This window comes from Stenotrophomonas sp. YJH_SMC_81, from assembly GCF_059370875.1.
The window spans coordinates 342,353-396,673 of the sequence record NZ_JCAFUB010000004.1 but is presented as its reverse complement, the minus strand read 5'-3'; the positions used below and the strand labels follow the sequence as shown (position 1 = coordinate 396,673).

At 65.2% G+C, this 54,321-nt stretch carries 53 protein-coding genes, 10 tRNA genes and 1 riboswitch (1 of these 64 running past the window's edge); of the genes, 13 read left to right on the top strand and 50 right to left on the bottom strand.

The genetic code is table 11. From position 1 onward, the window contains the following. Positions 1-3: 3 nt before the first annotated feature. Positions 4-771, bottom strand: a complete 768-nt coding sequence (locus tag AC5P8U_RS11335; RefSeq protein WP_088497739.1) for a sulfurtransferase — start codon at positions 769-771, stop codon at positions 4-6. Positions 772-1,047: 276 nt separating this feature from the next. After that, positions 1,048-1,413: a DUF6164 family protein gene (locus tag AC5P8U_RS11330; protein WP_188241104.1), complete on the bottom strand. Its 366-nt coding sequence runs from the start codon at positions 1,411-1,413 to the stop codon at positions 1,048-1,050. Positions 1,414-1,483: 70 nt separating this feature from the next. Between AC5P8U_RS11330 and AC5P8U_RS11325 the strand changes: the two genes are divergently transcribed. Next, positions 1,484-1,918, top strand: a complete 435-nt coding sequence (locus AC5P8U_RS11325; RefSeq protein WP_188241105.1) for an FKBP-type peptidyl-prolyl cis-trans isomerase — start codon at positions 1,484-1,486, stop codon at positions 1,916-1,918. After that, positions 1,905-3,152 (top strand): TIGR03862 family flavoprotein, encoded by a 1,248-nt coding sequence (locus tag AC5P8U_RS11320; protein WP_334271553.1) that lies wholly within the window; start codon positions 1,905-1,907, stop codon positions 3,150-3,152. The genes AC5P8U_RS11325 and AC5P8U_RS11320 overlap by 14 nt, the downstream gene beginning before the upstream one ends. Before the next feature lie 39 nt (positions 3,153-3,191). Here the strand turns inward: AC5P8U_RS11320 and AC5P8U_RS11315 are convergent, their stop codons facing one another. From AC5P8U_RS11315 to AC5P8U_RS11300, 4 genes are all read right to left on the bottom strand, one after another. Then, the gene (locus AC5P8U_RS11315) at positions 3,192-3,653 is read right to left on the bottom strand and encodes a GNAT family N-acetyltransferase (RefSeq protein WP_088497737.1); all 462 of its coding nucleotides are present in this window, start codon (positions 3,651-3,653) and stop codon (positions 3,192-3,194) included. Positions 3,654-3,753: 100 nt separating this feature from the next. Then, complete coding sequence (locus AC5P8U_RS11310; protein WP_447897177.1) at positions 3,754-5,376, bottom strand: FMN-binding glutamate synthase family protein; 1,623 nt, start codon at positions 5,374-5,376, stop codon at positions 3,754-3,756. Positions 5,377-5,431: 55 nt separating this feature from the next. After that, complete coding sequence (locus AC5P8U_RS11305) at positions 5,432-6,718, bottom strand: nucleotide sugar dehydrogenase (protein ID WP_072166707.1); 1,287 nt, start codon at positions 6,716-6,718, stop codon at positions 5,432-5,434. Positions 6,719-6,861: 143 nt separating this feature from the next. Continuing rightward, positions 6,862-7,296: a BLUF domain-containing protein gene (locus AC5P8U_RS11300; protein ID WP_088497736.1), complete on the bottom strand. Its 435-nt coding sequence runs from the start codon at positions 7,294-7,296 to the stop codon at positions 6,862-6,864. A gap of 131 nt (positions 7,297-7,427) precedes the next feature. On the opposite strand from AC5P8U_RS11300, the gene AC5P8U_RS11295 reads away from it, so the two are divergent. Next, positions 7,428-7,514 (top strand) — tRNA-Leu (locus AC5P8U_RS11295). 21 nt (positions 7,515-7,535) lie between these two features. On the opposite strand, the gene hemN is transcribed toward AC5P8U_RS11295, so the two are convergent. Together hemN and AC5P8U_RS11285 are read right to left on the bottom strand one after the other, a co-directional pair. Next, positions 7,536-8,945 (bottom strand): oxygen-independent coproporphyrinogen III oxidase, encoded by a 1,410-nt coding sequence (hemN, locus tag AC5P8U_RS11290; RefSeq protein ID WP_072166936.1) that lies wholly within the window; start codon positions 8,943-8,945, stop codon positions 7,536-7,538. Positions 8,946-8,989: 44 nt separating this feature from the next. Continuing rightward, the gene (locus AC5P8U_RS11285) at positions 8,990-9,430 is read right to left on the bottom strand and encodes a group III truncated hemoglobin (protein WP_088497761.1); all 441 of its coding nucleotides are present in this window, start codon (positions 9,428-9,430) and stop codon (positions 8,990-8,992) included. Positions 9,431-9,608: 178 nt separating this feature from the next. Between AC5P8U_RS11285 and AC5P8U_RS11280 the strand changes: the two genes are divergently transcribed. Then, complete coding sequence (locus AC5P8U_RS11280) at positions 9,609-9,896, top strand: hypothetical protein (protein ID WP_014036651.1); 288 nt, start codon at positions 9,609-9,611, stop codon at positions 9,894-9,896. Next, positions 9,893-10,942, top strand: a complete 1,050-nt coding sequence (locus AC5P8U_RS11275) for a 4Fe-4S dicluster domain-containing protein (RefSeq protein WP_111007589.1) — start codon at positions 9,893-9,895, stop codon at positions 10,940-10,942. Before AC5P8U_RS11280 ends, AC5P8U_RS11275 begins: the two co-directional genes overlap by 4 nt. A 9-nt stretch (positions 10,943-10,951) precedes the next feature. Here AC5P8U_RS11275 and AC5P8U_RS11270 read toward each other — a convergent pair whose 3' ends face one another. Together AC5P8U_RS11270 and AC5P8U_RS11265 are read right to left on the bottom strand one after the other, a co-directional pair. Then, positions 10,952-11,188, bottom strand: coding sequence for a hypothetical protein (locus AC5P8U_RS11270; RefSeq protein ID WP_005416001.1), 237 nt, complete (start codon positions 11,186-11,188; stop codon positions 10,952-10,954). 359 nt (positions 11,189-11,547) lie between these two features. Beyond that, positions 11,548-11,751 (bottom strand): helix-turn-helix domain-containing protein, encoded by a 204-nt coding sequence (locus AC5P8U_RS11265; protein WP_061478465.1) that lies wholly within the window; start codon positions 11,749-11,751, stop codon positions 11,548-11,550. Between the two features lie 111 nt (positions 11,752-11,862). Here AC5P8U_RS11265 and AC5P8U_RS11260 point away from each other — a divergent pair, with 111 nt between their 5' ends. After that, positions 11,863-12,264, top strand: coding sequence for a helix-turn-helix domain-containing protein (locus AC5P8U_RS11260; RefSeq protein ID WP_061478466.1), 402 nt, complete (start codon positions 11,863-11,865; stop codon positions 12,262-12,264). A 22-nt stretch (positions 12,265-12,286) separates the two neighbouring features. Continuing rightward, positions 12,287-12,350, top strand: a riboswitch (Fluoride riboswitch). An 81-nt stretch (positions 12,351-12,431) separates the two neighbouring features. Beyond that, a complete protein-coding gene (gene crcB, locus AC5P8U_RS11255; RefSeq protein ID WP_072166715.1) occupies positions 12,432-12,824 on the top strand; it encodes a fluoride efflux transporter CrcB in 393 nt (130 codons plus the stop codon). 3 nt (positions 12,825-12,827) lie between these two features. On the opposite strand, the gene AC5P8U_RS11250 is transcribed toward crcB, so the two are convergent. After that, positions 12,828-13,661 carry an AraC family transcriptional regulator gene (locus tag AC5P8U_RS11250; protein WP_005415997.1) on the bottom strand — a complete coding sequence of 278 codons (834 nt, stop codon included), beginning with the start codon at positions 13,659-13,661 and terminating at the stop codon, positions 12,828-12,830. Positions 13,662-13,844: 183 nt separating this feature from the next. Between AC5P8U_RS11250 and AC5P8U_RS11245 the strand changes: the two genes are divergently transcribed. Next, the gene (locus tag AC5P8U_RS11245; RefSeq protein WP_188241106.1) at positions 13,845-14,921 is read left to right on the top strand and encodes an alpha/beta hydrolase family protein; all 1,077 of its coding nucleotides are present in this window, start codon (positions 13,845-13,847) and stop codon (positions 14,919-14,921) included. Positions 14,922-14,943: 22 nt separating this feature from the next. Here the strand turns inward: AC5P8U_RS11245 and AC5P8U_RS11240 are convergent, their stop codons facing one another. From AC5P8U_RS11240 to AC5P8U_RS11220, 5 genes are all read right to left on the bottom strand, one after another. Further along, entirely contained in the window at positions 14,944-15,213 is a 270-nt protein-coding gene (locus tag AC5P8U_RS11240; RefSeq protein ID WP_005415995.1) for a hypothetical protein, read from the bottom strand. Positions 15,214-15,431: 218 nt separating this feature from the next. Further along, positions 15,432-16,346: an ADP-ribosylglycohydrolase family protein gene (locus AC5P8U_RS11235; protein ID WP_447897178.1), complete on the bottom strand. Its 915-nt coding sequence runs from the start codon at positions 16,344-16,346 to the stop codon at positions 15,432-15,434. A gap of 120 nt (positions 16,347-16,466) precedes the next feature. Next, positions 16,467-16,566, bottom strand: a tRNA-Ser gene (locus tag AC5P8U_RS11230). A gap of 123 nt (positions 16,567-16,689) precedes the next feature. Beyond that, positions 16,690-17,886 carry a hypothetical protein gene (locus AC5P8U_RS11225; protein ID WP_447897179.1) on the bottom strand — a complete coding sequence of 399 codons (1,197 nt, stop codon included), beginning with the start codon at positions 17,884-17,886 and terminating at the stop codon, positions 16,690-16,692. Then, the gene (locus AC5P8U_RS11220) at positions 17,867-18,907 is read right to left on the bottom strand and encodes a nucleoid-associated protein (RefSeq protein WP_447897180.1); all 1,041 of its coding nucleotides are present in this window, start codon (positions 18,905-18,907) and stop codon (positions 17,867-17,869) included. Before AC5P8U_RS11220 ends, AC5P8U_RS11225 begins: the two co-directional genes overlap by 20 nt. 530 nt (positions 18,908-19,437) lie before the next feature. Between AC5P8U_RS11220 and AC5P8U_RS11215 the strand changes: the two genes are divergently transcribed. Beyond that, a complete protein-coding gene (locus tag AC5P8U_RS11215) occupies positions 19,438-19,641 on the top strand; it encodes a hypothetical protein (RefSeq protein ID WP_414616937.1) in 204 nt (67 codons plus the stop codon). Between the two features lie 528 nt (positions 19,642-20,169). Here the strand turns inward: AC5P8U_RS11215 and AC5P8U_RS11210 are convergent. The 5 genes from AC5P8U_RS11210 to AC5P8U_RS11190 all read right to left on the bottom strand — a co-directional run bounded on the left by AC5P8U_RS11210 (position 20,170) and on the right by AC5P8U_RS11190 (position 22,765). Then, the gene (locus AC5P8U_RS11210; RefSeq protein ID WP_438915166.1) at positions 20,170-20,886 is read right to left on the bottom strand and encodes a hypothetical protein; all 717 of its coding nucleotides are present in this window, start codon (positions 20,884-20,886) and stop codon (positions 20,170-20,172) included. Further along, positions 20,876-21,427, bottom strand: coding sequence for a hypothetical protein (locus tag AC5P8U_RS11205; RefSeq protein WP_438915165.1), 552 nt, complete (start codon positions 21,425-21,427; stop codon positions 20,876-20,878). The genes AC5P8U_RS11210 and AC5P8U_RS11205 overlap by 11 nt, the downstream gene beginning before the upstream one ends. Before the next feature lie 904 nt (positions 21,428-22,331). Next, positions 22,332-22,405: transfer RNA gene (locus AC5P8U_RS11200), tRNA-Cys, on the bottom strand. Positions 22,406-22,471: 66 nt separating this feature from the next. Beyond that, positions 22,472-22,547, bottom strand: a tRNA-Gly gene (locus AC5P8U_RS11195). 142 nt (positions 22,548-22,689) lie between these two features. Then, positions 22,690-22,765, bottom strand: a tRNA-Gly gene (locus AC5P8U_RS11190). A 133-nt stretch (positions 22,766-22,898) separates the two neighbouring features. On the opposite strand from AC5P8U_RS11190, the gene AC5P8U_RS11185 reads away from it, so the two are divergent. Further along, positions 22,899-23,348: a hypothetical protein gene (locus tag AC5P8U_RS11185; protein ID WP_188241108.1), complete on the top strand. Its 450-nt coding sequence runs from the start codon at positions 22,899-22,901 to the stop codon at positions 23,346-23,348. Between the two features lie 4 nt (positions 23,349-23,352). Here AC5P8U_RS11185 and AC5P8U_RS11180 read toward each other — a convergent pair whose 3' ends face one another. The 21 genes from AC5P8U_RS11180 to AC5P8U_RS11080 form a co-directional block, all read right to left on the bottom strand. Beyond that, on the bottom strand, positions 23,353-24,273 hold the full coding sequence (locus tag AC5P8U_RS11180; RefSeq protein WP_188241109.1) for an HlyD family secretion protein: 921 nt from the start codon (positions 24,271-24,273) through the stop codon (positions 23,353-23,355). Then, positions 24,270-24,998, bottom strand: a complete 729-nt coding sequence (locus AC5P8U_RS11175; RefSeq protein ID WP_329846507.1) for an ABC transporter ATP-binding protein — start codon at positions 24,996-24,998, stop codon at positions 24,270-24,272. The genes AC5P8U_RS11180 and AC5P8U_RS11175 overlap by 4 nt, the downstream gene beginning before the upstream one ends. A 10-nt stretch (positions 24,999-25,008) precedes the next feature. Continuing rightward, positions 25,009-26,148, bottom strand: coding sequence for an ABC transporter permease (locus AC5P8U_RS11170; RefSeq protein ID WP_447897181.1), 1,140 nt, complete (start codon positions 26,146-26,148; stop codon positions 25,009-25,011). Beyond that, positions 26,145-27,608, bottom strand: a complete 1,464-nt coding sequence (locus AC5P8U_RS11165; RefSeq protein ID WP_088497727.1) for an efflux transporter outer membrane subunit — start codon at positions 27,606-27,608, stop codon at positions 26,145-26,147. Before AC5P8U_RS11165 ends, AC5P8U_RS11170 begins: the two co-directional genes overlap by 4 nt. Before the next feature lie 605 nt (positions 27,609-28,213). Beyond that, a tRNA-Gly gene (locus AC5P8U_RS11160) sits at positions 28,214-28,289 on the bottom strand. A 114-nt stretch (positions 28,290-28,403) separates the two neighbouring features. Beyond that, the gene (locus tag AC5P8U_RS11155) at positions 28,404-29,687 is read right to left on the bottom strand and encodes a type II toxin-antitoxin system HipA family toxin (protein ID WP_088497726.1); all 1,284 of its coding nucleotides are present in this window, start codon (positions 29,685-29,687) and stop codon (positions 28,404-28,406) included. Beyond that, positions 29,680-29,982: a helix-turn-helix domain-containing protein gene (locus tag AC5P8U_RS11150; RefSeq protein ID WP_242015856.1), complete on the bottom strand. Its 303-nt coding sequence runs from the start codon at positions 29,980-29,982 to the stop codon at positions 29,680-29,682. The genes AC5P8U_RS11155 and AC5P8U_RS11150 overlap by 8 nt, the downstream gene beginning before the upstream one ends. Positions 29,983-30,152: 170 nt before the next feature. After that, positions 30,153-31,259, bottom strand: a complete 1,107-nt coding sequence (locus AC5P8U_RS11145) for an NAD(P)/FAD-dependent oxidoreductase (protein WP_447897183.1) — start codon at positions 31,257-31,259, stop codon at positions 30,153-30,155. A 227-nt stretch (positions 31,260-31,486) separates the two neighbouring features. Next, positions 31,487-31,562: transfer RNA gene (locus tag AC5P8U_RS11140), tRNA-Gly, on the bottom strand. 235 nt (positions 31,563-31,797) lie between these two features. Next, a complete protein-coding gene (gene pgsA, locus AC5P8U_RS11135) occupies positions 31,798-32,424 on the bottom strand; it encodes a CDP-diacylglycerol--glycerol-3-phosphate 3-phosphatidyltransferase (protein WP_005412825.1) in 627 nt (208 codons plus the stop codon). A gap of 18 nt (positions 32,425-32,442) precedes the next feature. Then, positions 32,443-34,287 (bottom strand): excinuclease ABC subunit UvrC, encoded by a 1,845-nt coding sequence (gene uvrC, locus AC5P8U_RS11130; protein ID WP_088497723.1) that lies wholly within the window; start codon positions 34,285-34,287, stop codon positions 32,443-32,445. Continuing rightward, positions 34,284-35,696 carry a hypothetical protein gene (locus AC5P8U_RS11125; RefSeq protein ID WP_053500512.1) on the bottom strand — a complete coding sequence of 471 codons (1,413 nt, stop codon included), beginning with the start codon at positions 35,694-35,696 and terminating at the stop codon, positions 34,284-34,286. The genes uvrC and AC5P8U_RS11125 overlap by 4 nt, the downstream gene beginning before the upstream one ends. Continuing rightward, positions 35,693-36,181 carry a low molecular weight protein-tyrosine-phosphatase gene (locus tag AC5P8U_RS11120; RefSeq protein WP_072166737.1) on the bottom strand — a complete coding sequence of 163 codons (489 nt, stop codon included), beginning with the start codon at positions 36,179-36,181 and terminating at the stop codon, positions 35,693-35,695. The genes AC5P8U_RS11125 and AC5P8U_RS11120 overlap by 4 nt, the downstream gene beginning before the upstream one ends. After that, a complete protein-coding gene (kdsB, locus tag AC5P8U_RS11115; RefSeq protein ID WP_088497722.1) occupies positions 36,178-36,951 on the bottom strand; it encodes a 3-deoxy-manno-octulosonate cytidylyltransferase in 774 nt (257 codons plus the stop codon). Before kdsB ends, AC5P8U_RS11120 begins: the two co-directional genes overlap by 4 nt. A 75-nt stretch (positions 36,952-37,026) precedes the next feature. Next, positions 37,027-38,046, bottom strand: coding sequence for a tetraacyldisaccharide 4'-kinase (gene lpxK / locus AC5P8U_RS11110; RefSeq protein ID WP_072166738.1), 1,020 nt, complete (start codon positions 38,044-38,046; stop codon positions 37,027-37,029). Next, positions 38,046-39,794 carry a lipid A export permease/ATP-binding protein MsbA gene (gene msbA / locus AC5P8U_RS11105; protein WP_049438204.1) on the bottom strand — a complete coding sequence of 583 codons (1,749 nt, stop codon included), beginning with the start codon at positions 39,792-39,794 and terminating at the stop codon, positions 38,046-38,048. The genes lpxK and msbA overlap by 1 nt, the downstream gene beginning before the upstream one ends. Beyond that, positions 39,791-40,213 (bottom strand): ExbD/TolR family protein, encoded by a 423-nt coding sequence (locus tag AC5P8U_RS11100; protein WP_005415977.1) that lies wholly within the window; start codon positions 40,211-40,213, stop codon positions 39,791-39,793. The genes msbA and AC5P8U_RS11100 overlap by 4 nt, the downstream gene beginning before the upstream one ends. A gap of 3 nt (positions 40,214-40,216) precedes the next feature. After that, on the bottom strand, positions 40,217-40,879 hold the full coding sequence (locus tag AC5P8U_RS11095; RefSeq protein WP_061478482.1) for a MotA/TolQ/ExbB proton channel family protein: 663 nt from the start codon (positions 40,877-40,879) through the stop codon (positions 40,217-40,219). 3 nt (positions 40,880-40,882) lie between these two features. Further along, positions 40,883-43,282: a DNA internalization-related competence protein ComEC/Rec2 gene (locus AC5P8U_RS11090; RefSeq protein WP_088497721.1), complete on the bottom strand. Its 2,400-nt coding sequence runs from the start codon at positions 43,280-43,282 to the stop codon at positions 40,883-40,885. 59 nt (positions 43,283-43,341) lie between these two features. After that, entirely contained in the window at positions 43,342-44,685 is a 1,344-nt protein-coding gene (locus tag AC5P8U_RS11085) for a sensor histidine kinase (RefSeq protein WP_134971327.1), read from the bottom strand. A gap of 1 nt (position 44,686) precedes the next feature. Further along, positions 44,687-45,358, bottom strand: a complete 672-nt coding sequence (locus tag AC5P8U_RS11080; protein ID WP_049415866.1) for a response regulator transcription factor — start codon at positions 45,356-45,358, stop codon at positions 44,687-44,689. A 176-nt stretch (positions 45,359-45,534) separates the two neighbouring features. Here AC5P8U_RS11080 and AC5P8U_RS11075 point away from each other — a divergent pair, with 176 nt between their 5' ends. Further along, positions 45,535-45,819, top strand: a complete 285-nt coding sequence (locus tag AC5P8U_RS11075) for a hypothetical protein (RefSeq protein ID WP_053500526.1) — start codon at positions 45,535-45,537, stop codon at positions 45,817-45,819. Between the two features lie 96 nt (positions 45,820-45,915). Here the strand turns inward: AC5P8U_RS11075 and AC5P8U_RS11070 are convergent, their stop codons facing one another. Continuing rightward, positions 45,916-46,056: a hypothetical protein gene (locus tag AC5P8U_RS11070; protein ID WP_171955946.1), complete on the bottom strand. Its 141-nt coding sequence runs from the start codon at positions 46,054-46,056 to the stop codon at positions 45,916-45,918. A gap of 182 nt (positions 46,057-46,238) precedes the next feature. Here AC5P8U_RS11070 and AC5P8U_RS11065 point away from each other — a divergent pair, with 182 nt between their 5' ends. Further along, on the top strand, positions 46,239-46,541 hold the full coding sequence (locus AC5P8U_RS11065; protein ID WP_053500528.1) for a hypothetical protein: 303 nt from the start codon (positions 46,239-46,241) through the stop codon (positions 46,539-46,541). Positions 46,542-46,667: 126 nt separating this feature from the next. Here AC5P8U_RS11065 and AC5P8U_RS11060 read toward each other — a convergent pair. The 3 genes from AC5P8U_RS11060 to uvrB all read right to left on the bottom strand — a co-directional run bounded on the left by AC5P8U_RS11060 (position 46,668) and on the right by uvrB (position 49,046). Then, positions 46,668-46,742, bottom strand: a tRNA-Val gene (locus AC5P8U_RS11060). 98 nt (positions 46,743-46,840) lie between these two features. Next, a tRNA-Val gene (locus tag AC5P8U_RS11055) sits at positions 46,841-46,915 on the bottom strand. 106 nt (positions 46,916-47,021) lie between these two features. Next, on the bottom strand, positions 47,022-49,046 hold the full coding sequence (gene uvrB, locus AC5P8U_RS11050) for an excinuclease ABC subunit UvrB (RefSeq protein WP_049412758.1): 2,025 nt from the start codon (positions 49,044-49,046) through the stop codon (positions 47,022-47,024). Positions 49,047-49,138: 92 nt separating this feature from the next. On the opposite strand from uvrB, the gene AC5P8U_RS11045 reads away from it, so the two are divergent. Continuing rightward, on the top strand, positions 49,139-49,711 hold the full coding sequence (locus AC5P8U_RS11045; protein ID WP_447897184.1) for a GspH/FimT family protein: 573 nt from the start codon (positions 49,139-49,141) through the stop codon (positions 49,709-49,711). A gap of 75 nt (positions 49,712-49,786) precedes the next feature. On the opposite strand, the gene AC5P8U_RS11040 is transcribed toward AC5P8U_RS11045, so the two are convergent. The 4 genes from AC5P8U_RS11040 to AC5P8U_RS11025 form a co-directional block, all read right to left on the bottom strand. After that, a tRNA-Asn gene (locus AC5P8U_RS11040) sits at positions 49,787-49,863 on the bottom strand. Between the two features lie 80 nt (positions 49,864-49,943). Beyond that, positions 49,944-50,366, bottom strand: a complete 423-nt coding sequence (locus AC5P8U_RS11035) for a type IV pilin protein (RefSeq protein WP_061478489.1) — start codon at positions 50,364-50,366, stop codon at positions 49,944-49,946. Between the two features lie 38 nt (positions 50,367-50,404). Then, entirely contained in the window at positions 50,405-54,151 is a 3,747-nt protein-coding gene (locus AC5P8U_RS11030) for a pilus assembly protein (protein ID WP_072166744.1), read from the bottom strand. An 11-nt stretch (positions 54,152-54,162) separates the two neighbouring features. After that, positions 54,163-54,321, bottom strand: the 3' end of a protein-coding gene (locus AC5P8U_RS11025; protein ID WP_072166745.1) for a pilus assembly PilX family protein. Its footprint extends 357 nt past the window's final position; only the last 159 of its 516 coding nucleotides appear in the window; its start codon lies off the right edge, out of view; its stop codon occupies positions 54,163-54,165.

The following is a 54,321-nucleotide window of genomic DNA, read 5'->3' as shown; positions in this document are numbered from 1 at the left end:
CGGTCAGAACGCGCTGGGGCGCGGCTCCGGCAGCGGCTGGTCGACCATCGGCTTCAGCTCGGCATCCAGCGCCACACGCTCATCGAACACGAAGCAGCGGCCTTCGTAGCCTTCGCCGCCCACTTCCTCGAAGTAGCCGAGGATGCCGCCATCGAGCTGCAGCACATTGTCCATGCCGTCATTGACCATCCACAGCGCGGCCTTCTCGCAGCGGATGCCGCCGGTACAGAAACTGACCACGGTGCTGTCCCGCAGCGCATCGCGATGCGGCGCCAGCGCCTCGGGCAGGTCGGTGAACTTGCGGATGGGCAACACCAGCGCATCCTTGAAGGTGCCGTACTCCACTTCCTGCAGGTTGCGGGTATCGAGCATCACCACCGGCTTGCCGGCATCGTCATGCCCCTGCCGCAACCAACGCTGCACGGTGGCCGGATCAACCGCTGGTGCGCGCGGATAGTCCAGCGGCTGGCCGTCATCGCGGCGGAAGCTGATGATCTCGTCCTTGACCTTGGCCTTCAGCCGCGCGAACGGCTGGTGCTCGCTCAGGCTGGTCTTGACCCGCATGTCGGCGAAACGCGCATCGGCACGCAGCGCTGCATAGAAGCCCTCGACCGCCTCCGGCGCCCCCGCCAGGAACAGGTTCAGCCCCTCGCCGGCCACCAGGATCGTGCCGCGCAGCTGCGCCGTCTCGGCACGGGCCAGCAGCTGGTCGCACAGGGCCTGGGGAGCGTCGATGACGGCGAAATGATAGGCAGCGGTATTGGCGATCATCCCGCCATTTTAGCGCCAGACCGCCCCAGGGTCAGATATCCCCATTCATCCACGCATGGTGTGGATCTGCTGTGTCGACCAAGGTCGACACCTACCAATAGCCGGGAGGCTGTCAGAGGCGGGGCTGTGTGGGCAGGCGGGACCGTTTGATCTGGCCCCCAAAGATGGGTTTACGGCATGTCCCGCCTGCCCACACCGCCGCGCCATCCCACGGAAACCCGCTTTTGACGTTGCCGTTGCCTCTGCGGGTGCCGGGTGCAACCCGGCCGAAACCCGTTACCCCCGCAACAGCAGGAACGGCAGCAGCACCAGCGCCGCCGCGCCGGCCATCGCCAGCAGCACCAGCACCACATAGGCCGGCCGCCGCCGGAACAGGCTGCCGAAGGTCTCGGCCGTGCCATCACGCAATGCCTGCTCGCGTTCAGCCCGCACGCGCACGCCGCGCGCCGCCTGGTACTCCGCCATCAGCGCCTTCGCACGCGGATGATCAGCGTCGTCGCGCAGCCACAGGCCACCATTGGAAATGCCCCACGGGCTGGGTTCGGTGCGATACCAGGCGATGCCGTGCTGATCGAGCAGCGTGCAGACATCGGCATATTCGTCGTCGCCGACGTTGCGCAGATTGAGCAGGAGTTTTGCCATGGCCCCATGATACCCGGCGCCGATGCGCTACCCTTGCCGCCCTCGCCCCGCGCCCTTCTGGAGACGCCCGATGCGCCGCCTGCTGCTTCCCCTGCTGCTGTCCCTCGCCGCCGCTGGCTGCTCGACCGAACCATCCGGCCCGCCGCCCGGCGGCACGCTGACCACCTTCGAGCGGATCGATACCGTGCCAGGCACCGGCGCCGAAGCCATCGCCGGCAGCAAGGTCACGGTGCACTACACCGGCTGGATCTACGACAACCGTACCGAGACCAAGCACGGCAAGACCTTTGACAGCTCCTTCAAGCACGGCAAGCCGTTCACCTTCGCGCTCGGCGCCGGCCAGGTCATCCGCGGCTGGGACGAGGGCGTGGCCGGCATGAAGGTCGGCGGCAAGCGCACGCTGATGATTCCGCCGGACTACGGTTACGGGGACCGCAAGGTCGGCCCGATTCCGGCGGGCTCGTCGCTGGTGTTCGACGTCGAGCTGCTCGATGTCAAACCGTAATGCCGCCATGCCCCATCGGGTCGCCGTCATTGGCGGCGGCCCGGCCGGCCTGTTCGCCGCCGAACGCCTGCGTGCCGCTGGGCTGGAGGTCGACCTGTACGAGGCCAAGGGGTCGCCTGGCCGCAAGTTCCTGATCGCCGGCAAGGGCGGCCTCAACCTCACCCATTCCGATCCGCGGCCGTTGTTCGACAGCCGCTACCGCGAGCAGGCCGCTGTGGTCGGCAACTGGCTGGACGGCTTCGACGCACAGGCACTGCGTGACTGGGCCGCCGGCCTGGGCGTGGAAACCTATGTGGGCAGCTCCGGCCGCGTGTTCCCGGTCGACCGCAAGGCGGCGCCGCTGCTGCGCGGCTGGGTGCGCCGGTTGAAGGAACAGGGCGTGCGCCTGCACGCCAACCACCGTTGGATCGGCTGGAGTGACGACGGCGCCCTGCGCTTTGCCACCGAGGCGGGGGAAATCGATGTGCACCCCGATGCCACGGTACTGGCGATGGGCGGCGGTAGCTGGCCGCAGCTGGGCAGTGATGGCGCCTGGGTCGCGCCACTGCAGGCGCGTGGCGTGGACATCGCGCCGCTGCAGTCAGCCAATTGTGGCTTCGACGTGGACTGGACGCCGTTCTTTGCCCAGCGCAATGCCGGCGCACCATTGAAGCCGGTGGTCGCGCACTGGATCGACCTGGCTGGACAACCGCGGTCGCTGCAAGGCGAGTGCGTGGCCAGCGAATATGGCATTGAAGGCAGCCTGGTCTACGCGTTGGCCGCCGACCTGCGCGAGACCATCAACCGCGATGGCCACGCAATGCTGTGGCTGGACCTGGTGCCCGGTCGCGACGAGGCGCGCCTGCTGGCCGACCTGTCACGTCCCCGCAAGGGCCGAAGCTTCGGCGAGCACCTGCGCCGCCAGGCGGGTCTGGATGCGGTGAAGGCCGCTCTCGTGTTCGAGATTCTTGGCAAGGAGGCCGGCAACGACCTGCCGGCTGTGGCCACCACGCTCAAGCGCCTGCCGCTGCGCCTGCTGCGCCCAAGGCCGATGGCCGAGGTGATCAGCACCGCCGGTGGCGTGCGCCTGGATGCGCTGGATGACGGCCTGATGCTGCGGGCCGTTCCTGGCGTGTTCTGCGCCGGTGAAATGCTGGACTGGGAGGCCCCCACCGGCGGCTACCTGCTGACCGCGTGCTACGCCAGTGGCCGGCGTGCCGCCGAAGGCGTGATCGGTTGGTTGGCGGAGCGGTGACGCCTGTGGCGTAGCGTCGAGCCCATGCTCGACGCCACGTCACCACGGCCTGCGCATGCTCACCGAGGCCAACGCCACACCGCTGGGATGTGCATAGGCTTCCTCACGCACGCTGACAAAGCCCTGCCGTTGATAGAACGGCACCGCATTGAGCGAGGCCGACAGCACCACCTCACGCTCACGATCAGCCATCGCCAGCAGGCGCTGCATCAGCGCCTGGCCAATGCCCAGGCCGCCATGATCCGGATCGACGAACAACGCATCGACTTCATTGGCATCGACATCAAAGACGCCGAAGCCGAGCAGGCCACCCTGCCCGTCCTCGGCCACCACGCAACCGCCCTGCCCCAGCAGCCGCGCGTACTGCGCGGGCGGCGGCGACGCCGACCAGGGCGCAATGACCGCGGGTGGGTAATGGCTGCTGCAGGTCTCGCGCACGCAACGCGTGCGCAACGCCCACAACTTGGCCACGTCATCCATGGTGCCGGTCCTGAACTGCATGACATCTCCTCGTAGAGCCGAGCCCATGCTCGGCTGTTCTTCGTTCCGACCTCGCGATGAGAACAGCAGCCGAGCATGGGCTCGGCTCTACAACATCACGCTACCGCGACTTGCTGGCGCGCAGAGCCTGGATCTTCGGCGGCGGCTGGAACGAGTCGCTGCGCGCATCGGCCCAGAAGGCATGGAATACCGCATGATCGGGCACCTTGTGCAGCAGCTCGCCCGGTTCCAGGTAGCGGTAAAGCGACGCCAGCGAACGGATTTCCACCGGCGACACGCGACGCAGGATGTGCTCCGGCCCCAGCTCGGCCGGATCGTTCAGGCCCGCCGCGCACAACAGTTCCTTCAAGGCATGCAGTGTGTGCTCGTGATAGCTGTACACACGGGTGGCCTTGTCCGGTGCATCCAGATGCTTCCAGCGCGCGGGGTCCTGGGTCGCGATGCCGGTCGGGCATTTGTCGGTGTGGCAGCTCAACGACTGGATGCAGCCCAGCGCGAACATGAAGCCTCGGCCGGCATTGCACCAGTCGGCACCCAGCGCGATGGTGCGCGCGATGTCGAACGCACTGGTGATCTTGCCAGCGGCGCCGATGCGGATGCGCTCGCGCAGGTCCAGGCCGACCAGGGTGTTGTGCACCAGCAGCAGTGCTTCATGCATCGGTACGCCGACATGGTCGACGAATTCAGCCGGTGCCGCGCCGGTGCCTCCCTCGGCACCATCGACCACGATGAAGTCCGGCAGCAGCCCGGTTTCCTGCATCGCCTTGGCGATGCCGAACCATTCCCAGGGGTGTCCGATGGCCAGCTTGAAACCGACCGGCTTGCCACCGGACAGCTCGCGCAGCCGGGCCACGAACTGCAACAGTTCGACCGGCGTCGAGAATGCCGAGTGACGCGACGGCGATACGCAGTCCACGCCCATCGGAACACCACGGGTCACCGATATTTCGGCGGTCACCTTTGGTGCCGGCAGCACGCCGCCGTGGCCCGGCTTGGCACCCTGCGACAGCTTGATCTCGATCATCTTGATCTGGTCGTGGGTAGCGTTGGCGACGAAGCGCTCTTCGCTGAAACCACCCTTCTCGTCACGGCAGCCGAAGTAGCCCGAGCCTATCTCCCAGACCAGATCGCCGCCCATCTCGCGGTGGTAGGGCGAAATCGAACCTTCGCCGGTGTCGTGGTAGAAGCCACCGCGCCGCGCACCTTCGTTCAGTGCGCGGATCGCGTTGGCCGAGAGCGAACCGAAGCTCATCGCCGAGATGTTGAACACGCTGGCCGAATAAGGCTTGGCGCAGTTCGGCCCAATCAGCACGCGGAAATCATGCTTGGCGATGGAGGTGGGAGCCAGCGAATGGTTGATCCACTCGTAATCCACCGCATAGGTACTGCGCAGGGTACCGAACGGCACCGTGTCCATTTCGTTCTTTGCGCGCTGGTAGATCAGCGCACGCTGCTGGCGCGAGAACGGCACGTCCTCCAGGTCGCTCTGCACGAAGTACTGGCGGATTTCCGGGCCGATTGATTCCAGGCCATAGCGGAAATGCGCCATCACCGGATAGTTGCGGCGCAGCGTGCTGCGCTTCTGCAGCAGATCCCAGGTCCCCAGCGCCACCATCGCGGCAGTCAGGCCGACGCCCCAGTACCAGGCCGGCCAGATCGTGGCCAACCACAGGCAGATGGGAAACATCAGGATGGCGAGCAGGTAGACGATATACCGGTGCATGGCGTTCCTTGGTTGCAACTGCCTGCGAGTCTACCGCGCCGGCCATCACCGGCGTTTACAGGCGACCGTCAACCACGTTGCGCGGCCAGGCCGATTTCACGTCGTAGACGATGCCGCCGGGCGCCAGCAGCGCCTGGATTGCGGCGTCATCCATGGCTTTGAATCGGGCATGGGCCACTGCCAGAACTACGGCGTCGTAACTCCCCGCCACCGGCTCGGCCAGCCAGTGCACGCCCGCGTCAGCCAATGCCGCCGGGCCGACCCACGGGTCGCTGACCTCCACCTGTGCGCCGGCATCACGCAGGCGCTGCGCCAGTTCCAGCGCGCGGCTGTTGCGCAGGTCCGGGCAATCCTCCTTGAAGGTCACGCCCAGCACCAGGATACGCGACTGCGCAGGTGCGCGGCCACGTTCGGCCAGCATTGCCAGCACACGCGACGCCACGTGCTCACCGACGCGGTTGTTGACCTGCCGCGCGGTGTGGATCAGGTCCGGGTGGTAACCCACGCTCTCGGACTTGTGCAGCAGGTAGTACGGGTCCACGCCGATGCAGTGGCCGCCAACCAGGCCCGGCCGGAATGGCAGGAAGTTCCACTTGCTGCCGGCGGCGTCGAGCACATCCTGGGTGTCGATGCCGAGCCGGTCGAAGATCAGCGCCAGCTCATTGACCAGCGCGATGTTGACGTCACGCTGGATGTTCTCCACCACCTTGGCCGCTTCGGCCACACGCATCGACGGCGCCGGGAAGGTACCGGCGGCGATGATGCGCTGGTACAGGCCATCAATCACCGCAGCCACTTCCGGTGTCGACCCCGAGGTGATCTTGCGGATATCGGCCAGGCGCCGCTGGCGGTCGCCGGGGCTGACCCGCTCCGGGCTGTAACCACAGTAGAAGTCTTCGTTGAAGCGCAGCCCGGAAAGCTGCTCCAGCAGCGGCACGCAGACCTCTTCGGTGGTGCCGGGGTACACCGTGGATTCGTAGATCACCAGGTCACCCGCACGCAGGTGGCTGGCGATCAGCCGCGTCGCCGAACGCAGCGGCTCCAGATCGGGCTGCTCATAGGCATCGATCGGGGTCGGCACGGTAACGATGTAGACATTGCAGGCATCGAGCAAAGCCGGATCGCTGCCGTACTGCAACTGCTGCGCACTGGCCAGCTCATCGGCCTCCATTTCCAGCGTATGGTCCTGGCCGTCGCGGAGCTCGGCGATGCGATCAGCATCGATGTCGAAGCCGAGCGTCGGCCAGTGCCGGCCGAAGGCCACCGCCAGTGGCAGGCCCACGTAGCCCAGCCCGATCACCGCGAAGCGCGGCGACGCTGCTGCCGCAAGCGGCGCGCTCAACGCCGCATCCCATGCAACGGCTGAAATCGCATGCGTACTGCCATGGGCATGGCCGACCTACTCATTCGCTTTGCCACTCCGGGAAGATCCATGCCAGAAAGGCTACAGCCTAACGGCCCGGGTGCCCGGCCGCCAAGGTGGGGTCAGGAACCCAGTGCGACCGCGGCCGGCTCCAGTTCGCCATCGGCGCCGGTCCAGGCCTGCAGCAGGCGCTCGAAGCCACCGCCGCCAAGCACGAAGCCCGGCCATGAGGCGTCGACGATCTGTACCAGCAGTTCTGTATCAATGCGCCGGGTCCCCATCGACCAGCGCGGGAATGCCCGCTGCGCCACCGGCGCGCGGCACAGCACCTTCAGTTGTCCATGGCTGCGCGCATTGGCGATGCGCTGGTACACCGAATCGATGCCATCCTCCGGGCCTTCCAGGTACTGCAGGAAACGGCTGCCATCGAACATCAGCACACCCGTGACACCGGCTACTCGGTTGAATGCCGTGGCATCGGCCAGCAGGCGGTCAAGATCGGTTGTCTGCAGGTCGGCGCGGGCCTCGCTGGCATAGGCAATCGCGTGCAGCGACATCGGGTGGCTCCCCCCCTGGGAACGAGGCTTTGGACTATGACATGAATGGGAGCGACAGTTAAGCACACCGCCGCTCCACTGCAATCCGGTCGGGATTCTGCAGCTGGGCTACAATCGGCGCCGCGCTGCAGGCCCGGATGGCGAAACTGGTAGACGCATCGGACTTAAAATCCGCCGGGGGCAACCCCATGCCGGTTCGATTCCGGCTCCGGGCACCATCGCGCTTTTCACGACGAACGTCAGATTGCACGCGAGTAGCGCGGCTGCTCGCAGGCGGCACGCAGGTACGGGTCGAAGCACATCGCCAGCAGCCGCAGCAACGGCCGTCCAGGCTCGCTGGCGCGCACTACACCGTCACGGTACTCGGCGAGGCCGTCTTCCTGCAGCCGCTGCACCGAACGCAGGTCTTCGGCGAAGTACTGCTCGAAATCCACGCCATGGCGCTGGCCCAGCACCGCACCGTCCACCTCGCCCTGGCACATCAGCTGCTGGATGAGTTCTGCGCGCAGCTGGTCGTCGGCGCTGAGCGCCACGCCGCGCCACACCGGCAACTGCCCCTGGTCCACGGCATCCTCCCACGACGGCAGGTCGCGCGGATTCTGACTGTAGGTGGCACCGATGTGGCTGATCGCACTCACGCCCAGGCCGAGCAGATCGGTGTCGGCGTGGGTGGTATAGCCCATGAAATTGCGATGCAACTGCCCGGCGCGCTGCGCACGTGACAGATCTTCTTCCGGCAATGCGAAGTGATCCATGCCGATGTACTGGTAGCCGGCCGCAGAGAGTTTCTCCACCGCCAGGCCCAGCAGCGCCAGCTTGTCTTCCGGCGAAGGCAAGCGGCGTTCGTCGATCTGCTTCTGTGCGCGGAAAAGATGCGGCAGGTGTGCGTAGCCGTACACCGCCAGGCGATCCGGGCGCAATGCCAGCACCCGTTCCAGGGTGCGGCCAAACCCTTCCAGGCTCTGTCCCGGCAGCCCATAGATCAGGTCGACGTTGACCGAACGCATGCCGCTGTCGCGGCAGGCCTGCAGGATGTCCAGCGTCTGCTGCACGCCCTGCACGCGGTTGATCGCTTCCTGTACCTGTGGGTCGAAATCCTGCACGCCCAGGCTGGCGCGGTTGAAGCCCAGCCGCGCCAGCATGGCGACATCGCGGGTATCGATGAAGCGCGGATCGAGTTCGATCGAGAAATCGCGCTGCGGCGAATCGCTGAAATCAAAGCGCCGGCGCAGTCCTTCCACCAGCGTGGTCATCGCCTCGGCCTCGAGGAAGTTCGGCGTGCCCCCGCCCAGGTGCAGCTGGATGACCTCACGGCCGTCCTCGAACTGCGGCGCCAGCAGGTCGGCCTCGGCCAGCACGCGCGCGACGTAGCTGTGGCCACGGCCGCGGTCGCGGGTGATCACCCGGTTGCAGCCGCAGTAGAAGCAGGGGCTGGAGCAGAACGGCACATGCACGTACAGCGACAGCGCGCGGGCCAGCTGGTTGCTGTCGGCGATTGCCCGGCGCAGTGCCGGCGCATCGAAGCCATCGTGGAAATGAGGCGCGGTCGGATACGAGGTGTAGCGCGGCCCGGGCCGGTCATGCCGGCGCAGCAGGTCGGGGTCGAAGGTCCAGGCCAGACCGCCGGCGGCGGGAGAGAACGTGTCCATGCCGCCAGCATCGCGCCGGGCGGACGCCACCGCCTTGACCCAGATCAATCGCGGGTGGGGATTCCCAGCACCGGCAGGCCGACCTGCGGCCAGCGCAGCATCTGGTAGCGCTTCCAGAAGGTGTCACCGATGCGCGCGGCGACGTCGTTGGCCAGCGCCTGCATGGGCGGGTTGCCGCACTCGGCGGTGGTGATCCGGAACAGCACCAGCCAGCGGTCGAACAGGTCCTTGTCCAGCTCGATGGCCATGTGCTTGGACATCGGCGAGCCCTTGAAGCGGCGCGTACCGCGCAGCATTGCCGACCAGAAATCGACCAGCTGCGCCAGGTGTTCCGGCCAGTCGCGGACGTGTGCCTCGAACACAGGCCCCAACCGCTCTTCCTCGCGCACGCGCGCATAGAAATCGTGGACCAGGCGGGTCACTTCCTGCTCGGTGCACAGCCCGGGCGAGGCGACGGGCAGCACAGGTGGCGATATTGCGTTCATCGGGTACCCAAAGCTTGCCGGCAGTGTGCCGTAGCTGGCCGGCACCGCCGTTGATCCAGATCAATGTCGGCGCAGTCCGCTGCACCTAGGCTGGCACGCCTGCAGGAAGCATGCCCTGCGGATGCTGCGCCAGCCTCGGCGGAGTATACGCGCCGCCCTCATTCCGATCCGGGACAGCATGAACAGACCCTCTCCCAGCCGCCGCCAGCAGCTGATCCAGCACTGGGGCGCCATCCTTTGGCCCAGCTTCATCGCTGCAGGCCTGGCCAGCGTGGTGTTCTTCGCCTTTGTCGACCCGCTGCGTCTGCAGGCGATCAGCTTTCCGGGTACGGCGATCAGCCGCGAACTGGGCTATACGGCAGGATTCTTCATGTTCTGGTCGGTGACCGCACTGTCCAGCGCGGTCACCTGGTACCTGCAGCGACCGATGCCAAGCGACGACGACGACGAGCTGCCGCTGGGATGAGTACGCCCTGCACCGGAATCCCACGCCGCTGGCATTGGCGCGCCGCGCTCAGCATGCTCTTGCTGGCGTTGTTCTATGCCCTGCCATGGCTGCGCTGGAATGGGCGGCAGGCCCTGCTGCTGGACATCAACGCACGGCGCTTTGACCTGTTTGGCTGGACATTGTGGCCCAGCGATGTCGGCGTGCTGATCGGGTTGCTGGCGGTGCTGGCGGTGGGCCTCGCGCTGCTCACCCACCTCGCCGGCCGCATCTGGTGCGGCCACGCCTGCCCGCAGACGCTATGGCGCCGCGCCTTCGACTGGATTGCGCGCGCCATGGCCCGGGCTTTGCCAGCGCCCGGCGTGGGCCCTGCCACCCAGCTGGCATGGGGGCTGCTGTCGCTGTGGACCGGCATCACGTTCGTCGGTCTGTTCAGCCCGATCGAAGAACTGGTGGCCGCCGCGCCGCATGCCGGCTGGAGCGGCTGGGAAACGTTCTGGGTGCTGTTCTATGCCGCCGCCACCTGGGGCAATGCCGGCTTCCTGCGCGAGCAGGTGTGCCGTTCGCTGTGCCCGTTCGCGCGCCTGCAGCCGCTGCTGACCGATCCGCATACACCGCGCATGTTGTACGACGCGCGCCGCGGCGAACCGCGCGGCATGCGTCCGTCGGGGCTGGGGGGCGTGCTCGGACGCGGCCGTGGCCTGCTCGACCCGACCACCGCGCAGGACTACGTGTTCCGCGCTGCACACCCGCTGCTGGCCGGACCGATGCCCACCTTCAGCGCCGACCGCCTGGGCGACTGCACCGATTGCGCTGCCTGTGTCAGCGCCTGCCCGATGCAACTGGATATCCGCCAGGGACCTCAGGCCGATTGCCTGGCCTGCGGCGCCTGCCTGGAGGCCTGCTCGCGGCAGCAGGACCAGGCCGGTTTCGGCCCGGGGCTGGTGCGCTACTGCAGTCCGCAGGCCATGGCCGGGCAACCGCGGCAATGGTGGCGACCGCGGACCCTGGCACTGCTCTCGATACTGCTGGCGCTGTTGGCCTGCGGCGCCTGGCGCCTGCTTTGAATCAACGGATCAACGCGGCCCGTTGGCGTGCGGCGGCACCAGCTGCGCGCGTCGGACGATGCCCAGCTGCTCGATGATCAGCGCCATTTCATTGGTAACTTCGGTACGCTCGGTCCCTTGCGGGACCAGGCGGTCCAGCACCTGCTGGTAGGTATCCCAGAACGCCGGACCGCATCCGTGTTTGTGATAACTGGCTTCCAGTTCGCGGCGTACCCGTTCAGCCAAGCCATGCATGCCGTATTCCATACGACCTCCGTTGGACTTGTTCTGCATCGTTGACGGTCTACCGACTCACTTGCGAGCTACTGAAAGACTCCCGGGCTTCACGTCCGGTTGATCCCAATTAGTCATAGATTTCACGACAGGTCAATTACATACCGCGACTTTCGTGATCGAAATTATTAATCGTTCACGAAACCACATACGGGGAGACGGGGTGCCCGGATGGGTCGGACCCGACACACTGCCCCGATTTCCCCGGTCCCGCCCTGGTAGGCGCCATCGATGGGCCAGCCCCGTTTCATCGAAGTTTCCAATATTGCTAAGCATACTTAGCAAATACTGTTTAGAGTGCTATATGCGACAAAAGGCGGCGTAGTTGGGGCTTACTCGCCCTGCGTCGCCTCAGTCGCGGGGAACAGGTTGGGATAGCGCTGATGCAGGATGTATTGGCGTAGCGCAGGAATCGGGAAGTTCTTGGGCCATTGCGACACGGCAGATCGGCTTATGCCAAAAAAGCGCGCCAGTTCGGCATCGGTCCGGAAACCCAGCCGGGCGCGTACCTGCCCCTTGCTCCAGAATTCGGTCACGGTCGGTCCTTCTGTTAACCAGACTTATTCTTGGAACAAGGGAACTTTGCGATCCACGCGTTAAGCTGGCTTGCATAGATGAATACTCTCGGCCAACGACTCGCCATTGCCATGAAGAAAGCCGGGCACCCTCGCCCGGCCGATCTGGCCCGCGCCGCCGATTCGACGACGGCAACCATCAGCAACTGGCTCAACGACCATGTCAGCCCCGCCCATGTGAAGGCCGAACAGCTGTTCCGCATCGCCGATGCGGCCAAACTGGACGCGCGTGAACTGCTGTACGGCGTGAGCGGGCTTGGCGTCGGTGAGCGGGGCAATACCTATATCCCCAGCCAGGCCCACCTGGATGTCTGGCAGGACGCCTATGAACTGGTCAGCCATCTGGTGGAGGAGAAGGGATTGCAGATCGACCATCGCCGCCACGCGGCCCTGGACCTGCTGGCCTTCGAACTGCTGATGGACGGCTTCAGCCGCAGCAAGGTCATCCGGGTGCTGACGACCTCGATGACGTGAATGCACTACCACTGGTAGCATGGTCGCGGATGGGGATGGGGCTCCCCCGATAACCGCCCGAAAGGGCTGATGGCTCCTGCCAGGACGAACCGGTCTTCGTCGATGGCGGGCCGTGCCTGCCGTCGGCGTTCGCCATCGAATCAGCGAACCCCCAACCGAGGCACGTGATGCACGCATTGAACAATTATCTGCTGGTCTTCATCGGCGGCGGGCTCGGCGCCTGCCTTCGCCATGCCTGCAACCTGATCGGTACGCGGGTAGCGGTCGGCAGCCCGTGGCCGTGGTCGACCTTCCTGATCAACATCAGCGGTGCACTGCTGATGGGCGCGCTGGTCGAAGCCTTCGCCCTGCGCAATGGCGCCTCGCCGCAGTTGCGCCTTCTGCTGGCCACCGGCGTCCTCGGCGGCTACACCACATTTTCCACCTACGCGCTGGAAATCGGTCTGCTGCTGCAGCGCGGCCAGCATGGCCTGGCAGCGTTGTACGCCGGCGGTTCGGTGGCGCTGGGCCTGGTTGGCCTGTTCGGTGGCATGAAACTGGCCCGGCTGGTGCTGGGCTGAGGCTCAGCCCGCGCCGGCGCGGGCCTGTCCGCGCCACTCCCGCGGCGACTGTCCGGTATGTGCCTTGAATGCACGCGACAGTGCGGCTTCGCTGCCATAGCCGACGTCGTCAGCGATCCGCTTCAATGGGCGCCCCTGGCGCAGCGCCTGCTGCGCCAGGCCCACCCGCCAGCCCTGCAGGTACTGGCCCGGGGTAGTGCCCATCGCCTCACGGAAACTGGCAGCAAAGACGCTGCGTGACATGCCGGCGACCTCGGCCAGGTCTTCCAGGGTCCAGGACTGTGCGGGCGCCTCATGCATCGCCACCAGCGCCAGCCGCAGCCGCGGATGCCCCAGCCCGGCAAACAGGCCACCACGCATCTCGCCCCCTTCCATCAGCTGCCGCAGCACCTGGATCATCACCACCTCGAACAGCCGGTTGACCATCGCCGCACGCCCGCAGCGCTGCTCGAAGGCTTCTTCGAACAGCAGCTCCAGCGCTGCGTTGCCGCCGTACAGATCGGCCAGCGGCAGGCAGATGAAATCGGGCAACGCCGCGCTGATCGGGTTGAGCCGCCCGCCCTCGAAATGCAGATTGGCGCAGGCCATGTCGGCGCCGTGCTGCGGATCGGTGCTGAACCGATGCGGCATCGGCCGTGGGTACAGCAGCAGGCTCGGCACCTCGACCTGGACGGTCTGCTGGCCATGGCTGACCTGCAACGGGCCACGTCGCACCAGATGCAGCTGCCCGGCGTCATCCTCGCCCGCCAGCGAGTTGATGCCGCACAGCGCGCCGGCATGGAACACCGAGGCGGTAACCGCAAAGCGTTCAAGCAGAATGGCGAGACGGTCGACCATGACGGGACCCTGGGTAAAGTAGAAAGAGATCAAGGCGACACATCGTATCGGAATCCTCCCGTAGCGGACGTGATCAATTCCGGGAGCGGGCGCCCCCCAGCCCGCCCTTCCTGCGGCAGTGCAGCGCGCGCAACATTTCGCTGGCATCTATGCTCGGGGTCATTCCCGCATGGAATGACCCCGATGCCCGCCCTGCTTCGATGCGCCCTCGCCCTCGGCCTGCTGCTGCCTTCGACGACCTTGCTGGCGTCAGCGCCAACGGCGGCACGCACGCTGAGCGGCGAGCTGCAGGGCGCGCCGTGGCGCCTGGACGTGCCGGCCGACTGGAACGGTGACCTGGTGATGCTGGCGCACGGCTACGAGCCGGTAGGCATGCCACGTGCTACGCCGATGGCTGCCAATGACGGCACCGCGCCATTGCTGGCTGCAGGCTACGCCGTCGCGCAGAGCGCCTATGCCAGTCAGGGCTGGGCGGTGGCCGATGCGATCACCGACATGGAACGCCTGCGCCGGCATGCAATGGCTGAACTCAAGCATGTGCGCCATATCTGGATGCTGGGATTTTCGATGGGCGGCACCGTGACCCTCGCCAGCCTCGAACGGTTCCCGCAACACTACGCCGGTGGTGTGTCGCTATGCGGCGCCAATCTCAGTGGCGAACAGATCGCGAGTGATCTGCTGACCACGCTGGTCGCTTTCGATTACTTCTTTGCCAAGGCCGAAGGCCTGCCGGCTGCGGGCCTGGTCTCACGCGAAGCGGCTGCGCTGCCACAGGGCGAACTGTACCAGGGCATCTCCAATGCGCTGCAACGCAGCCCCTCGCATGCCGCGTTGCTGGCACAGCGGCTGCAGGTGTCCGCTGATGCACTGGCCGGCACGATCAGCCTGCATGCACTGGTCCTGCACGAACTGGCTACGCGCAGTGGCGGCATGCCGGTGGGCAACAGAGGTGTGGCTTACAGCGGCTTCGGTGACGACATGGCGTTCAATGCCGGCGTGCAACGTGTCGATGCTGTGCCTGCCGCGCAGGCCGCTGTCCGCAGGGAGCTGGCATTGAGCGGTGCGTTGAGGCGACCGCTGGTGATCCAGTTCAACAACAACGACCCGACGATCTTGCCGCGCATGCAGACGGTGTATCCGCAGATGGCCGCACGGGCCGGCGCCCGTCCGCTGCCACAGGTGCTGCCGCCCGTTGGCGAAGGCCATTGTGGCTTCTCCGGCGCGCAGATCATCGAGGCGTTGAAGGCCGCGCAGCGTTGAGCAATCGCGGCCCACGCGCAGGTCAGCCGCCCAGCGTGCCCATCGTGAAGGTGTAGCCCGAGCTCATCAGGAATTCGCGCATGCGCATTTCCGCGCGCCGTGGTGAGGCCAGGTTGGCCGGCGCGTACAGGGCATACACCAGGCCCGACCCTTCGATATGCTCGCGGCGCACCCCGCAGCGGGCGGTTTCCGAGGCGATGACCCATCCGTCCTTCAGCCGATCCGGGCCAATGGATTGCCCGTTCTTCAAGCGGAAGGTCAACCAGCGCACATCTGCCGTGACTTTGCTCATTTCCGTTTCGCTCCGTGGCTGGAACGACGCGTGATGTCCTTGCTCGCCATTGCGGCTCCCTGAGACGTGGAACTCGACCATAGCGCCTTTCCATGTCGTGGCCGGCTGAGACTGGCGACCCGGGCGCGGCGAACTGCTGCAACCGATGCAGCACGGCGTCGGAAATGGCGGCCGCAGGGAGCGTCCTGCCGGCGCAGTTCACAGGCAGGGAACCCGACTCACGCAGCGCAGTCGCTGCCCTGATTCAAGGCGTGCAGCGCATCGGCCAGCGCCTGGATTTCGGCACGCAGGGCCAGCCGCTGCAACCACCGCCCGGGGATTCCGCGCGCACCATGGAATGCGCCCGCCAGCTGCCCCGCAATGGCGGCCGTGGTGTCGGCGTCCTCGCCAAGATTGGCCGCCTCGAGTACGACGGCTTCAAAGGTGTCGTGGCGATCAAAGCACCAGAGTGCAGCTTCCAGACTGTCGGCAACATAGCCATTGCCACGGATCTGCTCACGCGTGGCACCGCGGTAGCCGCCCGCCGCGATCTGCTGCAGCCGCGCGCTCTCGACGGGGACATTGCTGAGATCCAGCACCGCGTCACGGGTGCCACCTGCCAATGCCCGCTCCAGCGCGACGGCAAGCAAGCGGCACGCCTCCAGGCACTCCTGCGCAGCGTGGGTCGTTCGCGAACTCAGCTCGGCTATTGCCTGCAGATCGCGAGTCCCGGCGTAGCGCAATGCCACCGGCGCCAAACGCATGATCGAGCCATTGCCGGCGCTGCGTGGGTCGTCACTCCCCGCCAGCGGTTGGCCGTCCTGCAGGAACCGGTCGATGGCAGCCCGCGTTGCCATACCGATATCGAAGCACTCGCCGGTCGCACTCCAGTACCCATGCCGGTACCAGTTGGCGTAGCGGTTCATCTGATCGTGCACATCGAAGGTGTCACAACGCACCAGGCTCTCGGCCAAGCACATCGCCATTGAGGTATCGTCGGTCCATTGCCCCGGCTGCAGCTGGAACGGCCCACCACCCACCATGTCGGTGATCGGGGTGAAGCTGCCACGAGGCTTGAACTCCAGCGTGGTACCGACGGCATCGCCGCACGCGAGGCCGAGCAAGGCGCCGCGGAAGTGATCAATCTGGTTCATCAGGCAAGTGTAGCGCCGCCGCCGCCGCCATGACTGACCGCCAGCCGCGCAACGATCGTGCGAGCGCGAAAGCGATCGCAGCCAACAAAAAAGCCCTGACCGGAGTCAGGGCTTTTCAATTGGAGGCCTCAAGCGGAATCGAACCGCTGTAAACGGATTTGCAATCCGGTGCAAGAAATTACAAATCAATGACTTAACCAACAAAGACACCCAATACGCCACCTTCTTTGCGCGCGATAGGGCTATTAAGAAAGCCCATTCTTACCATTGCAGGGTTCACGCGGCGCCTGCATAACGCGCCTCTGCCGACGGCGAGCGGAATGCCCACGGCGAGCTCGCAACTTCAGTGCAGACAGAATGCAAGCTTCACTAGCGCCAGTCCGCCCGCGCTGACGCTGCCACCCAATGCGCTATCCAAGGAGGCGTATGCGGCGAAGACGAAAACCACCACCGAAAGGATGAGTACGACGGTCAGCGTTCTTTGTTGGGTCTCGGCCCGCTTCTCCAACGCCGAAAAAGCGGGGATGTACATGGCCGACACAGCATCGGGCTGGCCTTCAAGATTCCTTCTCCGAAGCGCGATTTCAGCACTGATCGCAGACACAGAGTTTCTTTGATTCCTAATCAGAAGAAACATCAGAACTACAAATACGGCCACACCCAGAAAAATTGCAGCATTCCTATAAACCTTCCCAGCCTCAAACGTTGCGCCCGCGACAAGAATAGCTGCGGGCAACGCTAAAAGCTGATTCTGTATCTCGGAAAACGTTTTATTGAGGCGCAAGGTATCTTCCAAGTTCTGCTTATCCACTTCTTTCTGAACGGACGCTGCCGAAAACTTTGCGAGTAGCAACGCATACGATGCCCGCGAGTTTTTCATGACCACATCGAATCCACGAGCCACCATGGCAAGCGGAATCGTAGCTATTCCCTTTGCGAGGTCCGCCAAGCAATCCCGCACAATATCTCGCTTCTCCTCGGCGTGAAAATCAGAATGAAGAAAGCTTGACAAAAACTCCTCAACCCCATCGATGGAAACCAACTCCGTCACCGAAAAATCCATCTCCACACGAAATTTTGCGTCCGGCCTTACCACAAAATTAATAAATTTTTCCGCTGCTGAAGGATAGTCCCCTACGTCCCTGACAATCTCAGACAAGCAGATCATGTCATAATAGCTTGCAACGTCGGGCGGAGCAGCGTCGCGCGCACCGGGCCCAGAGTACCGACTATCACGAAGGAAAAAGCGGCTGGGGACGCTCCTTCGATGACTGACACTAGTGCACAAGAGTTCCGACAGCGACGCATACACTCCTGCATTCTGAGGGGTGAAGGTAATAAGGCGTTCTCGCTCATCAGTGCCTGCTATCAGTCGCGGCGCTACCCGCCCCAAGCGCTCGACCACGCCGGAGAAGTCATGGCCTCTAGAAAGCCGCCCCTGCAGCAGAGCGTCATCCAAAGCAGACGGCTTTACCTCTTCCAGCTCGTCTAGAAGCCATATTGCCGCAGATTGCGCATCATCAGGGACCAGGTGTGACATTGTCCTCGATTTCCTTCTTCAAATCCGCAGAGGGTCCGAATATCAGGAGTGCGTCGCTATTATCGTCGTACGCAACGCGTCCCTGGCGCACATCCTCAACTTCGAAAGCTACGGCCACTGTTCCCATTTTCCCACGAATACGACGCAGACTGCTATAAGTCGTCCGATCAGGCTTGAATTGATGGCTAACCTGATAGGTACCCGCCCCCACCCCTGTCGTAACGTACTCCTCGAATAGATGGGGTTGCAGCGGATCGACCGCAACCGCGATTGCAGCGAGAACCACCTCTTCTTTATTAGATGAAAAGCAATCGAAAAGACGCTCCCTCACCTCAGTCCACACCTTTTTCTTGGCCTCTTGATCAAGTAAAGGCAGGCTTGTCACATATGCACTGGCCGCCGCAATCATCTGCGAAGTGTGATGCTTACTACTGGTGTAGACGACGCACGAAAGCGCCTCTCGGAAGTAAGCAGTAACTTCATCAGCTCCGCGCCCCTTAATAAAAGTAAGATAGGGTTCCTCCCCGAACTGCCACCTAGTAACATTAAGCCTTGCGGCCTCATGGAGCTTATCCGTGTCAATCACCAGAGTGGGCATCAAGTCCAAGCTAACCTCGTCAATACCTGCACCTTCACGCAGCTTCAGCATGGCGATCAGCAGAAATTCATCACCACCCGAAGTGTAGTGAACGAAGAAGGCGTGCCCCCCATTTGAAAGCGGAGCCTGCTCCATCTTATCGCCGATGATCTTGACCACATGCGCAGTGAATTCACTGAAGGTCAACTGAAACTTTATAAACTCCCCAACGCGCACAGGGAATCTGTGAATATCCTCATCAACACCGAATGTTCCGGTGTTATTTCCTTTACGTTGGAACAGATTCAAAGTCTGCGAGCAGACCGAAGTAAGCGTGCTATCCAACGGGAGCGGATTGTCGCGCAGGTGAACCTGCACGCTTCCAGGTCCCGACGAATGCTGGTCCTTGCCCAGCTTGTGAACAACTGCACCTTTGATTTCCATTGCGCCCCCTGGCACTTCCATGCGTGATCGCGCCGTAGCTTATAGCGCATCATCAGCCAAATTGCTCCATGCCAAAGGAAATGCCTCGTACTACGCCTTACTTTCGACCCAGCTCGCTCCGACCAAGCCCAATCCACGCCTTCATCGGGTCTTTCGCTCTCGGCAGCACCGGCCCTTCCAGGTACTGGCCGCAGGAGCGTCCTTGGCCTGCCACACCTGGCGCGCATCCAGGCGGATGTAAGGCTCCATCCTTGCTGCACCTGACATTGGCGATCTTCCGGCCGTTCCACCACAACGCCCAGCGGTGCCCCAACTGAGCCCCGCCAGAAGAGATCGGAGCGGCGCGGAAGCATTGATTGCCATACGAATGGTGCATGTGCGGAAGCATAGCGACCGGCCGTCGCAGATCCTGCGAACGCAACGGGCGCCTACTGCGGCGTCCACGCCGTGCCGAAGCGCCCCACCCTAGTCTCAGCTGGCGCGATTGGTCCTCGCTACGGTGTGGCTCCCAAAGCCCTCTGGAATAGGACATGAGCGACGAAACCTTAGTGAATGGCAGATTCGTTGGCGACGACACGTCATCTACACTGACCCTCACTGTGGACGGCGATGTTCAGGTGACCGTGATTCTGAACAAGCCTGGAAATCAAGGCAGCCAACGTGAGATCCGGCGCGAGGCAGCGATCAAGGCCGTCGAGTTGTTGCTGTTCGAAGCCAATCGCGGACCCGTTTAGCTGGCTCTGCAGAGTGTCTGCTGACCCTAGCCACCTAAAGCAACAGGGTCGAGCCTGACTCGACTCTGTGCCGGCGCGGCGTAGCTCACGCACCCCCACGCGGAGCAACGTGCGGCCCCAAATGCAGCGAGGTTGATCGGCCCTATAAGATGCGAATCGCGCGGGTGCTACCCCGCTTTAGAAGCGTCGACTTCAAGATGCTACCATCCAAGGGTCGCTACATACGGATACAAAGCATGGGTGGTTTAAGCATCTGGCATTGGGTCATCCTAATGGCGGTCTTCCTGATTCCGGTGGGCATCATTGCGGCAGTGTTTAGCATCCTGCGTCGCCGCAAGAAGTGAAGCGTCAATCAGACGCACAAATAAGCAGGGGCCGCGAATGCGGCCCCTGCTTCTAGAGACGCTGAGTTACAAGTCCGCCAACGGATCATGCACTCAACGGCGCAAACCTTAGCGACGCCGGCGCTACTACAGGTAATCGCTTTGACAGCCCCGTCGAAGACGGGCCAGATAGCCAAGCAACCAACTACGGCCTCGGCCAAGATCCGTCCGGCGCCATGTTCTTCTTCAAATCTGCAGCCCTGCGATCAGCAAAAGCACGTTCGGGAGGGGTCATCTGGCCGAATTTCGCCTCAAGAACACCAGCTGCTTTTGAATCCCCAGCGAGATAGGCTAGTCGCAAGTACGCCATTGCCAGAGGAGGATTCATCAACTCCTCCGATTGCATATAGGCATCTGACGTTAGATACAGACCATAGATATTTCCTTCGCGCACGAAGCTATCAACCATCGACCCCACCACATCCCTGTACTTGCCATCCCTCAACAAAGCCTGTCCATATAGGCTTTTGTCAACGAGTGACCCTGAATTTTCCGCCGCAAGCCTCAAAGACTCAGTGCTAGCCGCAAGAGAACTCTTGATCTGATCGGGCGTTGGGTATCCCCTGGCCTGCAACCATTGTGCCTCCTCAGGGCTTGCCGCAACCAGCGGATCCCTGTTGCATGACCCCTCATCTGCCCTACATGCATAATATTGCTGGAGTGCACTTGGAGGCAGGCCGGCGACCCCCTTGGATCCACCCCGCCCTCCCTCAGCCCCCTGCTGATCATCGTTGACCTTCGCTGGCGACTCCGCAACAGGATGGTCAAAATCAGTAGTTTCAGACTTCTTGCACCCAACCAGATTCGCCACAACCATTGAGGCCATGGCGATTGCAAACACAAACCGAATCTTAGCATCCATTTCGTCGCACCTCACCAAACCAAAGATTGCACGCGTTCTGCTCATTCGCCGCCTCGATCTTCACCGAAAGCGAATTTTCAGGTGCAAACCAATTGATCACCGTTTGAGGAATCCCTAAATCAGTGAGAACAATCCCCGTGCGATTAAGCCAAGCCTGAAAGAACGATGTGAAAGACAAATTTGCTTCAGCATTAAGGCGCTCCACCGTCCCAAGGCAAGCCTTGAGCCCTGGTGAAACTCCACCCGGATACGGAGACATTGGGGGATTCGCGAGATCGAACTGCCTCTGATAGTCGCACGCCTGCACCATCCCATCAATCAGCGCAGTATTATTATCATTGACCGACTTTCGAATATCAGAGTAATCCGCCGTATGCTTAGTTAGTGCGGAAAGAATTTGAGCCCGAGCCTGAGGCGAAATATTGCCATTCGAAAGATTAGACAGAGCAGTAGCGAGACCAGACCCCAACATGAACTTGTCAGCAGCATAATCCGCACCCTGCACAGGAATCTCTGACGTGCAGCCGGTCGGCTTCGACATCAATAGCACTGGGCAGTACTGCCCCCCTGATCCACCGCCGGTCCCACCCCCTGGCGGCGTTCCACCACCGACCCACTCACATATCTGAATATCAGGCTCCTGATGAGCGTCTCCGCCACCGACAGATACCTCGCCCGATTGTGTTCGACAAACCCACTCGGCCTTCGCACTCAATGGGAGCACCAAGCCTGCAAATAGAGCACATGACCATAACATCCGTTTCATAATCGTCTCCTTGAAAATAACCAAAGGACATCCATTTAGTAACGACAGAAAGCAGATACACTTACTTCCATTGGCGAAGCCCCGGCGCGGTTCGGGAATCCAGCGACGCCAACTGCACTTGCACTGCCAGTTGAATCAGCCGCGCCCCCTCTTGTCAAGGTCTATCATCAGAAGAGCCCCCCCTGACAAACACCTCGGTATAGCAATCGTGCGTCGGGGAGTGCGGATAGATGTGCCTCAGTAGACGGCGCTTGCCGCCCGGCCAGGAAATGATTGGCTTTGGCATGGTTTCTCAGTATTTGCGATAGGGGAAGCCGACAATCCCGCCGCCCTCGCGAGGGCGATGGGGCCACGGCCAATGCCAGGTGCTGAGATCACCTGTGTTGCGGCGCTGCCCGGATGCTTGCCGGCATTCGGGCGGCGCCCTGTCTTGCTAGATGGTCACTTCGATGGGGCAGCAGTCCCGCCCGCTTGATCGTGTACTGCCAGGAGTCGCCCCGGCGTCGCTTGGTTGCCATCCCTGCTCAAACTCACGTAAACGCACTCGGCACATGTTAACGCGAGTTTGCCACCCGAAAACGGGTGGCAGACCGATGATTTCAGGGCCGAATCAGGGGATTTTGGCTAGCACCGCCAAACGTCAGGCAAAGAAAAAGCCCTAATAAATCAGGGCTTTATTTGGAGGCCTCAAGCGGAATCGAACCGCTGTAAACGGATTTGCAATCCGGTGCATAGCCACTCTGCCATGAGGCCAACGTACTGCGCGCCAGGAACCCAGCCCTGACAAGACAAAACCCCAAGATGGGGCCTGTCGGAACATGGAGCGGGAAACGAGACTCGAACTCGCGACCTCAACCTTGGCAAGGTTGCGCTCTACCAACTGAGCTATTCCCGCGTAAGCCGACATGCTACCGGAAATCCGGAAAACACACCAGCGATTTCACTTTTCTGACTGCGCGTAAAGCCTTGTGGCCCAACGTGCCCTGCCTTGCCGGGGCGGGAGAAAAACAAGGCCCCTACCGGGGCCCTGTAGAATCTGGAGCGGGAAACGAGACTCGAACTCGCGACCTCAACCTTGGCAAGGTTGCGCTCTACCAACTGAGCTATTCCCGCAGATTCCATTCGACCTGCGTCGAAGGAGCGCTATTGTGTCCAAATTCCTTCACGCCGTCAACAGCCTTCACATCATGCGGTCACGAGCGTCCGGGTTGGGGTACGCTGCCCCGCCCAAGCACGGACACCGCCGATGCCTAGACGCTACGTCCGCCTGTTCTGGTTGCTGGTCGCGCTGACCTGGTTGGCGCTGATCGCCGCACTGGTCAATGCTGGCTTCACTCCGGACTACTGGCTGCTGCATCGCCTGGAAGGCGCCCAGCTGCCCTATCCGACCAGCACCGTCATCGTGTTCGCGTTGCTGGGCACGGTTGAACTGGTGGTGGCGGCGCTGATCGTGCGCCCGTGGAAACTCAAACGCCTGTGGCTGCGCCTGCTAATCGCCTTCGCCCTGCTGCTGGTCTGGTCGATACCGTGGATGCTGTCGGCGATGCACCAGCCTCCGGTACAAGGCATGCACCTGCTGTGGTTGCTGCTGCTGGACGTGGGATTGCTGCTGGCGCTGTGCGTGGTGTCGGCGGTGAGCGCGTGGCGGACGCTCTGCCGGCGCGGGTCACCACAGACTCCCCCGCCGCAGCGCTAGAGACCTACTTCCGGAACTCCACCCGCACGTGCTGGCCGAAGCGCGCCTTGGCTTGCCCATCGAACTCCAGCACGCACTCCACCACTTTGGCCACGCCACGCCCTGCATCTTCAGGCAGGCGTGCCTGCGCGAACACCGGACTGATGCGCACCACGCGTGCAGGCGGCAGCGTGCCCGTGTTCTCCGCACCATCACTATCCGGCACGACAGTAGCCTTCATGCCCACCTGCACGGCATCGGCGTAGGCGGCGCTGAGTTCGGCGCGCACCTGCAGCGGGCGCGCCGGCAACAACGAGATCACCGGCTTGCCCGCCTGCACGAAGGCACCGACGCCCGGCACCTGGCCGACCACGGTGCCGGCTTCCGGCGCGCTCAATGACATCTGCTGCAGTCTCAGCTTCGCGTGCTCCAGCTTGTGCTGCGCCATGTCGACCTGCGCACCGGCCACGTCGACATCGGCACGCACACCGGCCAGCTGCTGTTTGGCCGCATCGGCCTGCTGGTTCGAGGACACACCTTCGCTGGCGCCCGTGGACAGGCGGGTGGCGTTGCGTTCCAGTTCGCGCAGCTGCGCCTGGCTGCCCTTCAGGCGGTCATTGGCCAAGGCCAGATCGGCGGTGGCCATTGCCACTTCCTGCTGCAGCAGGGCGCCATCCAGCGACAGCAGCAGCTGCCCCTTCTTCACCGTGGCGCCTTCCTTCACCGGCGCTGCAGTGATCGAGCCATCCACCGGCGGTGCCAGTGCGATCAGGCCACCTTCGACGTCAATGATGCCCCGCGCCACGGCGACCTTGCCGGCGGCGGCAGTACCCTCCTTGCCCGAGGGGGCCGATGCAGCGGTGGGCGCTTCCCTGGAACAGGCGCCGAGCAGCAGTGCCGCGGACAGGGCCAGGCTGAGGGGAAGCAGATGCGACGTCTTGGTCATGGGGCGGACTCTACGGTTTCGTTCTGGCGGCGGTCGTCACGGACCATGCCGTCTTCCATGGCGATCACCCGATCGGCATGCCGGATCAGGCGCGGATCGTGGCTCACGCACAGCACGGTGGCGCCCTGCGCACGTGCGTAGCGATGCAGGATGTCGATCACGCGCTGACCGTTCTCGGCGTCCAGCGCGCTGGTGGGTTCGTCTGCGAAGATCAACGTCGGCGACTTGGCGAACGCGCGGGCGACAGCGACGCGCTGTTTCTCGCCACCGGACAGCTGCGCCGGGCGCATGTGGCTGCGGTGGCTGAGGCCGACTTCTTCCAGAGCCATGCGGGCCAGCGGCTCGCTTTCGCGATTGCGCATGCCGCGGTAGCCCAGTGGCAGCTGTACCTGCTCCAACGCAGTCAGTGCCGGGAACAGGTTGAAGCCCTGGAACACGAAGCCGACATGGTGCAGGCGGAAACGCTCCACTTCACTGCGGGTCATGTGGCCCACGTCCTGGCCCAGCGCATGCACGCGACCGCCATCGGGTGCGGCCAGGCCGGACAGCAGCGACAGCAGCGTGCTCTTGCCGCAGCCGGACGGGCCGGATACCAGGGTCAGCTCGCCGGGATAGATGTCCAGCGACAGGCCACGCAGCACCGGCACCTGCACATCACCGGACATGAAGCCTTTTTCCAATGCTTCGGCCTGCAGGGTCGGGGCGATGGCGCGTGTGGAAGTCATCGGCCGGTCCTCAACGCAGCAGCAACGATGGATCGGAGCGGACGACGCTGCGCACCGCCATGATGCTGGAGAGCATGGCCATCACCGCCACCAGCGCCACGCAGCCGAGGATCACCATCGGCGTCAGCTGCACCGGTACGCGCTGGGTCTGCGCGATCAGCAGCACCACCGTGCTGAACGCCGCCGCCAGCAGCATGCCTACGCCACCGATCAGCAATGCCTGCTCGAACACCACCCGTGCCAGCGCATAGCGGCCTGCACCGAGCGCATTGAGCGTGGCGTACTCGCGCACCGAACCTGCCACTACCGAGGCGAACGACTGGTTGGTGATCACCGCGCCGACGAAGCAGACGATGACGGCCATGAACAGCACCGCGATGCCGGCGCCGGTGTCGAACAGCCAGTATTGCTGCGAACGGCTGGCGAACGCCGGCGCGGTCCAGAACTCGACCGGTGCGGCCTGGCCCATCGACGCGGCCAGGCGGTCACGCACGCGGTCGGCCAGGTCCGGCGAGCGCAGGCCCGCCACGAAATAGGTGCTTCCCGCGTGTGGGTCGGTGCCGGCGATGGCGCGCGCGGTGTCCAGCGAGGCCAGTACGTTGACACCACCAAGGCCCCGCAGGCCCGGTTGTGCAGCGACCACGCGCACCGCCTTGCCATTGATCCAGGCACGGTTGTTCTGCAGGTCCACGCCCAGCGTATCCAGATCGGCGCTGTCGACGATCACCGCACCCGGCTCGCGAAGCTGCGCGCGCAGGTTCGCAGGGAGGATGCGCGCGAACATCATCGCGTCGTCCCGGGTGGAGATGCCGGACAGGTACACCGACACATTGCCGGTGCCCTGCGCGCCGGACCGCCATTCGCCATCGACCCACTCGTAGGGCTCGACGCGGGTGACATCCGGGTCCATGCGCAGATGGCTTTCCACATCCGCGCTGATTGCATGGCCGTAATTGACGCTCTGGGTGCCGGGGAAACCAGCCCAGATATCGGCCGAGGACGCCTTCACGTAGATCGCGGCGGTACCGAAGATGCCCAGCACCAGTGCGGCCTGCACGATCAACAGCACACCGGCGAAACACATCGCCAGCACCACCGGCAGGAACCGGCGCCACTCATAGGCCAGGGTCTTGCGCGCGAGTGCGATCATTGCGGTTCGCCCTCACCCTCGGCAGGCAGCGGGGCACCGCCGAGGGCGCGGTACAACGATGCAAAGGCCAGCACGCGCGCACCCTGTGCAGCGATCAGATCAGCCTGCGAGGCGAGTGCGGCGCGTTGCGTGTCGAGTCCGTCGAACTCGCTGGACAGGCCCAGCTGCACCTGCCGCGCCTGGCGCTTGACCTGCTGGTCGGCGGCATCATTGGCCACACGCAGCGACTGGATGCTGCTGTCCTGGCGCGCCAGGCTACCCAGTGCACCTTCCACTTCGCCCACGCCTTCCAGCACCGCCTTGCGGTATCCCAGCAGCGCGGCGTCCAGTTGCTTCTCATCGGCATGGAAGCGCGCGCGACGCTGGCCCCAGTCCCATAGCGGAATATCGATGTACGGGCCGATCGACGGGCTGGAGTCGGAATTGGAACGGGCGTTCTGGGTGAGGTTGTAGGCATACAGGATCGAGCCACCCAGGCTGATCCGCGGATACATCGCAGCGCGCGCCGCGCCTTTGCTGGCGGCGGCCTGCATCACCTCCGATTCGGCCAGCAGGATCTGCGGTCGATGTCGCAGCAGGTCAGCCGGGACCTGCTGCAGCGTGAACGCACCCAGCGTCGGCGGCGTGCGATAGGCGTGCCAGGCCGGATCCGGGCCATCGCGGCCCAGCAGCAATGCCAGCGCACGGGCGGCGTTGTCGGCGTTTTCCCGCGCCTGCGCGATGGCGGCACGGGTGGCCGCCTGCCGCGCGCGCAGCCGTTGCAGCTCGCCCGGCTCATCCAGGCGCAGCCGCTGACGGACCAGCGCCAGCTGTTCGCCGCGGTCGTCCACGGCCTGTTGTCGGGCCAGCAGGTCCTGCTGGGCCTGGGCCACGGTCAGGTCGAGATAACTGCGCACCACGTCGGCGATCACCGCCACCTGCGCGGCATTGCGCAACGCCTCGGCATTGCCGGCCGAGGCCTGCGCGCTCAGCTGCGCGCTCTCGGCGGCGCCGAACAGCCCCAGGTCCCAGATCGCTTCGATGCCTGCATGGAAATAGGTGTCGACCGCGGCGGCGTCCTGTACCTGCTTGGCGCTGGCCGAGATTTCCGGCAGGAAGCGCGAATCCGAGGCGCCGGCGACGATCCGCACTGCCTGCAGGCGCAACGTGGCCTGCTGCAGATCAAGGTTGCCGGCGATGGCCCGGTCGACCAGGCCATCCAGCGCTGGGTCGGCCAGCACCTTCCACCACTGCCTGGCATCCACCGCCACGCCCTGGCCCTGCGGCACCTGGGTCCAGGCGGTGGGTGTGCGGTCAGGCAGGTCCGGAGCCGGCACCGACATGCAACCTGCCAGCGCCAGGCTGGTCAGCAGCGTGCCCGGGCGCAGCACTGCCTGCAGGAAGAGTCCGCGCCCGGTCCTGGGCACTGCCACTGGAGTGATACGCCTGACCACCAGCCCGCCAACGTGTAGAAGGAGCATGAAGGCTACCGTGCGATTGTGGAGCGAACATGGAGAAATCGTCCGAAAAAGGTCACAGCACGCGTGTGGTTCAGGCAACGCCGACCCAGACTTTCACTACGCTTTCAATGCGTTCCCGGCACGGAACACTGGACGACTTCCACGGCGTATTGCACATTGCGGTAATTCCTTGCTTCGATGCTGCACGACCGTGAAACACCCTCGCCGTTGGCTGCTGATTGGCTCGATCACGACAGCGACTGTCGGTGTGATCGTGCTCGTCCTGACCACCCCACTGGTCTCGAACGCCCTGCTGCTACTGATGGAGCGCAGCAACTTCATTCCCGCCGAATCCTCGATCCTCACCTTCGAGCCGTATGCGATCAACGACGGCTCGTCGAACTACTGGTTGTATGGGAAGGACCGCACCTACTACTACCACTTCACCTACGAGGATGACGTTCCCTACGTCTACATCCCGCAGGACAACCGCTGCCCCGGTTTCGACCGGCAGAATGCCCGGACCTGGTGCAGCGCCCTGCCCGGCAAGGCACGCTGGCGCGGTGGTGGTGCAACCGGTGTGACAAACGAAAAACGCTCCCTTTCGGGAGCGTTCTTCTTGAATCTGGAGCGGGAAACGAGACTCGAACTCGCGACCTCAACCTTGGCAAGGTTGCGCTCTACCAACTGAGCTATTCCCGCAGATTTCGTTCGACCTGCGTCGAAGGAGCGCTATTGTGTCGATATTGCTGCACGGCGTCAACAGGAATTTTCGGCCGCATTGTGGGGCGGCGTTCAGGCCCTTGGACCCGGCCCTCAGGTCCGCAGGCCACGCCGGACTTCCCGCAACAGAGCTACGTTCTCGTTGATGCGCCCCTGGATCATGATCAAGGTGTCTTGAGCAATAGCGTTTGAGTACATGCTGTTGGCGATTTCCGTGAATTGGCTGGCCACGTCGCAAATGCTGCCAATCGCCAGACTGGCGTCCGCGTGCTGCACTTCTGCCTCTTCGGCAAGGCGAAGCAGGTCAGCACGGGAAATCTCCAGTGCCTCCCCCATGACGTCCATCTGGTGATATCCGTTGGGTCCTTCGCAGAAGGTCACGTCGTAGGCCGGAGCCAAACGCCATTGCCCATCCGGCGACATGATGTAGGCAAAGTTTTTCGGATGATCGTCCCGGTTGTTGAACGCAACGTTGAAGACCGCACGTTCGAAGGCTACGGCCATTTGCCGCACGTCATTGGTGCACAACCGGGTCGCGCGCAGGAAGTTGACATAGTCCAGCGACCCCGCCGTCTGGTAGTTGGCGCCCGTGAATGCAGCAAGACTCTGCATCGGCACACGCAACCCATCGTGGCGATCAAAGCGCTTGCTGGCGAACGCGGCCAGCCCGTTGGGCAGGCTGAAGTACTGCGTGTCCGGGGTCTCGATGCCACACCTGCGCAGGCACTCGGCGTAGACCATTTCGATGGCGCACACCTCGGCATGCTCTTCTCTGGCCGGGAACTTGATCAACCAGGCTTCGAAGCCGGGCGTGACGGCCGTGGTGAACGCGCCCGATCGCGGATCGCGATAGACCAGGGCCTTGGGCCTTGCACCTTGGGGCGAACCACCCACCAGCAGCAAGGTCTGCAGGAATTCACCACCTTCTCCGTGGAGCACCTGCTGCACTTCCGCGGAAAGCTGCTCGAGCGGTATATGGACCTTCGGCGCCTCACCTTCGGGCGCCACGGGCTCAAACGTCATGGCCCCCATCGCGTTGCCACCGATATAGGCCAGCCGCTGGAGCGGGCCAATGCGTGCTGCGTTGATTCCGCGGCGCCTGAACATGCGGTCCATCAGCAGCATGCCCCAGCCGTCTGGCAACGCGTCATACACAGGCCCGGGCAGTTGCAGCTGATGGTCCGGAAAATCCCGCCGCAACGGAGGGCCGGCCAGCGGCAGCTTGTACGAAGACAGTTCCAGTCCCCTTCGCCGGGCCTCGTTGCTGTACTCGAACGCGATCAGCGGACGACCGGTCAGGGCGATGCTGGAGATCAGCGTTCCCCAGTGCCATCGCTCTCCCCACCCTTCGTAGAAGACCTTCACCTGTTCAGGCATTACGGGGCTTCCTCTTCGTCCGGAGGCGGTTCGCAGCCTCTTCGTAGCGCCGAATGTCTTCGATGCTGTCCAACTTTGGCTGGAACAGGCCTTCGAGCTCGTTGATCCGACCAAGGACCATCGCCACGCGGACCACCACCTCGAAGCCAACATTGCGCCCGGCCTCCAGGTTGGACACGGTGTTGGTACCAATGCCGGCACGCCCGGCCAGATCCGACTGTGTCATGCCCAACGCCATGCGTTCTGTACGCAAGCGCCCGCAGAGTCGCTTGACGACCTCGCTGGGCTTGCTCAAGCTTAAATCCAACATAGCGTGCATGATCCCCTGTCTATGCCATTTAGCACCCAAAATTATAGAATTAACCCCAACTCCATTCAATTGATTTAACTCCCGAATTTTGTGTCTTATTTGCGCATTCAAATATATAAATACAGAATTCTGGAATTACACTTGCAAAGCGCGCGTCACGTGCGCAGGCCACGGCGGTGGAAGTAGACCTGCTCGGCAATGCGCCGCGTGGCCGCCGTGTGCAGCAGCGCGTTGAGCGGCCAGTCGGCCTGCAGATGATCCATTGCCCAGCGCAGCAGGCGCTTGCCATGGAACGCCGGCGCCACCTGCCGCGCCACCCGTTCCGCTTCCGGCCCCTGCCCACGCAGACGGCGGGCCATCGCCTCGCCGACCGCCCAGCCGTGCCGCCACGAGGAGTGGATGCCCCCTGCGGAGAGCGGCGAGACGATGCCCGCCGCGTCGCCGGTCAGGATCACGCGTTGGCCGGTGATCGGCCCATCCGGTCGGCCGCAGGGCACCAGGCCAGCGCGGGTGGCCGAGGGACGCGCAGATGGCGGGATGCCGACCACATCGCGCACATGCTCAAGGAAACCATCAATATCCAGCGGCCGCGCCTGTCGCGGATCATGACGCAGGGCCAGCCCGACCTGCAGGCCGGTCGGATTCTGCGCGACCCAGCCGATGTAGCCCGGTGCAAAGCGCTTGCTGAGGAAGCAATGCAACGCGTCGCCCTCTGTCACCTGCAGGCCGGCGAACTCACGCTCGACGCCGTAGAGGTTGTCACGCACCTGGCCAAGCCCGGTGCGCTGGGCAACGCGTGAGCGTGCGCCATCTGCGCCGACCAGATAGGCGCAGCGCCCTGTCCCTTCGACCTGCCAGCCGTCACCACAGCGGCGAGCGTCGGTGAAGGACTGCTGCAGGCGCAGGTCGACACCGTTCGCGCGCAGTTCGCTGGCCAGCCAGCGCATCACGTTCGGCGTATCGGTGGTGAGGAAGTAATAGCCCGGTGCGGCCAGCAATACGCTGCGCAGGTTCGGCGCATAGAGGCGCACGTTGGCGACCCGCTGCACCAGATGTTCGGGCATGCGCCCCAGCCAGGTCTGCTCCATCGCTTCCTTCACCACGATGCCGGTGGTGTGCAGGCGCTCGCCGGGGTCGGTCTTGCGTTCCAGCACGCAGACGCGCAAGCCGTATTGAGCAGCAGCCAACGCGCAGGCGGCACCGGCGAAGCTGGCGCCGACGATGACCACATCGTGGTCGTAGGCGGAGGGAGTTTGGGGCATGGCTGCATCGCCGTGGAGAATCGGAGATGCAGGTTCGCCAGCGCGGATGGTAGGGCGATGGGGTGTGGGTGAAGTCGGGATGAAGCGGTGGATTGTTGGCGAGGGATGGCGGATTTCAGACATCACCGGCATGCGTTCGCGTGCATCGGCGCAGGACGAAGACTGATTGCCGGCGGGACGACCGCAGAACGAAAAACGCCCCCTTCCGGGAGCGTTTTTCTTGAATCTGGAGCGGGAAACGAGACTCGAACTCGCGACCTCAACCTTGGCAAGGTTGCGCTCTACCAACTGAGCTATTCCCGCTTGGGAGGCGAAATTCTACCTGTTCTGGGAATGGCGTCAAGCGGTTTTTTCGAGGCCTGCGAGGCGCCTTGCACCGCGTATCCACGCATGGCGTGGATCTACTACAGCATCCCCGCAAACCGATAGATTCGCATCCTTCGTGGATGCAGCATTTCCAGTAGATCCACGCCATGCGTGGATGGGCGCATCAATGGGGTCAGAGCCCTTTCCTTCGGAAAGGGATACGACCCCGGGCTCAGTTGCCCAGCTTCTTCTGCCGTGCACGCTCGCGCGCGGCACGCTCGTCATCGCGCAGGCTCGGCCAGGCCGCGTGCAGGTACTGCAGGCCCGACCACAGGGTCAGCACGGCGGCAATCGCCAGGGTCCAGTCGCCGATGTGGAACACCGGCCAGCCCATCCAGATGTCTTCCACCGGCACGTTCGGTGCCACCGAATACAGCAGGCACAGCAGCGCGACCATCTGCGCGGTGGTCTTGATCTTGCCGATCATCGCCACGCGCACCTTGGCGCGCTGGCCCAGCTCGGCCATCCATTCGCGCAGCGCCGATACCGCGATCTCGCGGCCGACGATCACCGCCGCCCAGAATGCCATCCACGGCGTCGGATGGCCCTGCACGATCAGGAACAGCGCTACTGCCACCATCAGCTTGTCCGCAACCGGGTCGAGGAACGCGCCGAAGGCCGACTCCAGCTGGTAACGGCGTGCGATCCAGCCGTCGAGCCAGTCGGTGATCGCGGCCAGGCCGAAGATCGCCGCCGAAGCGAAGTTGGTCCAGGTGTAGGGCAGGTAGAACACCAGCACCAGCACCGGGATCATCACGATCCGCAACAACGTCAGCCAGGTGGGCAGGGTCAACTTCATGCTTGCGTGCTTCTCTCTCTACTCGGCCGCATCGGGCGTGGCCAACCCGTGCAGGTTAGCGTAGATACGTGCCGCGAGGGCGTCATTGATGCCTTCCACCTTGGCGATTTCCGCTTCACCAGCGGCTTTCAGGCCCACCAGGCCGCCGAAATGCTTGAGCAGGCTGGCGCGGCGGCGCGGCCCGATGCCGGGGATATCCTCCAGCTTGCTGGTCATCCGTGCCTTCTGGCGGCGCCCACGGTGGCCGGTGATGGCGAAGCGATGCGCCTCGTCGCGCACCTGCTGGATGAACTGCAGCGCCGGGTTGGCCGCGCCCGGGCGCAGCTCGCGGCCATCGGGCATCACCAGCGCTTCGTGGCCGGCGCGGCGCTCCACGCCCTTGGCCACGCCCACCAGCAGCACGCCTTCCACGCCCAGGTCGGCCAGTGCGGCCTGCGCCTGCGCCAGCTGGCCGGCGCCACCGTCGATCAGCAGCACGTCCGGCAGCACGCCCTGCTCTTCCACCGCGCGGCGGAAGCGGCGGTCGATGGCCTGGCGCATCGCGGCGTAGTCGTCGCCCGGCTCGATGCCGCTGATGTTGAAGCGGCGGTACTGCGCACGCACCGGGCCGGCCGCATCGAACACCACGCACGAGGCCACGGTAGCCTCGCCCAAGGTGTGGCTGATATCGAAACACTCGACCCGCTTGACCGGCTCGGCCAAGCCCAGCATCTCGCGCAGTGCGTCGCTGCGTGCGTGCTGTGCGTTGCGGCTGTTGAGCTCGGTGGCCAGGGTCAGCTGCGCGTTGCGGCTGGCCAGCTCCACATAGCCGGCGCGTTCACCGCGCACGTTCCACTTCAGCTGCACCTTGCGCTCGGCCGAGGCCGAGAGCGCGGCGACCAGCAGGTCGGCGTCGGGAATTTCGCGGTCCAGCAGGATCTCGCGCGGCGGCTCGAATTCGATGTAGTACTGCGAGACGAACGCGGCCAGCACTTCCTCCGGACTCTCCTCGCCGTTGGTGCGCGGGAAGAATGGGCGGGTGCCGAGGTTGCGGCCATCGCGGAAGGCCAGCAGCAGCACGCAGGCCTGCGAACCCTGCATGGCCACCGCCAGCACGTCCAGGTCGGCGGCGCGGCCGTCCACGTACTGGCGGGTCTGCATGCTGCGCAGCGAGGAGATCAGGTCGCGCAGGCGCGCGGCCTGCTCGAACTCCAGCGCCTCGCTGGCGGCCTGCATCTGCTCGCCCAGCTCGCGGGTCAGTTCGTCGCTCTTGCCTTCCAGGAACAGCGCAGCGCGGCGCACCGACTCGGCGTAGTCCGGCGCCGGCACCAGCTCCACGCAGGGCGCGCTGCAGCGGCCGATCTGGTATTGCAGGCACGGCCGCGAGCGGTTGCGGAACACGCTGTCCTCGCAACTGCGCAGCTTGAACAGCTTGTGCATCAGGTTCAGCGTTTCGCGCACTGCGGTCACGCCCGGATACGGCCCGAAATAGCGGCCGGGAATGGCGCGCGGGCCACGATGCAGGGCGATGCGCGGCCAGTCCTCGCGGGTCAGCAGCACATGCGGGTAGGTCTTGTCGTCGCGCAGCGAGACGTTGTAGCGCGGCGACAGCGACTTGATCAGCTGATTCTCCAGCAGCAACGCCTCGGCTTCCGAGCGCGTCACGGTCACGTCCATGCGCGTGATCTGCGAGATCATCGACATGATCCGCGCGTTCTTCGGGCTGCCGTTGAAATAGCTGCCGACGCGGTTGCGCAGCGCGCGCGCCTTGCCCACGTACAGCAGGGTGTCGTCGGCCGCGTACATGCGGTACACGCCGGGGGCAGTGCTGAGCTGGGCCGCGAAAGCCTTGCCGTCGAAGGCCGGGGCGGGAACGTCGGTCATTCGCTGATCGGGACTTCGCTGAGCACGCCGCTGTCGGGGTCGAATCGCAGCACGGCATGGGCGTCGGTCTCGGCGATCCACACCGCACCTGCGCCCACGGCCAGGCCAGCCGGGCCGTGCAGGCGGCGCGGCAGCGGCTGGGTGGTCAGTTCACCGCCGCCCAGGCGCAGCGTGCGCAGGCGACCGTTGCCGGTGTCGGCGATCCACAGCAGCGGGGCGTCCGCGCCCAGTGCGATCGCCTGCGGGAACTGCAGGCTGGCCTGCGCGCGCGGGCCGTCTTCACTGCCGAAGCGCCACGGCCCCTGCCCGACCAGTGTCTGCACCAGGTCACCACGCAGTTGCAGTGCACGGATCGAGGAACCCAGTGCATCGGCCACGTACAGCACCTGCTGCACTACGGCCAGCGCAGTCGGTTGCGCGAAGGCAGCCAGATGGCCACTGCCATCACGCTCGTCGATGGAACCACTGCCGGCGCGCCATTGCAGGCTGCGCTGACCCAGGTGATAGCTCCAGATGCGGTTGTCGCCGGCCATCGCGATGTGCAGCTGATTGTCGGCGATGGCCAGGCCAACCGGATGGTCCAGCGAGACCTGCCGCGCCTGCGCGACCGGGCCTTCCACCGGCGCACCGGGTCGCCCGTTGCCGCACAACGTGTCGACGATGCCGGTCAGCAGGTTGATACGGCGCACCGCGTGGTTGCCGGTGTCGGCGACGTACAGCGAATCGCGCTCCAGCACCAACGCCTGCGGGCGGTGGAATGCCGCTTCGGCGAGGTTGCCGTCCATGAAATCGGCGGTGCCGAGGCCAAACTGGCGCAGGATGCGGCCGCCATGGCTGCATTCGAGAATGCGGTGATGGCCGCTGTCGGCGATGTACAGGCGTTCGGTGCTGACCGCCAGGCCCTGCGGGAAGCGCAGGGCCTGGCGCGGTTCCGGATGCAGTTCGCTGCCGCCACGCGGCGGCGCCGAAGGTGCACCCTGGCACAGCGCGTTCAAGGCGCGCTCCAGTTCACCGGGCGCGCCCTGCCCGACCAGCCGTTGCTGTTCGCGGCCCTGCGCGTCCAGCAGCACCATCGTCGGCCAGGCGGTAACGCCGAAGCGGCGCCAGCCATCCCAGTCGGCATCGAGCAGCACGGGCATGCTCAGGCCCTGACGGCGCAGCAGCTTCAGTGCGGCCGTGGCATCGCGTTCGAAATCAAAACGCGGCACCTGCAGCACCAGCGGCTGCAGCTTGCCCGGGTGGCGCGACATCCATTGACCGAACTCGGCCAGGCGTTGCGCACTCCAGGCGGAGGCCGCATTGACGAACAGCAGCGCGACCGGCCGGCCGCGCAGTTCGGTCAGGGTGCAGGGGGTGGCATTGAGCCAGGTGGCGAATTCGGGCAGGTCCGGGACGGGCTGGACGTTCATGACCTGATTATGCCGGAGTCGGCGCCATGCAACAGTCGTGCCACCGCACGTTTTGCAGCATCGTCGACCAGCGACCAGACCTGTTCGAAATGATCGCTGCCGCCGGTGTAGGGGTCAGGGATGGCTACCCGCCCCTGCCCGCCGGACCAGGGCAGGTACAACGCCAGCCGTTCACGCTGGGTCGCCGACGCCAGGCGCCCGGCATCACGCAGGTTGGTCTCGTCGGCACACAGGATCCAGTCGAAACGGTCGAAATCCACCGCCTGCAGCTGACGTGCGCGCAGGCCGCCAATGTCCACGCCGTGTCCGGCCGCGCAGGCGATCGCGCGGCGGTCCGGCGGCTCGCCCACGTGCCAGTCGCCCGTACCGGCCGAATCGACCTGCACCCGCCCGGCCAGCGGCGAGGCATCCAGGCGTGCGCGCAGCGCCCCTTCGGCCATCGGCGAACGGCAGATGTTGCCGAGGCAGACGACCAGCAGCCTCATCGCGCGGCCATCGCCTGCAGCAGCCCCTCGGCGCGCTCCAGGTCCTCGGGGGTATCGATGCCCGGCGGGAACGGCTCGGGCGAGATCGCCACGCTGATCGGGTAGCCCGCTTCCAGCACGCGCAGCTGCTCCAGCGATTCGACCTGCTCCAGCTGGCCCGGCGGCATCGCCGCGAACTGCTGCAGGAAGCCGGCGCGATAGCCATAGATGCCGATGTGGCGCAGCCAGTCGTGGCCGTCCGGCAGCGTGTCGCGGCTGCGTGCAAAGCCGTCGCGGTGCCAGGCGATCGGCGCGCGGCTGAAGTACATCGCCTCGTTGCGCACGTTGCGCACCAGCTTCACGACGTTCGGGTCGAACAGGGTGTGTGCGTCCTCGACGGTCGTGGCAAGAGTCGACATCGGCGCAGTGCCAGCGACCAACGCATCTGCCACCGCGCGGATGCCGGTCGCCGGCGCGAACGGTTCGTCGCCCTGCAGGTTGACCACCACCGTGTCATCGGCCCAGCCGGCAATGCGTGCGCACTCGGCCAGGCGATCGGTGCCCGAGGCATGCGTGGTCGCGGTCATCGCCACCTTCACCTCGGCCAACCCGGACAGTGCATCGGAAATGCGTGGGTCGTCGGTCGCCACCCAGACCTCGCGGGCACCGGCCTGCAGCGCGCGGCGCGCCACATGCAGCACCAGCGGCTCACCGCCCAGCGGGCGCAACGGCTTGCCCGGCAGCCGCGAGGCGGCAAAGCGGGCCGGAATGGCGACGACGAATTCGGTCATGCGGGCGGTTCTCGGCAGGCTCGTTACAACGGGAATGCGGCCAGCGGCGCGTGAATGCAAGCGCCGCGGCGCCGCTCAGTTCGGTCGCAGCTTGTCCAGGCGATCGGTCAGCGCCACCCAGAACGCGGCGGGCAACTCGGCGCGCAGCGGAACCGCGTAGTGCCAGTCGTTGCCGAACGCCCGGCATTTCACCGCATCCTTTTCGGTCATCAGTACCGGCAGCTGGCTGCCGAAGGACAAGTCCTGCGGCTGGTAGGCCTGGTGGTCGGCGAATGCATGCGGCACCACGCCGATCCCGCGCGCGCGCAGCATGTCGAAGAAGCGCTGTGGATGGGCGATGCCGGCCACCGCGTGCACGCGCTGGCCCTTGAAGTACGCCAGCGGGCGCGCGCGGCCACCGGCCAGCGGCTGCGCACTGTCGATGTGCAGGGCCATTGGCCACTGGCCGAAGCCACAGGCCTGCGCCGCAGTCTCCTCATCGGCCTGGCCGAGGTTGACCACGCGGAAATCGCACTCGCTGGCGCGGCTGACCGGCTCGCGCAACGGCCCGGCCGGAATCATCCGGCCATTGCCATAGCGACGCTGGGCATCGACCACTTCGATCTCGATGTCGCGCGCCAGCCGGTAGTGCTGCAAACCGTCGTCGCAGACGATCACATCGCAGCCGGCCTCGATCAGCGCCTTGCCCGCAGCAACCCGATCACTGTCCACGCGCACCGGTACGCCGGTCTTCCAGGCGATCAGCACCGGTTCGTCACCGCCCTTCGCGGTTGGCGTATCGGCCTGCACCCACAGCGGCTTGTCGGCGTCTTCGCGACCATAGCCGCGGCTGGCCACGCCCGGCTTCCAGCCGGCCGCACGCAGGCGTTCGACCAGCGCAATGGTCAGCGGCGTCTTGCCGGTACCGCCAGCCGTGATATTGCCGACCACGATGACCGGCACCGGCAGCGAATGGCGCTTGCGCCAGCCACGGCGATAGGCGCGCCGGCGCAGCGCGGTGACACCTGCGTACAGCGGCGCCAGCAGGCGCATCGCCCACGGAACCGGGGTGCCGTCATACCAGTACGGCGGGGTCTGGGTGCCCTTGCCGGCCATCAGTCCTGCCTTTCGCGGAACTGCATGCTGTGCAGATGCTGGTACAGACCGCCCAGTTCGAGCAGCTCCTTGTGCGTGCCGCGTTCAACGATGCGGCCATGATCCATGACCAGTACCTGGTCGGCATGCTCGATGGTCGACAGCCGGTGCGCAATGACCAGCGTGGTGCGTTCGGGCATCAGGCGCTGCAGCGCGTCCTGCACCAGGCGCTCGGATTCGTTGTCCAGCGCCGCAGTGGCTTCGTCGAGGATCAGGATCGGGGCGTCGCGCAGGATCGCGCGGGCAATGGCCAGGCGCTGGCGCTGGCCACCGGACAGCAGCGCGCCGTTCTCGCCCACCGGCGTCTGCAGCTGCTGCGGCATGCGTGCGATGAACTCCCACGCGTTGGCGGCTTCGGCCGCCGCGCGGATCTGCTCGTCGGTCGCTTCCATGCCATAGGCGATGTTGGCAGCGATGGTGTCATCGAACAGCATGACCTTCTGCCCGACCATTGCCACCTGCCGGCGCAGGTCGGCCAGCGGGTAGTCGTCCAGTGCCACGCCGTCGAGGGTGATGACACCGCCGCTGGGCTCGTAGAAGCGTGGCACCAGCCGGATCAGGCTGGTCTTGCCACTGCCGGAACGGCCGACAATGGCCGTCACCGTGCCTGGCCTGGCAACGAAGCTGATGTCGTCCAGGGCGATGCCGCTGTCCTCGCGGTAACGCAGCATGACGTGGTCGAACGCCAGTTCGCCCCGCACGCGCTGCACGCGTCGCTGCCCCTGGTCGCGCTCCACTGGCATGTCGAGGATGCCGAACAGGCGCTCGGCAGCGGACACACCGCGCGAAATCGAGGTCTGTACGCTGGTCAGGCGGCGCAGCGATGGAATGATGGCCATCATCGATGTCATCAGGCCCATGAACTGGCCGGCATTGAGCCGGCCGGCCAGGGCTTCGCGGGTCGACACCCAGACGATCACCGCCAGCGCCAGTGCGGCCAGGAACTGCACCACGCTGGAGGCGGCGGCGCGGGTGACCTCGACCTTCATGTTCAGCGCCAGCATGCGGTTGGCCAGGCGCGAGTAGCGCGAGATCTCATGTTGCTGGGTGCCGTGCACCTTCACTTCCTGCTGCGCGGCCAGCGACTGCTCGGCAGTCTGCGCCATGGTGCCCATGCCGTCCTGGATGCCACGGCTGATGCGGCGGTAGCGCTTGCCCACGTAGGACACGATGCCACCGATCAGCGGCACCACCAGCAGCATCGCCAGGGTGACCTTGACACTCATCTGCAGCATCACCGCCAGCATCGCGACGATGGTGAGGGTATCGGCCACCACGGTCTTCAGCGCGTCGGCGCTGGCCTGGGTGACCTGCTCGGTATCGAAGTTCAGGCGGCTGACCATCACCGGCGTCGCTTCGGTATCGAAGTGCGACGACGGCAGGTGCAGGTACTTCTGCAGCACCTGCTCACGCAGGTCGCGGACCACGCTGCGGCCGGTCTTGGCCAGCGTGTAGTCACTGACCCAGGTGGCCACGCTGCGCATCAGGAACAGTCCGAGGATGGTGAGCGGTAGCACCACGGCCGCGCGCGGCTGCGGGTCGACGAAACCTTCGTTGACCAGCGGCTCCATCAGCTTGGTGAAGTGGTAGCCGGCCAGGGCCTCGACCACCATGGCGATGACCGCGCCCACCATGAACACCCAGTAGGTGCGGGTGTAGCCCAGCAGACGTTTGTAGATCGGCCACACCGGCGCGTGATGGGAACTCATGGACGCACCTCTGGCGCAGTTGCAATGGCGATACGACGGAAACCGAGTTGACCGAGCGCGTCCTGCGCGGTCACCACGGCCTGGTAGGGAGTGCGTGCGTCGGCGCGCAGCAGCACGGGCTGGCTGCGGTCACTGCCGGCCACGGACGCGATGGTCTGCTTGACCGACTCGACGTCGCTGCGCAGCACTTCCTGGTCATTGATGAAATAACGGCCTTCGGCGTTGATCAGCACGCTGAGCGAACGCGGCGGCTCGTTGTTGGGCTGCTGGCTGGCGGTAGGCAGCTGCACCTGCAGCGTCGAGCGCGCATCGAAAGTGGTGGTGACCACGAAGAAGATGATCAGCACCAGGATGACGTCGATCAGCGGGACCAGATCGATATGCGGTTCATCCTGGGAGCGGTCATTGCCGATACGCATCGATCAGGCCTTCGCCGCAGCGGCGTTGGCCGGTCGCGCCGGCGCGACCGGGTTCATCACCCCGGGGCGACCGTCGAGCGTGTCCAGCAGGGCACTGGCTTCCTGCTCCATTTCCACCACGTAGCCGTGGATGCGGCCCTTGAAGTAGCGATGGAACATCAGTGCCGGAATGGCCACGATCATGCCCGTGGCGGTGCACACCAGCGCCTTGCCGATACCGCCGGCCAGCTGGTTCACGTCGCCCACCCCATGGTCGAGGATGCCCAGGAACATCTGGATCATGCCGATCACGGTGCCCAGCAGGCCCAGCAGCGGGCCGGCCGAGGCAATGGTGCCCAGCGCGTTGAGGAAACGTTCCATGCGGTGCACCAGGTGGCGGCCGGTGTCCTCGATGCGCTCGCGGATCTGGTCGCGCGGACGATTGCGGGCTTCCAGCGCGGCCGCCAGCAATGCCCCCAGCGGCGAGTTGGCACGCAGGGTCTGCAGGTGCGCCGGGTCAAGCTTGCCGCGTGCGGCCCAGTTGCGCACTTCCTGGCCGAGGCCGGGCGGCAGCACTTCAGTCCGCCGCAGGGACCAGAAACGCTCCAGGATGATCGCCAAAGCCAGTACGCCCAACAGCAGCAGCGGCACCATCGGCCAGCCACCGGCCTTGACCAGTTCCCACACGTTTCAACCCTCCGGCCCAACGGCCGCTTGTTTGATCGGCGATAGGATAACAGCCGACCGCGCCCGCCCAGCGGCATCCCACCACCGGGATGCATGGATACGCTGTTCACGCAGCTGCAGCCCTTGTGCGCCAAGCCATACGCGGATCGCCCCGGACTCCGCAGTGGACACCACCTCGGCTCCCTGCGCCTGCCAGCGCCGGACCACGTCCCGGCGCGGGTGGCCGAAGCGGTTCTGGTGCCCGGCCGAAACCAGCGCCAGCCGGGCTGACACCGCCGCCACCCAGGGCGCGCTGGAGCTGCCGCCGCTGCCATGGTGCGGCACCAGCACCACATCCGCCTTCAGCGCCGCCGGAGACGCCCGCAGCAGCGCCTGTTCGGCCGGGCGGCCGATGTCCCCGGGCAACAGGACCCCACCATGCGCGCTGGCCACGCGCAGCACGCAGCTGTCCTCGTTTCCGGCCCGCTGGCTGCCGGCATCGGGGTGCAGCACCTGGAAGTCGACGCCGTCCCAGCGCCAGCGCAGGCCGCGCTGGCAGCGCCCGGCCCCGGCGATCGCGCTGCCCGGCGGCGCCAACAGGGGCAGCTCCGGCAACTGAAGGCGCAGGCTCGGCAGGTTGCCGGCATGATCGAGATCGTCGTGACTGATCAGCACGCGGTCGGGCCGTGCCTGCCCCAGCGCCCGCAATGACGGAACCAGGACCCGCTCACTGCCCTCACCCCCGATCGGCGGTCCCACGTCGTACCAGAGCGCATGCCGTGCGGTACGCAGCAACACCGCCGTGCCCTGCCCGACGTCGTGCACCAGCAGCTCCAGCTCCCCCTCGGCCGGCCGCTCGCGCAATGGCCACAGCAGCGGCAGGCACAGCAGGAGGCCAGCCAGCCCGCCCCCGGCACCGCGTGGCAGCAGCCACCAGAACACGCCCAGCAGCGCCGCCGGCACTGCCCAGGCCGGTGCCTCGGCCAACCACCACATCGCCTGTGGATGCGCCGCCAGTGGCTGCAGGGCCTGCCAGCTGGTTTCGAACAACCACGCCGCTGCACGCCACGCCCAGCACCCGGCGCCGTCATGCAGCACCTGCAGGGCGGTGCCCAGCAGCGACAAGGGCACCACCAGCAATGTCCACCACGGGATGACCGGCAGGTTCACCAGCGGCCCCAGCCAGGCGGTGCCACCGAACAAAGCGATGCCCAGCGGCAACAGGCCGACGCTGGCCACCCCCTGTGCGGCCAGGAACCCGCGCAGGTTGGCGACCACCCCACGCGGACGTCCCTGCGGCAGGCACCAGACCAGCCACAGGACGCCGCCGAAGCTGAGCCAGAAGCCCGCGGACAGCACTGACAGGGGCGCCGGCAGCAGCAGCGCCAGCGCCGCCAGGGCAAGCCCCTGCACGAGACCCAGTGGGCGCCGCCCGCTACGCGCCAGCGCCACCAGCCCGATCATCAGTGCGGTGCGCACGGTCGGCAATTCACCGCCGGCCAGCACCGCATAGCCCGCTGCGGACAGGGCGGCAGCGCAGGCCGCCGCCTGGGGGCGTGGCCAATGCCGGGCCAGCAGCGGACACAGCCACCACAGCCCTCGGCACAGCAACGCCCCCAGTCCCGCCACCACCCCGACATGGAACCCGGAAATGGCCACCAGATGGGTCAGGCCCAGCGCCCGCAACTGATCCCAATCGGCGTCGGACAGGCCACGCGTATCGCCCAGGGCAAGCGCCTGCACGAAGCGCGCAGCTGGATGGGCCACCTGCGCGGCGATGGCGGCGCTGGTGCGTTCACGCCATGCCGGCAGGCCATGCGCGGCCTGAAGCTCGCACGCGCTGGCCGGCGCCCGCACCGTGCCGTTGCCGGACACGCCGCGCAGCAGCGCATGGCGTTCACCGTCGAAACCACCGGGATTGATCCGCGAACGCGGCGCACGCACGCGCAGGGCCAGATGCCACTGCGCGCCGGCCAGGACCTGATGGCGCCCACGCCCGGCGTCGGTGCCATCAGCGGCACGCCAGGCATCGTTCCACGTGACCTGCAGGCGCTTGCCGCGCAGCGATGGCAGTTCGCTGCTCTCGCTGACCTGCAGCAGGAAGCGGGTGTGCGCGGCTCCATGGTCCGGCAGATCGATGACCCGTCCACTGACCACCACATCCCGTGCTGGCTGGCCTGGCGGTAGCTGTTCCTGCATTGCCCAGTGCCCGTGCATCGCCGTCCATCCGGCGCCCAGCAGCACGACCGCGGGCAGGCGCCCCCGCCAACGCAGGCCCCACCCCGCCATGCCAAGCACGATCATCACCATGCAGCCCCACAGCGGCGGCAGCTGTGGCAGCTGCACGCAGGCCAGCGCCCCCAGTGCCAGCGCCGCAGCGGCGCCACTGCCCAGCAAGGGAGAAGGGGAACGCTCGACGGCCATGGGTCCAGCCTGCCGCTACCGGCGGCAGGTTGCCTATCGGGACTTGCCCCGCAAACGCGTCAGCGCCGGACGCTGCCGCGATGGAAATTGACCCGGAAGCTTGCGCCGCCTCCCGCAGCCTCACCGACACTGACCGAGCCACCGTGGTGCTGCACGATCTCCTTCACCAGGTGCAGGCCCAGGCCACTGCCGCTGCCCGCCGCGCGCAGGCGATGGAACGGCTCGAAGATCGCCTCGCGGTCGCTCACTGGAATGCCCGCGCCCTGATCGCTGACCTCCAGCAAGCCGCGCGCATCCAACCGCACGCAGATGGTGCCACGGCCACCACCATGCACGATCGCGTTGTGCACCAGGTTGGCAATCACCCGCCCCAGCGCCAGACTGTCGCCGTGGATCCACACCGGCGATTCCGGCGCGTCCACTTCGAATCCATAGCCGGCGCCGACCACCAACGGCGCCAGGTCCGCGGCGGCCTCACGCACCAGCAGCGCCAGGTCCAGCTGCTGCAATGCGCCGACATTGCGGTCAAGGCGCTGCAGATCGAGCAGGTGCTCGGCAACATTGCCCAGCCGCGCCACGTCGGTCAGCAACTGCGATTTCAACTCACCCTGTGGCAGCTGCGCCAGGCGCGCCTGCACCACGGCGATCGGCACGCGCAGCTCGTGCGCCGCGTCGGCGAGGAACTTGTCGCGCGCGGCGTAGCCCTGCTGCACCTTGTCGATGGCATCGTTGAACGCTTCCACCAGCGGCGCCACTTCCGTGGAGACCAGCCGCGCATCCAGCCGAGCACCGGGCTGGCCGATGTCCAGTTCCTTGGCCTGCTGCGCAGAACGGCGCACACCGCGCATGGCACGGTGGATCACAGTCGGCATCACCAGCAGGGTGACCACGATCAGTGGCAGGAAGAACCACAGGCCGATCAGGCGCAGCACCATCAGCGCGCCATCCAGCAGCCCGCCCTTGGGCGCGCCACCGACCATCACGGTGATGCGGCGCCCGTCCTCGTTGCGGATCATCACCCGCGCCACGTCCAGGTAAGGGGGCACCAGCGAGCCCAGTTCCGTGGCGCCCACGGTCGGCAGCCGCGCCAGCATCGGCGCGTGGATCGCTGGGATGGTGCCGCGCTCCAGCCACATGCCCTTGTCATCCACCGCGGCGAACCAGAGATTTCCCCCGGCGTTGGCATCGAGCTTGTCCCAGCGCGCCTGGTCCAGCACCAGGCGGCCGCCTTCGCTGTGCACCGCCTTGGCCACCGCCTCGGCAACGAACATGTCCATGCCCCAGGAGTCCTTGTCACCCCAGGTCAGGATCAACGCGACCACCGCGAACAGTACGGTGAAGGCCTGTGCCAGGAACAGGCGCCAAGCCAGGCCAAGGGTGATCGAACGGATCGGACGGGCCATCTCAGGCCTCCGCCAGCAGGTAGCCGACGCCGCGGATCACGTGGATCTCCACCCCCGCCCCGGCCTGCTGCAGCGCTTTGCGCAGCTTGGAGATATGCGCATCGAGCGCATTGGACTGGATCTCATCATCGAACCCGTACACTGCAGCCTCCAGGGCACTGCGGGTCACCGTGCGGCCCTGCCGCATCGCCAACGCCTGCAGCACCAGCACCTGCCGACGTGGCAATGCCAGGGGCTGGCCCTCCACCTGTGCCTGCAGCGATTCGAAATCGAACTCGAGCCGCCCCAGCCGCAGGCTGGGCGTCACCATCGCCGAAGGCCTGCGCGATACCGCGCGGATGCGTGCCATCAGTTCCTCGATCGCCACCGGCTTGACCAGATAGTCATCGGCGCCGACGTCCAGGCCTTCGACCTTGTCCGACAGCGTCCCCTTGGCGGTGAGCATGATCACCGCCAGGTTCGGCCGCAGCGCACGCGCCGACGCGACGAATCCAGCACCATCGCCATCGGGCAACTGTCGATCGAGCAGCAGCAGCTGGTGCACCGGTTCGCGCAACGCAAGCGCGGCCTCGGCCAGGCTGCCGACCACGTCGGCGACCACGCCCTGCCGCTCCAGGCCCGATTGCAGGGCGCGGGACAGATCAGGATCGTCTTCGACCAGGAGGATGCGCATCAGGGACTCGTCAACCGGAAACGCTGCCGATCATAGTGCCTGGGGCCATGGTTTTGCGCCCATGCATGCCAGCGGTTGCAGGCGCAATGTTCTGACAATGTTGCCCCTTCAGCATGCGCAGCCATCACCCGCAATGTGGCCGAACGATGCTGTCGCTGCCCCTGACAAGGACCCCCATGGCCTCCGTCTCCCCCACCGCAGAAGCTCATGCGATCCTGCGTGCACCGGACCTGGACAGCGCAGAACGCGCCTATCTGGGACTGATGCCCGACCTTGAACATGTGAATGCACTGGCCCGCCGTGCAGTGGGCCTGTCACGCGTTGCCGACGCGGCACGCGGCTATGCGTTGTCGATGACTCTGGTCGGACTGCGCCTGCAGGAGCTGGAGATGGGCGAGCCAACGGCCAGGGAACATCGCCAGGCCACCCTGCGCAGCCTGCGCCAGGCCTTCAGCGCCTGACAGCACCCGCACAGGCACTGCCGCCGCACCGGTGGCAGCGGGAGTCATCGGGTCAGCAGGTCCCGCCACCCGGCAGGCCCGGCGCGGCAGCGTCATTCAGCGCAGCGTGGTCCACGCCAGCAGCGCGCTCAGGATTGCGACCCAGATCACTGCCTTGAACGTGCCTTCCAGCATGTTGCCGCCGAACAGGCGTTCCATGAGCGGATTGGGCCTGGACACCGGGACGTGATCACTCATGCGGCAGTTCCTTGCAGTAATTGCGCAGTTGCGCAGTAGCGCCGAGTCTACGCCTGCGCGGCCCGGATTCATCGCCATCTGCCTGCCTTTGGCGGCCCAATCCCCGCCTTCGTCGCAGGCCGGCTGCGGTGCCCGGCCGACCATGCCAGCCTGCACGCACTTTCCCGCTGGAGCACCGTGCCATGCCGATGCTTGCCCTGATCCTGCTGTTCTCCAGCCTGTTCGGCGACGGCTGCGGGCCCACCGAGGATGCCCTGCGCAGCCAGATCCTGCGCACCGAGGATCGGCAGGCCATGCATGAAGCGCAGCCCCTTCAGCTCTATCACCTGCGCCAGGACCGCGTGCTGCGGCTGGGCAGCCAGCAATCGACAGACGACACTGGCGCCAGCCCTCATCCTGCGCTGGCCCGGGTAGGTGTGGCGCAGCTGTGGGAACGCGTCGACGGCCAGTGGCGCATCCAGCGTTCGATCAGCATTACCCACTGATTTCATGCCAATGAACCGGCACGGATGCAGCTTCGCGGGAACGCCAGGCTCGCCGGAACGAAAAAAGCCGGCCCCGGGGCCGGCTTTCATCGTTTCCACCGCTTCACCGGCAACGCCGGGAGCAGGTGGTGGGCGGTACAGGGTTCGAACCTGTGACCCCTACCATGTCAAGGTAGTGCTCTACCGCTGAGCTAACCGCCCATCTTGTTCTTGCCGCCCGAAGGCTGGCCTTGCTACGTAAAAACCCGGCGCCAGGGCCGGGCTTTGCAGTTCACGACAACCCTCTTCCGAGGGTTTCGTGGTGGGCGGTACAGGGTTCGAACCTGTGACCCCTACCATGTCAAGGTAGTGCTCTACCGCTGAGCTAACCGCCCGTTTTGCTTCTGCATTTCTGCGATTGCGTCGGTGCAGGCCGCGTATATTACGGATGCGGGCCGTGAAGCGCAATACTTTTGTGAAGATGATGCTGCACTGCCACGTTCAGCCCAGGCTGGCTTCCTTCAGCTGCCGGATCTGGTCACGCACCCGTGCGGCATCCTCGAATTCCAGGTCCTTGGCGTGCTGGTACATCTGCTGTTCCAGCGCCTTGAGACGGGTCGCCAGCTGCGCCGGAGACAGCGAACGATAGTCGGCCGCTTCTTCGGCCACACCCGCCCGGCCCTTGCCCTTACCCTTCTTGGCTTCCTTCTCGGCGGCATCCGAACGCGCGCCTTCAAGGACATCGACGATCGGGCGCGCCACCGAGCGCGGCACGATGCCATGTTCTTCGTTGTACTCGACCTGCTTGGCACGGCGCCGGTCGGTCTCATCGATCGCCGCCTGCATCGAGCGGGTGATCTTGTCGGCGTACAGGATCGCCTTGCCGCGCACGTTGCGTGCGGCGCGGCCGATGGTCTGGATCAGCGAGCCGGTGGATCGCAGGAAGCCTTCCTTGTCGGCATCGAGGATCGCCACCAGCGATACCTCGGGCATGTCCAGGCCCTCGCGCAGCAGGTTGATGCCGACCAGCACGTCGAACTTGCCCAGGCGCAGGTCGCGGATGATCTCCACGCGCTCGACCGTATCCACGTCCGAGTGCAGGTAGCGCACGCGGATACCGTGTTCGGTGAGGTACTCGGTGAGGTTTTCAGCCATGCGCTTGGTCAGCGTGGTGACCAGCACGCGGTCGCCCGCCTTGATGCGCGCGTTGGCCTCGCTCATCAGGTCGTCGACCTGGGTGCCGACCGGCCGGATCTCCACCACCGGGTCGATCAGGCCAGTCGGGCGCACCACCAGTTCGGTGATCTCGTCACCGGCTTCACGCAGTTCATAGGGCCCGGGCGTGGCCGACACGTAGATGCTGCGCGGGCACCGCTCCTCCCATTCCTCGAAGCGCAGCGGGCGGTTGTCCAGCGCCGACGGCAGGCGGAAACCGAACTCAACCAGGGTTTCCTTGCGCGAGCGGTCACCCTTGAACATGGCGCCGATCTGCGGAATGGTCACATGCGATTCGTCGATCACCAGCAGCGCATCCGGCGGCAGGTAGTCGAACAGGGTCGGTGGCGGCTCGCCGGCATTCTTGCCGGTCAGGTGCCGGGAGTAGTTCTCGATGCCGTTGCAGTAACCGACCTCGGCCATCATCTCCAGGTCGAACTGCGTGCGCTGCGCCAGGCGCTGCGCCTCCACCAGCTTGTTCTGCGCGTAGAGCTGCTCCAGCCGCTCCTTCAGCTCTACCTTGATCGTCTCGATCGCCGCCAGCACGCGCTCGCGAGTGGTCGCATAGTGGGTCTTCGGGTAGACCGTGAAGCGCTGCATGTTGCGCAGCGTCTCGCCGGTCAGCGGGTCGAACAGGGTGATCTTCTCGACCTCGCCATCGAACAGTTCAAGGCGCAGTGCTTCGCTGTCCGACTCGGCCGGGAACACGTCGATCACTTCGCCGCGCACGCGGAAGGTACCGCGCTGCAGCTCGTACTCATTGCGCGTGTACTGCAGCTGGGTCAGGTGGTTGATCAGGTCGCGCTGGTCGATGCGCTCGCCCTTGGACAGGATCAGGCGCAGTGAAAGGTAGTCTTCCGGCGCACCCAGGCCATAGATCGCGGACACCGTGGCCACTACGATCGCGTCCGGGCGCGACAGCAGGGTCTTGGTCGCGGCCAGCCGCATCTGCTCGATGTGTTCGTTGATCGAACTGTCCTTCTCGATGAAGGTGTCCGACGACGGCACGTAGGCTTCGGGCTGGTAGTAGTCGTAATAGCTGACGAAATACTCCACCGCGTTGTGCGGGAAGAACGCCTTGAATTCGCCATACAGCTGCGCCGCCAGCGTCTTGTTCGGCGCCATGATCAGCGTCGGCTTCTGAATGTTCTGGATGACGTTGGCGATGGTGTAGGTCTTGCCCGAGCCGGTCACGCCCAGCAGGGTCTGCTTGGCGATGCCGGCCTCGAAGTTGCTGGTCAGCTTCGCGATGGCATCGGGCTGGTCGCCCGCCGGCGAATACGGCGAGACAAGTTCAAAACTGTCGCTCATGGTGTTGCCAGTTCCCGGGAAGGGTGAGTATACGGGGCGAGGAGTGACGGCCGGCTGAGGGGTTGCCGGGCAGACCGCTACGGGGATTCCCGATGGCGGCCGCACAGCCGGGCGCGGAGGCTGGATGCATGCGCACTCCCCGCTCTTCCGGTTGCGCCGCGTCGCGCGGCATGCACCTGATCGAAATCCTCGTCGTCACGGTGGTACTGGCCGTGCTGCTGGCCGCCGGCTGGCCCTCGCTGCAGGCGCTGCTGCTGCACCAGCGCGCGGAAGCCACCCGGTTCAGCCTACAGGCCGCCCTGGCAACGGCACGCACCCAGGCCATCATGCGTCGCGAACTGATCGGCCTCTGCGCCAGCGCGGACGGCCAGCGCTGCGGGGACGACTGGAGCCAGGGCTGGATTGCCTACCGGGCCGCAGGCGCATGGCAGCCCCCATCCACGGCCGATGCCATTGTCCTGCATCAGGGCGGCCGTCCGGACGTCACGATCAATGCCGCCAGCAACAGCGGGCGACCGCAACTCTATTTCCAGCCGGATGGCCGCAGCCCCGGCAGCAACCTGACGCTGCGCGTCTGCGTGAGGGGGCGCGAGCACGCGCGGATCATCGTCAGCAACAGTGGGCGGATGCGTTCGTCCACCACGCGGACTGGACAAGCCTGTTGAAACGATGCCCCTGCGCTCTCAAGCAGGCAACAAAAAAGACCTGCGGAAGTCCGCAAGCCTTTGATGTGTAACGTCTGGCGCCCGAAGTTGGACTCGAACCAACGACCCCCTGATTAACAGTCAAGTGCTCTAACCGGCTGAGCTATTCGGGCGGGGACGCGCATTGTAATCACGTCGAACAGGGAGTGCAACACTCCCGTTCACATGCTTGCGTTCTCTGTTTGCGGCAGTGTCACCAGCACTCGGACAGCGTGGTCTTGGCGGTCTTCACGTTGGCCTGGTTGAGCGTCAGGTTTCCACACTTGTCCTTCGCCTGCGCGTTGACCGCGGTGGCGGTGAAGGTGAATGTCGACTGCGCGGTCTGCATGGACAGAGTGTAGGCCGCCGTGCCGCCCTCGCGCGGGGAGTTGATCGAATCGGCGTTGCCCGGGAACTTGAAACCGACATAGGTGTTGTTGACCGTGTGGAAGCGCTCGGCCAACTGTGCGTATTCGACCAGGTCGGCCTTAGCCTGGGCCCGTCGCGACTTGCGCACATGTTCGCTGTAGTTCGGGTAGGCGATCGCGGCGAGGATTGCCACGACCGCCACCACGATCATCAGCTCGATCAGGGTGAAACCGCGGGCCAGGCGACCCGCCGCGAAAGATTGGCGCATTGCACGGGCTCCTGCTGCCGGGGAAGGATGGACGCCGGTCACTGGATCTGCCTCCAGGACTGGCGGCCACAGGGGTATGGCAGGTACATCGGATCAGCACCGGCCACCGAGATCTGCATCAGGCACGCCTCACCGGGCGGCTGCGGCGGCGGATTGCCGGGAGTGCTGTCCGGCGGCGCCAAGCGCGGCACCACCGACGTCGTCACGTCCCTCACCGGCGCGTTGCCGCCCGTGTTGAGAGCAACGCCGGCCGTACCCGCCCCCGGCGATCGGCCGTCGGGGGCTCCGAAGCGCACCTGCGACATCGCGGCCTGGCCGGTGCTGGCCTGCAGGCCGAGCAGCCAGTTCGCACCGTCCACCGAGCAACCCTGAGCGTCGGACGGAATATAGGTCGGGAAGAACACCACGCCGGACACGATCCTCGGATTACCGACCGCACGCTCCTTGTTGGCCAGCACCACGGTCCAGCCGCGGCTGACCGTAGGCACGGTCCCGCCACGCAATGTCCGCACGCCGGAACCAATCTCGGCCGTATACGAGCTCAGGTTTGCCGAGGTCAGCGTCGTCGTCGGCTGGCCCGCTGCGGTGTCGTTGATACCGTACAACGCCTGCACCGCCGTATCGTTCTCGTCACCGTAGTAGGAGAAGCTGCCGGTGCCGAAGATCAGCATCACGCCACCGGACGGCCCGGTGGTCACCGTCATGCCACCGGTGATCGGCTGGCGGTAGGTCCGGCGGTCGGCGGGATCGACATGGGTATTGGTGGTGAACAACGGTACGGTTGGCGCGGTAGTCCCGCGCAGGTCGAACTTCCAGATAACGCCACGCTTGTCGGCGCCATAGACCGTATCGGCCAGGCCATCGCGCACCCGCGCGTTCTGCCCGGTTCCACCCCAGCGATCAACCACCACGATGTTGCCCAGCCCGTTGCTGCCCGACGGCAGGTTGGTACCCGACTCGATCGCCTCGATCATGCGGATGGTCGGCGTGCGGCCTGCCACCATGTCAACCACGAACAGTACCGCCTTGCCACTCCTACTCTCGTAGCCGTTACCGAAGATCGCCTTGAAGCCCACCGAACCGTCGGCGTTCTTCACCGGCACGATCACCGGCTTGCCCAGCACATGGCCGATGTTGGCGCGCACAGCATCGTCAAGCGAAGCGTCGAGGTCACTGATCTCCCACAGCAGGGAGCCGGTGGCGCCGAAGTTGCCCGGATCGGACACATTCAGCGCGAACACACTGCGGCCGCCGGCACCGGCCGTGCCCACCAGTGACGTGGTCCACCCGTTGCTGCCGTAGGTGTCGCTGATCGTCACCGGGCCATCGACGTAGTAACGGTGCTGGAAACGCTGGGCGTTCTGGTTGGTGGGGTCGTTAGGCAGCAACAGGTTGCCCATGTGGCCCAACGCGGTCGAGGGAATGTAGGCGAACCGCTCCTTGCCACCGTCGGCGTCCATCTGGCCGTCGGCGCCCATGCCACCATCAAAGGCATGCAACATGCCGTCGTTGGCGCCGGCGTAGACCATGTAGCGGCGACCATTGCGCTTGGTGGTCATGTAGGCGGCGTAACTGCTGCCCATCGTGCCCGGAAGGCGGCCAAACCCATAGTCATCCAGAGGCGAACTCAGCACCGGGGTGGAGGTGATGATGTCGCCAAGTACCGTGCTGCGATCACGCAGCTTGCCGCCGTTGCGCTTCTCGCTGGAGGTTTCACCACGCAGGTAGGCCACGGCCGTGGCGGAATCGGTGGCTAGGCCAGCCAGCTCGGACGCGCTGCAGATCAGGATGCCCGGATACAGCGTCGACGACTTGGTGCACAGATTGGCCAGGCTGACATTGCTGCCGGTGAAGTCTTCCAGCGCGCCGTTGCGCCAGAACCGGATGCGGCGTGATGCAGGCGCCGGCATCTTCGCAGATGCTTCCCAGGCCTCTTCCGAAACGATCTTGCGGGTGGACGGCTCGACGCTCAGCTTGAAGGCGCGCAACTTGCTGTACCAGTCGGTGCCGTTGTTGGTGGCCTCGTAGAACGGCTCCACCGACAACGAGCCGACGCCGATGCGTGCGCCGGTCAGCGAACGCGAGCCGGACGGCGTGGCGCCCTGGGCGACGTTGCTGATGATACGGCGCATGGCTGCGGTGATTTCGGCCGGGCGCGTGGCGTTGACCATTTCGCCACGGGTGTCATAGACCGCGTTCCACAGCTCATCAACGGCCTCGGGCTTGAGGTCCTGCGTCGTCGTCGGGAAGTTGGGCTTGACGACGTACGGGTCCGGGCTGAGCACCCACGGGCGCAGTGGATCCGGCAGGTACCGGACGCCGAACTCCTTGCCCTGCGTGCCCAGCGTCACGCCGTAGAAATTCATGTGCAGGTGGGTCTTGCAATCCAGCGACGGATTTGGATTCGGCCCCTTGCACTCGGCCGGCACCGGCACGGAATTGGTCTCCTTGCCCGGCACGAGAGAACTGTTGTAGTACGGCGCTACGAGATCCTTCATCAGCGTCGTGTTGCCGGACTCATTGATATAGCCATCGGTGAACAGCATGCCCGCATTCTTCTGGCATGACAGGAGCACCGGCGCGTTCTGATCCGTGCGCTGGAATTGTTCGCCAAGGTACTGTGCGGCGGAACGATTGGGCGTACTGCTGCTGGCACGCATTTCGCCGATGATCTGGCTGAGCAGCTGCTGCTTCTCCGGCTCGTTGGTCATGTTGAACATGGTCACCGCGCGGCGGCCATTGATACGGAACCAGCCCACGCGCAGATTGGTCGTGTCGTACAGCGCATTCGTAGCCGCACCGATCAGCGCTTCGCGTCGCGTCCGGTACAGGCTGAACCAGTTGGCGAAGCTCTGCATGGCAGCGTTGTACTTCGCTTGATTGTTGCCGAAGTTCGCAAGCTTGATTTCGTACTTGTACAACGTACCCGGCCGGCCGCCCGGAGGATTTGCAACGGCAACAGGAGCCGCGGTGTACCCATATTCCGCCGGCAGCGTAGACGGATCTGCCAGGAAAAACGTAGCCGGATAGAAGCCGACGGCAGCATCGCAGCTTGAGCTGCTGATGGTAGTCTGGCGCGTCACGTTGTCGAACGAGCCTTCCTGCCGGACAGCCCCCCCGCTCAGGTTGCATCGCCCACGCTCAATACGGGTTCCGACCGGCAGCGTCATGCCGGAACGGAAGCGGAAGCGCCAGTTCGCGCCGGTCCGCCCGCCGGTGTCCATGCTGGTCAGCAGCGAGTCCACAGTCAGGTCCAGCGCGCCAGCGATCTTGTTCGGTGCATTGCCCGGACGCGGGTCCAGCGGCGCGCTGGACGCCCTGATGTCCAGATAGTTGGCAAGGGCTGTATCGGACAAGCCGGTCTTCCAGCCAGGATAGATCTCACGCGGGTCGTAGTAGGACGGGTTGACGTCCGGTGATCGGGCGAAACCGAAGCTGTCGAGCGGCGGGATGGCCGCCTGGTCGTCGCGTCCATAGCTGGGGAAGACGTACAGGTAGCGCTGCCCAGACCCATCGTAGCCGTTGACGGCACCCTGGTTGTAGAAGCCACTGCCATCCCAGCGGTACACGCCATCGCGCGTGTTGTTCAATGTTTCCCACAGCATCGAGCCGGAATCATCCAGCGCCATCAGGAAGGCCGGCGGCGTCTGCACCTGGATGTTTAGCGGCGCCTGCGCCAGCGTGCCCTGGGCCTGGGCCGCCATCAGGCTGTAGATGACATAGCCGCCCCCGAGCGCCAGTGCGGCGCCGCCTGCGGCCATGAAACGGAATTTGCGCGAAGCCATGGCCTGCGTCCTCAGAGTTTGAATACGGTATCGATGACCACCGACGACGAGCTCGCATCGGCATCGTCGGTCGCGAAGCCGGTGATCTGGTAGATCGGCGTGACGTCTTCCAGCGGACGGCCCATGTCGAGCGACGATTCGCCCATCACACAGCTGTCAATCTGGCGGAC

Excerpts from the sequence above, each read along its gene's own strand:
- AC5P8U_RS11335 (WP_088497739.1), bottom strand. The coding sequence starts at position 771 with ATGATCGCCAATACCGCTGCCTATCATTTCGCCGTCATCGACGCTCCC.
- AC5P8U_RS11330 (WP_188241104.1), bottom strand. The coding sequence starts at position 1,413 with ATGGCAAAACTCCTGCTCAATCTGCGCAACGTCGGCGACGACGAATAT.
- AC5P8U_RS11325 (WP_188241105.1), top strand. The coding sequence starts at position 1,484 with ATGCGCCGCCTGCTGCTTCCCCTGCTGCTGTCCCTCGCCGCCGCTGGC.
- AC5P8U_RS11320 (WP_334271553.1), top strand. The coding sequence starts at position 1,905 with ATGTCAAACCGTAATGCCGCCATGCCCCATCGGGTCGCCGTCATTGGC.
- AC5P8U_RS11315 (WP_088497737.1), bottom strand. The coding sequence starts at position 3,653 with ATGCAGTTCAGGACCGGCACCATGGATGACGTGGCCAAGTTGTGGGCG.
- AC5P8U_RS11310 (WP_447897177.1), bottom strand. The coding sequence starts at position 5,376 with ATGCACCGGTATATCGTCTACCTGCTCGCCATCCTGATGTTTCCCATC.
- AC5P8U_RS11300 (WP_088497736.1), bottom strand. The coding sequence starts at position 7,296 with ATGTCGCTGCACGCGATTGCCTATGCCAGCGAGGCCCGCGCCGACCTG.
- hemN (WP_072166936.1), bottom strand. The coding sequence starts at position 8,945 with ATGGACACGTTCTCTCCCGCCGCCGGCGGTCTGGCCTGGACCTTCGAC.
- AC5P8U_RS11285 (WP_088497761.1), bottom strand. The coding sequence starts at position 9,430 with ATGAACGCAATATCGCCACCTGTGCTGCCCGTCGCCTCGCCCGGGCTG.
- AC5P8U_RS11280 (WP_014036651.1), top strand. The coding sequence starts at position 9,609 with ATGAACAGACCCTCTCCCAGCCGCCGCCAGCAGCTGATCCAGCACTGG.
- AC5P8U_RS11275 (WP_111007589.1), top strand. The coding sequence starts at position 9,893 with ATGAGTACGCCCTGCACCGGAATCCCACGCCGCTGGCATTGGCGCGCC.
- AC5P8U_RS11270 (WP_005416001.1), bottom strand. The coding sequence starts at position 11,188 with ATGGAATACGGCATGCATGGCTTGGCTGAACGGGTACGCCGCGAACTG.
- AC5P8U_RS11260 (WP_061478466.1), top strand. The coding sequence starts at position 11,863 with ATGAAGAAAGCCGGGCACCCTCGCCCGGCCGATCTGGCCCGCGCCGCC.
- crcB (WP_072166715.1), top strand. The coding sequence starts at position 12,432 with ATGCACGCATTGAACAATTATCTGCTGGTCTTCATCGGCGGCGGGCTC.
- AC5P8U_RS11250 (WP_005415997.1), bottom strand. The coding sequence starts at position 13,661 with ATGGTCGACCGTCTCGCCATTCTGCTTGAACGCTTTGCGGTTACCGCC.
- AC5P8U_RS11245 (WP_188241106.1), top strand. The coding sequence starts at position 13,845 with ATGCCCGCCCTGCTTCGATGCGCCCTCGCCCTCGGCCTGCTGCTGCCT.
- AC5P8U_RS11240 (WP_005415995.1), bottom strand. The coding sequence starts at position 15,213 with ATGAGCAAAGTCACGGCAGATGTGCGCTGGTTGACCTTCCGCTTGAAG.
- AC5P8U_RS11235 (WP_447897178.1), bottom strand. The coding sequence starts at position 16,346 with ATGAACCAGATTGATCACTTCCGCGGCGCCTTGCTCGGCCTCGCGTGC.
- AC5P8U_RS11225 (WP_447897179.1), bottom strand. The coding sequence starts at position 17,886 with ATGTCACACCTGGTCCCTGATGATGCGCAATCTGCGGCAATATGGCTT.
- AC5P8U_RS11220 (WP_447897180.1), bottom strand. The coding sequence starts at position 18,907 with ATGGAAATCAAAGGTGCAGTTGTTCACAAGCTGGGCAAGGACCAGCAT.
- AC5P8U_RS11215 (WP_414616937.1), top strand. The coding sequence starts at position 19,438 with ATGAGCGACGAAACCTTAGTGAATGGCAGATTCGTTGGCGACGACACG.
- AC5P8U_RS11210 (WP_438915166.1), bottom strand. The coding sequence starts at position 20,886 with ATGGATGCTAAGATTCGGTTTGTGTTTGCAATCGCCATGGCCTCAATG.
- AC5P8U_RS11205 (WP_438915165.1), bottom strand. The coding sequence starts at position 21,427 with ATGTCGAAGCCGACCGGCTGCACGTCAGAGATTCCTGTGCAGGGTGCG.
- AC5P8U_RS11185 (WP_188241108.1), top strand. The coding sequence starts at position 22,899 with ATGCCTAGACGCTACGTCCGCCTGTTCTGGTTGCTGGTCGCGCTGACC.
- AC5P8U_RS11180 (WP_188241109.1), bottom strand. The coding sequence starts at position 24,273 with ATGACCAAGACGTCGCATCTGCTTCCCCTCAGCCTGGCCCTGTCCGCG.
- AC5P8U_RS11175 (WP_329846507.1), bottom strand. The coding sequence starts at position 24,998 with ATGACTTCCACACGCGCCATCGCCCCGACCCTGCAGGCCGAAGCATTG.
- AC5P8U_RS11170 (WP_447897181.1), bottom strand. The coding sequence starts at position 26,148 with ATGATCGCACTCGCGCGCAAGACCCTGGCCTATGAGTGGCGCCGGTTC.
- AC5P8U_RS11165 (WP_088497727.1), bottom strand. The coding sequence starts at position 27,608 with ATGCTCCTTCTACACGTTGGCGGGCTGGTGGTCAGGCGTATCACTCCA.
- AC5P8U_RS11155 (WP_088497726.1), bottom strand. The coding sequence starts at position 29,687 with ATGCCTGAACAGGTGAAGGTCTTCTACGAAGGGTGGGGAGAGCGATGG.
- AC5P8U_RS11145 (WP_447897183.1), bottom strand. The coding sequence starts at position 31,259 with ATGCCCCAAACTCCCTCCGCCTACGACCACGATGTGGTCATCGTCGGC.
- pgsA (WP_005412825.1), bottom strand. The coding sequence starts at position 32,424 with ATGAAGTTGACCCTGCCCACCTGGCTGACGTTGTTGCGGATCGTGATG.
- uvrC (WP_088497723.1), bottom strand. The coding sequence starts at position 34,287 with ATGACCGACGTTCCCGCCCCGGCCTTCGACGGCAAGGCTTTCGCGGCC.
- AC5P8U_RS11125 (WP_053500512.1), bottom strand. The coding sequence starts at position 35,696 with ATGAACGTCCAGCCCGTCCCGGACCTGCCCGAATTCGCCACCTGGCTC.
- AC5P8U_RS11120 (WP_072166737.1), bottom strand. The coding sequence starts at position 36,181 with ATGAGGCTGCTGGTCGTCTGCCTCGGCAACATCTGCCGTTCGCCGATG.
- kdsB (WP_088497722.1), bottom strand. The coding sequence starts at position 36,951 with ATGACCGAATTCGTCGTCGCCATTCCGGCCCGCTTTGCCGCCTCGCGG.
- lpxK (WP_072166738.1), bottom strand. The coding sequence starts at position 38,046 with ATGGCCGGCAAGGGCACCCAGACCCCGCCGTACTGGTATGACGGCACC.
- msbA (WP_049438204.1), bottom strand. The coding sequence starts at position 39,794 with ATGAGTTCCCATCACGCGCCGGTGTGGCCGATCTACAAACGTCTGCTG.
- AC5P8U_RS11100 (WP_005415977.1), bottom strand. The coding sequence starts at position 40,213 with ATGCGTATCGGCAATGACCGCTCCCAGGATGAACCGCATATCGATCTG.
- AC5P8U_RS11090 (WP_088497721.1), bottom strand. The coding sequence starts at position 43,282 with ATGGCCGTCGAGCGTTCCCCTTCTCCCTTGCTGGGCAGTGGCGCCGCT.
- AC5P8U_RS11085 (WP_134971327.1), bottom strand. The coding sequence starts at position 44,685 with ATGGCCCGTCCGATCCGTTCGATCACCCTTGGCCTGGCTTGGCGCCTG.
- AC5P8U_RS11080 (WP_049415866.1), bottom strand. The coding sequence starts at position 45,358 with ATGCGCATCCTCCTGGTCGAAGACGATCCTGATCTGTCCCGCGCCCTG.
- AC5P8U_RS11075 (WP_053500526.1), top strand. The coding sequence starts at position 45,535 with ATGGCCTCCGTCTCCCCCACCGCAGAAGCTCATGCGATCCTGCGTGCA.
- AC5P8U_RS11070 (WP_171955946.1), bottom strand. The coding sequence starts at position 46,056 with ATGAGTGATCACGTCCCGGTGTCCAGGCCCAATCCGCTCATGGAACGC.
- AC5P8U_RS11065 (WP_053500528.1), top strand. The coding sequence starts at position 46,239 with ATGCCGATGCTTGCCCTGATCCTGCTGTTCTCCAGCCTGTTCGGCGAC.
- uvrB (WP_049412758.1), bottom strand. The coding sequence starts at position 49,046 with ATGAGCGACAGTTTTGAACTTGTCTCGCCGTATTCGCCGGCGGGCGAC.
- AC5P8U_RS11045 (WP_447897184.1), top strand. The coding sequence starts at position 49,139 with ATGGCGGCCGCACAGCCGGGCGCGGAGGCTGGATGCATGCGCACTCCC.
- AC5P8U_RS11035 (WP_061478489.1), bottom strand. The coding sequence starts at position 50,366 with ATGCGCCAATCTTTCGCGGCGGGTCGCCTGGCCCGCGGTTTCACCCTG.
- AC5P8U_RS11030 (WP_072166744.1), bottom strand. The coding sequence starts at position 54,151 with ATGGCTTCGCGCAAATTCCGTTTCATGGCCGCAGGCGGCGCCGCACTG.